The 54,853-nt window shown below is 65.1% G+C and carries 57 protein-coding genes, 1 tRNA gene and 2 pseudogenes (1 of these 60 cut by a window edge); 35 read left to right on the top strand and 25 right to left on the bottom strand.

Annotation, left to right across the window (positions count from 1 at the left end):
• Positions 1-91: 91 nt before the first annotated feature.
• Genes ACOOHP_RS07300 through ACOOHP_RS07310 form a run of 3 tightly spaced genes read left to right on the top strand, consistent with a single transcriptional unit; the run spans position 92 to position 2,009 of the window.
• Positions 92-778 carry a DUF433 domain-containing protein gene (locus tag ACOOHP_RS07300; RefSeq protein ID WP_420465794.1) on the top strand — a complete coding sequence of 229 codons (687 nt, stop codon included), beginning with the start codon at positions 92-94 and terminating at the stop codon, positions 776-778.
• The gene (locus ACOOHP_RS07305) at positions 778-1,251 is read left to right on the top strand and encodes a hypothetical protein (RefSeq protein WP_420466957.1); all 474 of its coding nucleotides are present in this window, start codon (positions 778-780) and stop codon (positions 1,249-1,251) included. Before ACOOHP_RS07300 ends, ACOOHP_RS07305 begins: the two co-directional genes overlap by 1 nt.
• On the top strand, positions 1,248-2,009 hold the full coding sequence (locus ACOOHP_RS07310) for a hypothetical protein (protein WP_420465795.1): 762 nt from the start codon (positions 1,248-1,250) through the stop codon (positions 2,007-2,009). Before ACOOHP_RS07305 ends, ACOOHP_RS07310 begins: the two co-directional genes overlap by 4 nt.
• On the opposite strand, the gene ACOOHP_RS07315 is transcribed toward ACOOHP_RS07310, so the two are convergent.
• From ACOOHP_RS07315 to ACOOHP_RS07330, 4 genes and pseudogenes are all read right to left on the bottom strand, one after another.
• Entirely contained in the window at positions 2,006-3,361 is a 1,356-nt protein-coding gene (locus tag ACOOHP_RS07315) for a restriction endonuclease subunit S (protein WP_420465796.1), read from the bottom strand. The two genes, ACOOHP_RS07310 and ACOOHP_RS07315, sit on opposite strands and share 4 nt — an antisense overlap.
• Positions 3,358-4,266: an Abi family protein gene (locus tag ACOOHP_RS07320; protein ID WP_420465797.1), complete on the bottom strand. Its 909-nt coding sequence runs from the start codon at positions 4,264-4,266 to the stop codon at positions 3,358-3,360. Before ACOOHP_RS07320 ends, ACOOHP_RS07315 begins: the two co-directional genes overlap by 4 nt.
• Positions 4,263-4,613, bottom strand: coding sequence for a hypothetical protein (locus ACOOHP_RS07325; protein WP_420465798.1), 351 nt, complete (start codon positions 4,611-4,613; stop codon positions 4,263-4,265). The genes ACOOHP_RS07320 and ACOOHP_RS07325 overlap by 4 nt, the downstream gene beginning before the upstream one ends.
• Positions 4,610-6,354, bottom strand: a pseudogene (locus ACOOHP_RS07330) (type I restriction-modification system subunit M). The gene ACOOHP_RS07325 and the pseudogene ACOOHP_RS07330 overlap by 4 nt, the downstream one beginning before the upstream one ends.
• A 475-nt stretch (positions 6,355-6,829) precedes the next feature.
• Here ACOOHP_RS07330 and ACOOHP_RS07335 point away from each other — a divergent pair.
• Both ACOOHP_RS07335 and ACOOHP_RS07340 read left to right on the top strand, forming a co-directional pair.
• Positions 6,830-7,648, top strand: coding sequence for a hypothetical protein (locus ACOOHP_RS07335; RefSeq protein WP_420465799.1), 819 nt, complete (start codon positions 6,830-6,832; stop codon positions 7,646-7,648).
• The gene (locus ACOOHP_RS07340; protein ID WP_420465800.1) at positions 7,648-8,358 is read left to right on the top strand and encodes an ATP-binding protein; all 711 of its coding nucleotides are present in this window, start codon (positions 7,648-7,650) and stop codon (positions 8,356-8,358) included. The genes ACOOHP_RS07335 and ACOOHP_RS07340 overlap by 1 nt, the downstream gene beginning before the upstream one ends.
• A gap of 512 nt (positions 8,359-8,870) precedes the next feature.
• Here ACOOHP_RS07340 and ACOOHP_RS07345 read toward each other — a convergent pair.
• Complete coding sequence (locus ACOOHP_RS07345; RefSeq protein WP_420465801.1) at positions 8,871-9,968, bottom strand: hypothetical protein; 1,098 nt, start codon at positions 9,966-9,968, stop codon at positions 8,871-8,873.
• Here ACOOHP_RS07345 and ACOOHP_RS07350 point away from each other — a divergent pair.
• The 3 genes from ACOOHP_RS07350 to ACOOHP_RS07360 all read left to right on the top strand — a co-directional run bounded on the left by ACOOHP_RS07350 (position 9,955) and on the right by ACOOHP_RS07360 (position 11,625).
• The gene (locus ACOOHP_RS07350) at positions 9,955-10,482 is read left to right on the top strand and encodes a hypothetical protein (protein WP_420465802.1); all 528 of its coding nucleotides are present in this window, start codon (positions 9,955-9,957) and stop codon (positions 10,480-10,482) included. The two genes, ACOOHP_RS07345 and ACOOHP_RS07350, sit on opposite strands and share 14 nt — an antisense overlap.
• 17 nt (positions 10,483-10,499) lie before the next feature.
• The gene (locus tag ACOOHP_RS07355) at positions 10,500-10,940 is read left to right on the top strand and encodes a DUF2280 domain-containing protein (protein ID WP_420465803.1); all 441 of its coding nucleotides are present in this window, start codon (positions 10,500-10,502) and stop codon (positions 10,938-10,940) included.
• Between the two features lie 328 nt (positions 10,941-11,268).
• Positions 11,269-11,625 (top strand): hypothetical protein, encoded by a 357-nt coding sequence (locus tag ACOOHP_RS07360; RefSeq protein ID WP_420465804.1) that lies wholly within the window; start codon positions 11,269-11,271, stop codon positions 11,623-11,625.
• A gap of 12 nt (positions 11,626-11,637) precedes the next feature.
• Here the strand turns inward: ACOOHP_RS07360 and ACOOHP_RS07365 are convergent, their stop codons facing one another.
• The 5 genes from ACOOHP_RS07365 to ACOOHP_RS07385 form a co-directional block, all read right to left on the bottom strand.
• The gene (locus ACOOHP_RS07365) at positions 11,638-12,330 is read right to left on the bottom strand and encodes an SOS response-associated peptidase (protein WP_420465805.1); all 693 of its coding nucleotides are present in this window, start codon (positions 12,328-12,330) and stop codon (positions 11,638-11,640) included.
• A gap of 171 nt (positions 12,331-12,501) precedes the next feature.
• Complete coding sequence (locus ACOOHP_RS07370) at positions 12,502-13,035, bottom strand: MucR family transcriptional regulator (RefSeq protein WP_420465806.1); 534 nt, start codon at positions 13,033-13,035, stop codon at positions 12,502-12,504.
• 231 nt (positions 13,036-13,266) lie between these two features.
• Positions 13,267-13,342: transfer RNA gene (locus ACOOHP_RS07375), tRNA-Asn, on the bottom strand.
• Positions 13,343-13,430: 88 nt separating this feature from the next.
• On the bottom strand, positions 13,431-14,207 hold the full coding sequence (locus ACOOHP_RS07380; protein ID WP_420465807.1) for a ferredoxin--NADP reductase: 777 nt from the start codon (positions 14,205-14,207) through the stop codon (positions 13,431-13,433).
• A gap of 121 nt (positions 14,208-14,328) precedes the next feature.
• A complete protein-coding gene (locus ACOOHP_RS07385) occupies positions 14,329-15,510 on the bottom strand; it encodes a pyridoxal phosphate-dependent aminotransferase (protein WP_420465808.1) in 1,182 nt (393 codons plus the stop codon).
• A gap of 250 nt (positions 15,511-15,760) precedes the next feature.
• On the opposite strand from ACOOHP_RS07385, the gene ACOOHP_RS07390 reads away from it, so the two are divergent.
• The 5 genes from ACOOHP_RS07390 (at position 15,761) to ACOOHP_RS07410 (ending at position 23,752) form a co-directional block, all read left to right on the top strand.
• Complete coding sequence (locus ACOOHP_RS07390) at positions 15,761-17,407, top strand: acetolactate synthase large subunit (RefSeq protein WP_420465809.1); 1,647 nt, start codon at positions 15,761-15,763, stop codon at positions 17,405-17,407.
• Between the two features lie 36 nt (positions 17,408-17,443).
• Positions 17,444-18,871 carry an aldehyde dehydrogenase family protein gene (locus tag ACOOHP_RS07395; RefSeq protein WP_420465810.1) on the top strand — a complete coding sequence of 476 codons (1,428 nt, stop codon included), beginning with the start codon at positions 17,444-17,446 and terminating at the stop codon, positions 18,869-18,871.
• Positions 18,872-18,989: 118 nt separating this feature from the next.
• Positions 18,990-19,583, top strand: coding sequence for a hypothetical protein (locus ACOOHP_RS07400; protein WP_420465811.1), 594 nt, complete (start codon positions 18,990-18,992; stop codon positions 19,581-19,583).
• Between the two features lie 175 nt (positions 19,584-19,758).
• Positions 19,759-22,512, top strand: a complete 2,754-nt coding sequence (locus tag ACOOHP_RS07405) for a LuxR C-terminal-related transcriptional regulator (protein WP_420465812.1) — start codon at positions 19,759-19,761, stop codon at positions 22,510-22,512.
• A gap of 175 nt (positions 22,513-22,687) precedes the next feature.
• Positions 22,688-23,752, top strand: a complete 1,065-nt coding sequence (locus tag ACOOHP_RS07410; protein WP_420465813.1) for a Rieske 2Fe-2S domain-containing protein — start codon at positions 22,688-22,690, stop codon at positions 23,750-23,752.
• Between the two features lie 281 nt (positions 23,753-24,033).
• Here the strand turns inward: ACOOHP_RS07410 and ACOOHP_RS07415 are convergent, their stop codons facing one another.
• Positions 24,034-24,669 (bottom strand): TetR/AcrR family transcriptional regulator, encoded by a 636-nt coding sequence (locus ACOOHP_RS07415; RefSeq protein WP_420465814.1) that lies wholly within the window; start codon positions 24,667-24,669, stop codon positions 24,034-24,036.
• Positions 24,670-24,803: 134 nt separating this feature from the next.
• On the opposite strand from ACOOHP_RS07415, the gene ACOOHP_RS07420 reads away from it, so the two are divergent.
• The 5 genes from ACOOHP_RS07420 to uvrB all read left to right on the top strand — a co-directional run bounded on the left by ACOOHP_RS07420 (position 24,804) and on the right by uvrB (position 29,416).
• A complete protein-coding gene (locus ACOOHP_RS07420) occupies positions 24,804-25,532 on the top strand; it encodes an SDR family oxidoreductase (protein ID WP_420465815.1) in 729 nt (242 codons plus the stop codon).
• A 163-nt stretch (positions 25,533-25,695) separates the two neighbouring features.
• The gene (locus ACOOHP_RS07425; protein ID WP_420465816.1) at positions 25,696-26,766 is read left to right on the top strand and encodes an alkene reductase; all 1,071 of its coding nucleotides are present in this window, start codon (positions 25,696-25,698) and stop codon (positions 26,764-26,766) included.
• Between the two features lie 99 nt (positions 26,767-26,865).
• Positions 26,866-27,060 (top strand): hypothetical protein, encoded by a 195-nt coding sequence (locus tag ACOOHP_RS07430; protein WP_420465817.1) that lies wholly within the window; start codon positions 26,866-26,868, stop codon positions 27,058-27,060.
• On the top strand, positions 27,045-27,359 hold the full coding sequence (locus tag ACOOHP_RS07435) for a type II toxin-antitoxin system RelE/ParE family toxin (protein WP_420465818.1): 315 nt from the start codon (positions 27,045-27,047) through the stop codon (positions 27,357-27,359). Before ACOOHP_RS07430 ends, ACOOHP_RS07435 begins: the two co-directional genes overlap by 16 nt.
• Positions 27,356-29,416, top strand: coding sequence for an excinuclease ABC subunit UvrB (gene uvrB / locus ACOOHP_RS07440; RefSeq protein WP_420465819.1), 2,061 nt, complete (start codon positions 27,356-27,358; stop codon positions 29,414-29,416). The genes ACOOHP_RS07435 and uvrB overlap by 4 nt, the downstream gene beginning before the upstream one ends.
• A gap of 43 nt (positions 29,417-29,459) precedes the next feature.
• Here uvrB and ACOOHP_RS07445 read toward each other — a convergent pair.
• A pseudogene (locus tag ACOOHP_RS07445) lies at positions 29,460-29,639 on the bottom strand (tyrosine-type recombinase/integrase); the annotation flags it as partial.
• A 1-nt stretch (position 29,640) separates the two neighbouring features.
• On the opposite strand from ACOOHP_RS07445, the gene ACOOHP_RS07450 reads away from it, so the two are divergent.
• The 3 genes from ACOOHP_RS07450 to ACOOHP_RS07460 all read left to right on the top strand — a co-directional run bounded on the left by ACOOHP_RS07450 (position 29,641) and on the right by ACOOHP_RS07460 (position 31,084).
• Positions 29,641-29,829, top strand: coding sequence for a hypothetical protein (locus ACOOHP_RS07450; RefSeq protein ID WP_420466993.1), 189 nt, complete (start codon positions 29,641-29,643; stop codon positions 29,827-29,829).
• A 32-nt stretch (positions 29,830-29,861) separates the two neighbouring features.
• A complete protein-coding gene (locus ACOOHP_RS07455) occupies positions 29,862-30,419 on the top strand; it encodes a transposase (RefSeq protein ID WP_420465820.1) in 558 nt (185 codons plus the stop codon).
• 188 nt (positions 30,420-30,607) lie between these two features.
• Positions 30,608-31,084, top strand: a complete 477-nt coding sequence (locus ACOOHP_RS07460; RefSeq protein ID WP_420465821.1) for a hypothetical protein — start codon at positions 30,608-30,610, stop codon at positions 31,082-31,084.
• A 25-nt stretch (positions 31,085-31,109) separates the two neighbouring features.
• On the opposite strand, the gene ACOOHP_RS07465 is transcribed toward ACOOHP_RS07460, so the two are convergent.
• A complete protein-coding gene (locus ACOOHP_RS07465; protein ID WP_420465822.1) occupies positions 31,110-31,394 on the bottom strand; it encodes a BrnA antitoxin family protein in 285 nt (94 codons plus the stop codon).
• A 14-nt stretch (positions 31,395-31,408) separates the two neighbouring features.
• Positions 31,409-31,627 (bottom strand): BrnT family toxin, encoded by a 219-nt coding sequence (locus ACOOHP_RS07470; RefSeq protein WP_420465823.1) that lies wholly within the window; start codon positions 31,625-31,627, stop codon positions 31,409-31,411.
• Between the two features lie 144 nt (positions 31,628-31,771).
• On the opposite strand from ACOOHP_RS07470, the gene ACOOHP_RS07475 reads away from it, so the two are divergent.
• The 7 genes from ACOOHP_RS07475 to ACOOHP_RS07505 all read left to right on the top strand — a co-directional run bounded on the left by ACOOHP_RS07475 (position 31,772) and on the right by ACOOHP_RS07505 (position 38,431).
• Complete coding sequence (locus ACOOHP_RS07475) at positions 31,772-32,179, top strand: DUF1398 family protein (RefSeq protein WP_420465824.1); 408 nt, start codon at positions 31,772-31,774, stop codon at positions 32,177-32,179.
• 146 nt (positions 32,180-32,325) lie between these two features.
• Positions 32,326-32,652: a YciI family protein gene (locus tag ACOOHP_RS07480; protein WP_420465825.1), complete on the top strand. Its 327-nt coding sequence runs from the start codon at positions 32,326-32,328 to the stop codon at positions 32,650-32,652.
• A 153-nt stretch (positions 32,653-32,805) separates the two neighbouring features.
• Entirely contained in the window at positions 32,806-33,609 is an 804-nt protein-coding gene (gene dapB / locus ACOOHP_RS07485) for a 4-hydroxy-tetrahydrodipicolinate reductase (RefSeq protein WP_420465826.1), read from the top strand.
• A gap of 48 nt (positions 33,610-33,657) precedes the next feature.
• A complete protein-coding gene (locus ACOOHP_RS07490; protein ID WP_420465827.1) occupies positions 33,658-34,998 on the top strand; it encodes a DUF2254 domain-containing protein in 1,341 nt (446 codons plus the stop codon).
• 102 nt (positions 34,999-35,100) lie between these two features.
• Positions 35,101-36,882, top strand: coding sequence for a vWA domain-containing protein (locus ACOOHP_RS07495; RefSeq protein ID WP_420465828.1), 1,782 nt, complete (start codon positions 35,101-35,103; stop codon positions 36,880-36,882).
• Positions 36,883-36,951: 69 nt separating this feature from the next.
• A complete protein-coding gene (locus tag ACOOHP_RS07500) occupies positions 36,952-37,470 on the top strand; it encodes an RNA polymerase sigma factor (RefSeq protein WP_420465829.1) in 519 nt (172 codons plus the stop codon).
• The gene (locus ACOOHP_RS07505; RefSeq protein WP_420465830.1) at positions 37,460-38,431 is read left to right on the top strand and encodes a hypothetical protein; all 972 of its coding nucleotides are present in this window, start codon (positions 37,460-37,462) and stop codon (positions 38,429-38,431) included. The genes ACOOHP_RS07500 and ACOOHP_RS07505 overlap by 11 nt, the downstream gene beginning before the upstream one ends.
• Before the next feature lie 146 nt (positions 38,432-38,577).
• Here the strand turns inward: ACOOHP_RS07505 and ACOOHP_RS07510 are convergent, their stop codons facing one another.
• The 4 genes from ACOOHP_RS07510 to pspA form a co-directional block, all read right to left on the bottom strand.
• Positions 38,578-40,248 (bottom strand): phosphate ABC transporter substrate-binding/OmpA family protein, encoded by a 1,671-nt coding sequence (locus ACOOHP_RS07510; protein WP_420465831.1) that lies wholly within the window; start codon positions 40,246-40,248, stop codon positions 38,578-38,580.
• 81 nt (positions 40,249-40,329) lie between these two features.
• On the bottom strand, positions 40,330-40,707 hold the full coding sequence (locus ACOOHP_RS07515; RefSeq protein WP_420465832.1) for a PspC domain-containing protein: 378 nt from the start codon (positions 40,705-40,707) through the stop codon (positions 40,330-40,332).
• The gene (gene pspB, locus ACOOHP_RS07520; protein WP_420465833.1) at positions 40,697-40,924 is read right to left on the bottom strand and encodes an envelope stress response membrane protein PspB; all 228 of its coding nucleotides are present in this window, start codon (positions 40,922-40,924) and stop codon (positions 40,697-40,699) included. The genes ACOOHP_RS07515 and pspB overlap by 11 nt, the downstream gene beginning before the upstream one ends.
• A 124-nt stretch (positions 40,925-41,048) precedes the next feature.
• Entirely contained in the window at positions 41,049-41,744 is a 696-nt protein-coding gene (pspA, locus tag ACOOHP_RS07525) for a phage shock protein PspA (protein WP_420465834.1), read from the bottom strand.
• A 193-nt stretch (positions 41,745-41,937) separates the two neighbouring features.
• Here pspA and pspF point away from each other — a divergent pair, with 193 nt between their 5' ends.
• Positions 41,938-42,993 carry a phage shock protein operon transcriptional activator gene (gene pspF, locus ACOOHP_RS07530; RefSeq protein WP_420465835.1) on the top strand — a complete coding sequence of 352 codons (1,056 nt, stop codon included), beginning with the start codon at positions 41,938-41,940 and terminating at the stop codon, positions 42,991-42,993.
• 28 nt (positions 42,994-43,021) lie between these two features.
• Here pspF and ACOOHP_RS07535 read toward each other — a convergent pair whose 3' ends face one another.
• From ACOOHP_RS07535 to flgA, 7 genes are all read right to left on the bottom strand, one after another.
• Entirely contained in the window at positions 43,022-43,342 is a 321-nt protein-coding gene (locus ACOOHP_RS07535; RefSeq protein WP_420465836.1) for a hypothetical protein, read from the bottom strand.
• 78 nt (positions 43,343-43,420) lie between these two features.
• A complete protein-coding gene (locus ACOOHP_RS07540) occupies positions 43,421-44,953 on the bottom strand; it encodes a TPM domain-containing protein (protein WP_420465837.1) in 1,533 nt (510 codons plus the stop codon).
• A 94-nt stretch (positions 44,954-45,047) separates the two neighbouring features.
• Positions 45,048-48,170 (bottom strand): efflux RND transporter permease subunit, encoded by a 3,123-nt coding sequence (locus tag ACOOHP_RS07545; protein ID WP_420465838.1) that lies wholly within the window; start codon positions 48,168-48,170, stop codon positions 45,048-45,050.
• A 152-nt stretch (positions 48,171-48,322) separates the two neighbouring features.
• Positions 48,323-49,024 (bottom strand): PilZ domain-containing protein, encoded by a 702-nt coding sequence (locus tag ACOOHP_RS07550; RefSeq protein WP_420465839.1) that lies wholly within the window; start codon positions 49,022-49,024, stop codon positions 48,323-48,325.
• Positions 49,021-49,458, bottom strand: coding sequence for a flagellar export chaperone FlgN (gene flgN / locus ACOOHP_RS07555; protein ID WP_420465840.1), 438 nt, complete (start codon positions 49,456-49,458; stop codon positions 49,021-49,023). Before flgN ends, ACOOHP_RS07550 begins: the two co-directional genes overlap by 4 nt.
• 22 nt (positions 49,459-49,480) lie before the next feature.
• Positions 49,481-49,783 carry a flagellar biosynthesis anti-sigma factor FlgM gene (flgM, locus tag ACOOHP_RS07560; protein WP_420465841.1) on the bottom strand — a complete coding sequence of 101 codons (303 nt, stop codon included), beginning with the start codon at positions 49,781-49,783 and terminating at the stop codon, positions 49,481-49,483.
• 100 nt (positions 49,784-49,883) lie between these two features.
• A complete protein-coding gene (gene flgA / locus ACOOHP_RS07565; RefSeq protein ID WP_420465842.1) occupies positions 49,884-50,588 on the bottom strand; it encodes a flagellar basal body P-ring formation chaperone FlgA in 705 nt (234 codons plus the stop codon).
• 198 nt (positions 50,589-50,786) lie between these two features.
• On the opposite strand from flgA, the gene ACOOHP_RS07570 reads away from it, so the two are divergent.
• The 6 genes from ACOOHP_RS07570 to ACOOHP_RS07595 form a co-directional block, all read left to right on the top strand.
• Positions 50,787-51,707 carry a chemotaxis protein CheV gene (locus tag ACOOHP_RS07570; protein WP_420465843.1) on the top strand — a complete coding sequence of 307 codons (921 nt, stop codon included), beginning with the start codon at positions 50,787-50,789 and terminating at the stop codon, positions 51,705-51,707.
• 136 nt (positions 51,708-51,843) lie between these two features.
• Positions 51,844-52,227, top strand: a complete 384-nt coding sequence (flgB, locus tag ACOOHP_RS07575) for a flagellar basal body rod protein FlgB (protein ID WP_420465844.1) — start codon at positions 51,844-51,846, stop codon at positions 52,225-52,227.
• Positions 52,228-52,238: 11 nt separating this feature from the next.
• Positions 52,239-52,646, top strand: coding sequence for a flagellar basal body rod protein FlgC (flgC, locus tag ACOOHP_RS07580; protein ID WP_420465845.1), 408 nt, complete (start codon positions 52,239-52,241; stop codon positions 52,644-52,646).
• A 9-nt stretch (positions 52,647-52,655) separates the two neighbouring features.
• Positions 52,656-53,318, top strand: coding sequence for a flagellar hook assembly protein FlgD (locus tag ACOOHP_RS07585; protein WP_420465846.1), 663 nt, complete (start codon positions 52,656-52,658; stop codon positions 53,316-53,318).
• Positions 53,319-53,337: 19 nt separating this feature from the next.
• Positions 53,338-54,558, top strand: coding sequence for a flagellar hook protein FlgE (gene flgE / locus ACOOHP_RS07590; protein WP_420465847.1), 1,221 nt, complete (start codon positions 53,338-53,340; stop codon positions 54,556-54,558).
• Positions 54,559-54,564: 6 nt separating this feature from the next.
• Positions 54,565-54,853, top strand: the beginning of a protein-coding gene (locus tag ACOOHP_RS07595; RefSeq protein ID WP_420465848.1) for a flagellar basal body rod protein FlgF. 455 nt of this gene lie beyond the right edge of the window; the window shows 289 of its 744 coding nt (coding positions 1-289); the start codon lies at positions 54,565-54,567; its stop codon lies beyond the right edge, outside the window.

A 54,853-nucleotide genomic window follows, 5' to 3' on the forward strand; every position in this document is an offset into this window, starting at 1 on the left:
TATTGCCTCATCTCGTCAGGTAAACCTCGCCCCTTCAGACCGCCCACCACTGCACTACAATTGTCGCCGCACGACGGACCGCAACCTCTGCATGACCAAGACTGACATCCGTGACCAGCCGGCCTATACCCTGGCCGAAGCCTCCCGCTACCTCAAGGTGGCACCCGCTACGCTGCGCTCATGGTTTGTCGGACGGCCGTATCCCCGCGGAACCGGCGTCGTGCACACCAGCCCGCTGATCCGCCCGGTCAGCCATCCGCCGCCCAGCCTGTCGTTCTGGAATCTGATCGAAGCCCATGTACTGCGCTCCCTGCGCACCGATCACGGCGTCTCGATGGACGCGCTGCGCAAGGCCATCCGCTACGCGCAGAGCACGCTGAAGATCGAACGCCTGCTGCTGAGCACTGAGTTGAGAACCGACGCGGGCAAGCTGCTGCTGGAGCGCTATGGCCAATTGGTTGAGCTGTCTGCCTCGGGCCAGATTGCCCTGCGACACCTGTTCAACGCTCACCTCGCGCGCGTCGAGTGGGATGAATGGAAGTTCCCGGTAAGGCTCTACCCGTTCACCTCCAGCGGAATCGCCTCTGCGAGCGAGCGCGCTGTCTCGATCTCCGCGCAGATCGCCTTCGGCCGGCCGGTGCTCAACCGCAGCGGCGTGACCACCGGCACCATCGCCGAACGGATCGACTCCGGCGAATCCTCCGCCGACCTCGCGGAGGACTACGGGCTCACCGCCAGTGAGATCGAGGAGGCAGTGCTCTACGAGCGCGCTGCGTGATGCCGGTCCTGTTCACGGACCGGGACCTGGGTAAGAAATTTCCCGAGATTCTCCGGGACGCGGGCCTCACCGTTGAACGCCATGCTGATCACTTCGCGCCCGACTGCGCCGACGAAATCTGGCTGGCGGAAGTCGGCAAGCGCGGATGGATTGCTGTCACACACGACGGCCGCATCCGCTACAAGCCCAACGAGCTGGCCGCCGTCATCCAGCACTGCGTGCCCTTGCTGGTGGTCATTGGCCACGCGCCTTACCCTCAGTTGGCGCACGCGTTTGTTGCAACATGGCCCCGCATCCGTAGTTTCATCGAGCGACACGAGCCGCCGTACATCGCTAAGGTTTACCGGCCTGCACCAAGCGCCGCCACCGACGATGCTGCGGCGCCGGGCCGAGTTGAACTCTGGTACCCGAAAGTCGATTCCTATCGTCAGCGATCAGTGCTCGCAGCCGGAGCAGCCGGAAAAATCGGATGACCGAACACCTCTATACCCTCAAGAAGCGGCTTTCCCGCGGCGATGGTTGGCCATGGCTTGCCGTAGTCCTGCTGATTGTGGTCGCACTGGGATTTGTGCTGTGCGGCAAAAGTGCGAAGGTTGCCGGCATTGATCCGTCCACTCTGGCGTCGGCATCGATTGCTGCTGCGGCGGCACTTGCAGTGTATTTATTCCAATCGCACCAGACCGCGGAAAGGACACGCGAGTCCATCTACAGCGAGACTTTGTTTCTGGTATTCCGCTGCGCATGGGATTTCCACAGGCCGTGGTCCAGGTTGCACAGCCGAAGTCTCGACCCCGATCGTCAGCAGGTGGATGCGTTCCGGTTGCAGAAGTTTCTCCCAGACCAAGCGCACGTTTTCTCTGCGATGCGCGACACCTACGCCTTTTTGCATCCCGGAACCGTTGCCCAACTGCTTCGATTCCATCAGGCGCTGGAGCTGTGGCGCGGAGAGCTGCAGTTTCGAATTGATCGAGAGCCGGCGAGAAAATTCCATGGTGCGTCGAGCTATCCCCAGATCGACCTGGATCATCTGGTGAAGCGACTTGCGGACTCGCTACAACTCGGCGTTCGGGCGCTCGCCGTCCTTCGCGAAGAACTGTCGAATGCCGAACGAGTCGATTCGGCCTTTTGGGCGACGATCAAGTCGGACATCCATGAATCGATTGCACGGCGAACTTTCATCGTCGAAATGTCTGCGATGGCTGCGAGGTTGGCAGACAAGCCTGGTTTCTAATCGACGCGCGTAAATATTCCACGCACGTCGATCTGGCCAGTGACGGCGGCGGAGATCAGGGCGCTGCGGCGTTCTTTGAGGAGGGTGATCGCGCGCTCAGCCTCAAGAGTCAAGGCGCTGAAACGATTTTCTGTCGCTTCGATGTAACCACACACATCCGCCTGTTCTTGCATCGGAGGCAGTGCGATTCGGATCGCCTTGACGATATCGGTGTTCAGGTTGGGCTGGCCGGAACCCTGCTTTACCTCCTCGCGGATAGTCGGCGTCAGTGCAGCTAGGAACTGATAAATGAAATCCGGCGATAACCTGCCGTCGAGTTCCTCGAATCCGACAACGCCGTCATTGGCACAGGCATCGAACTTGAGAATCTTGGGCACACCCAGCGTTGCCCCGCTGTTAGAGTAGATAACCGTTCCGGATTTGAATACTCGGCTGCGGTCCATGCCCGCTGCCGTCAGATACTCGTCCACGCTGGTTAAATCCTTCATCTCGTCTTTGGTGATCTCCGCGACTGTCACCCAAGGGATGTGATCGCCGTCGAAGAATTCTGGATCGCCTGCGGGACGAGGCGAGGCTCCACGAACAACCGAGGACAGCGTGCGGAGGGCGCGCACCTCCCAATGCGCCGGCACATCACCGAGCCACTCGATGCCGGAGGGCTTCATCGGGGCATCGGGATTCAGGCCCTTGGTGACGGCATGGGAGATGACGGCCTGACGCTTCTCCTTGAGCAGCGCGATCAGCTTTTCCTGCTCCGCCACCAGCGCGTCGATCTTGCCGGTCTCGCGGTCGAGGAAGGTGGCGATGGCGGTTTGTTCGGCTGCGAGCGGTATCGGAAGCCGAATCGCTCCGAGGAAGCTGCGGGCGACACGGTCGCGTGTTCCTCCGCGACATTGGCCTTCAAGATAGCCAAGGTATTGAGCTGACGAGAGCAAGTACACGACGAAGCCGGCGTCATGATCTGTAGCAAGTTTCAAGATGGCGACATCTACAGAGGTGATCGCCTTCGCTCCAAGATCTGGCGCAATGCATGCGCGGCCGACTGGGTCTGCTAGACGACAGATCAGGACATTTCCTGGTTCAACCTCAGTGCACCGCAGCGCTCGGAATGTCTCCTCTGAGACGAATCGGAATCCCTGCTCTTTGTAATGTCCGACGCCGATATTTCCGGTCTGAATTAGGCGAACCCCGTCATCAGTAATGTACGGCGCCTCAATCCAGTCGCCATCGATAAACGTGTCGATTCCAGGGCGTGCGAGGGCTCTCAAGGCTTTGGGCTCCCAATGCGCCGGCACCTCCCCCAACCACTCCACCCCGCTGTACTTGTACTCGGGATACCGCGGAAAGCTCATGCCGCTCCCTCCCAGATCGGCGATTCGCGCCACAGCGCCGGAAATCCCATTGCCGCGACATCGACCTTGGGGTGTTCGTTCAGCAGAGCCAGCAGATGCTCTGGCCAGTGTGTACCCGGGCTGATAATGCCGAGCATGTAGGCCAGCATGACCAGCGTGTTGTGCATTCGCTTGGGCATCTCGGTGTTGAACGCGGCACCCAGCCACTCGGGCTTGGCGGGCACCTTCATGCCGATCGTCATTTCACGATTCCAAAGCCGGCTGTGATGCGCGCAGACATTGCGCACGTAGGTGAGGTGGTGGGCGAAGGACTTGATGATCTGCTCGTCAAGACCGTAGGGCCGCGCGATCTCTACGCGATCGGCACCGTCCGCGAGATTCTGGAACCAGAGCGACAGTTGGCCGAAGGACAGCAACTCGCAGATACCCCAGAACGGCGGCAACTCCGGCTCGGTGTATGTCTTGCGGTAGTGCAGCACGAAGGTTTCGTGGCTGCGTTGAAGCTCTTCCTTCAACTTCTCAACGCATTTGGCATGCTGCGCCGGTTTGCGGAACAGGGCCGGGTCCAGGTAGGCGTGGGCACCGTAACGCAGCGCGAGAACATGAGCCCATCTGGTGCGAAGCGAGACTTCCACACGCTCGATCGCATCCATGACCAAGAGCCGCAGCTTCCGGTCGAAACTGTAGAGGTCGATGATGTCGTCGAAGTCGGTGCCTGGTCGGAACAAGTGATCGCCCTGAACTGGCGACGACACTTCGTCAGGCAGCCAATACGCGCGCAGACGGTAATAGTTGATGTGGTGCAGGTGGTGCGCGGCGCGTTCACGATCCTGAATGATCATGCCGCGACGCAGGAGCTGATCGACCTGCTGTTCAACTGTCAGGGCCGGCTTCGCATACTTCACGGCCGGACTCCGGGCAATAAAAAACCCGCCCTGGTGCGCTTCCGTGGAGAGGCGTGACGGGTGTTGTTACGCAAATTGTGGGATGCCCGCTGAGAGATGCCAATAGCCGGCAGGCGGATTCTGCGTAACATATTGTTGTACTTGCACAAAAACACGCTCCGGCACCGTTTGTCATCGTCGCCACGAAAGCGCATTTCCGGCGAAACGGCGAGCTTGGCAAACGCGGGGGCCGCGGCCGGAACCGTTTCCATTGTGGAATTCGTTGAGTCGCGAGCCTTCCCGTTGCTGGCGACGATTTCACGTATGTGCAGTTTCTGCACATTGCTGCCCGCGACCCCGTTGTTCACGCCGACAGCCCCTTAATCATGTCCAGGATGCGGTCGGTGGTCTGCTTGAGTTCGGCGTCGATCACGGCCAGCGGGCGCGGCGGCTGGAAGACGTAGAAGTGACGGTTGAACGGGATCTCGTACCCGACCTTGGTCTTCTCGTGGTCGATCCAAGCGTCGGGAGCGTGAGGCAGCACCTCGCGCTTGAAGTAGGTCTCCACGTCCTCGTGCAGAGGCACGTTCTCGGTGTCGCGCAGGTTGCTGTCTGACTGCGGCTTGCCCTTCTGCTTGCCCTTGGCGCCGAGCACCGGCTTGCCGTGCTCGTCCTTGAGCGGGCGCTCGACGGTGATCGTGCGGTAGCCGAAGTCTTCGTTCTTGAAGATCGGGAGATGGGCTTGTCGCCGTCCGAGGCTTCCTCGAAACCACCGAACAAACGGGTGATGCGCTCGATGTGCGCGTCCGACAATTCCTTGCGCTTGCTGCCCAGGCTCTTGCGCATCTTCTGCCAGAAGCCGCTGGCATCGATGAGCTGCACCTTGCCCTTGCGCGCGGCCGGCTTGCGGTTGCTGACGATCCAGACGTAGGTGCTGATGCCGGTGTTGTAGAACATGTCCACCGGCAGGCCGACGATGGCCTCCAGCAGGTCGTTCTCCAGCACGTAGCGGCGGATCTCGCTCTCGCCGCTGCCGGCGCCGCCGGTGAACAGGGGCGAGCCATTGAGCACGATGCCGAAGCGGCTGCCGCCGTCCTTGGCCGGGCGCATCTTGGCGATCAGGTGCAGCAGGAACAGCATGGAGCCGTCGCTCACGCGCGGCAGGCCGGGGCCGAATCGGCCGTTGAAGCCCTGGCTCTCGTGTTCCTTGCGAACGTCCTTTTCGACCTTTTTCCACTCCACGCCGAACGGCGGGTTGGAGAGCATGTAGTCGAACTGCTTCGCCGGGTGGCCGTCGTCGCTCAGGGTATTGCCGAAGGCGATGCTGGTGACATCCTGGCCCTTGATGAGCATGTCCGCCTTGCAGATGGCGTAGGACTCCGGGTTCAGTTCCTGGCCGAAGACTGAAAGGCGGGCGCCGGGGTTGTGCTCGGCCAGATACTCGCCCGCGATGCTGAGCATGCCGCCGGTGCCGGCGGTGGGGTCATAGATGGTGCGGACCACGCCGGGTCTGGAGAGCACGTCGTCGTCCTCGACGAAGATCAGGTTCACCATCAGTCGGATCACCTCGCGCGGGGTGAAGTGCTCACCGGCCGTTTCGTTGGAGATTTCTGCGAATTTGCGAATCAGTTCCTCGAAGACCAGGCCCATCCTGTGGTTGTCGACGGCTTCCGGGTGCAGGTCGATGCCGGCGAACTTCTCGGAAACCTGGTAGAGCAGCCGCGCCTTGGCCAGCCGGTCAATCTGCGCGTGGAATTCGAAGCGCTCGAAGATATCCAGCACCGCTGGCGAGAACGCTTGGACGTAGCTGTAGAGGTTCTCGCGGATGTGGTCCTGGTCGCCCATGAGCGTCTTCATGTCCAGGGGCGAGGTGTTGTACAGCCCGCGCTGGCCACTCTTGCGCTCCAGGAACGGCTCGGGGTTCAGGCCAGCCTTGGTCTTGGCCTCGAACTCGGCGAGCACCGCGGCCTTGCTCGGCTCCAGCACGCAGTCCAGGCGGCGAAGCACGGTGAACGGCAGGATCACCCGGCCGTACTCGGACTGCTTGTAGTCGCCACGCAACAGGTCGGCGACGGACCAGATGAAGGCGGAAAGGGCGGGTTGGTTCACGTTGCAATGGTTCTTGTCAGCCAACCGCCCGGCCACGTCATCGCGGCAGGGTGGGCGGGTGCCGGAAGTGGCATTCGGGACCGTTTTGAGCCGAGCATTAAGATGACCTCGAGGAAAAAATCTAACTCATTCAATAGTGTACACGTCTGTAGCGCACATCTCTATCCGTGAGCAACTGTGGAGAGCTCCCACTCGCCGGCCATATTGTCACCTCCGTCCGTGGCGATGAACCCACATGCTGAAGGATGGTCCTGAATGAACCGCTTGGTCCCCCCGCGTGAAGGTATGCGAGTCGTCGGCGTGAGGTCGCCGACGACCTTCTACGCTCTTATCGCTGCAGGCGAGCTGCCACCGCTGATCAAGCGCGGGCGCAACTGCTTTCACCTCGAATCTGACCTGATCGCGTATTTGGAACGACTGGCCGCGGGGCGGGTGAAGCCATTGCCGCCCTCAAGCAGTCGAGCGAGGTGAAAACATGAGCCAAGCATTTACCAAGCTGTTCTCGTCGATCACAGAGAGCACGGTCTGGGGCGAGCCGTACCCGACTCGGATTCTGTGGATAGCCATGCTGGCGATGGCCGACCGCGACGGGCGCGTGAACGCCAGTGTGCCCGGACTAGCACGGCGCGCCGGCATTACGCTGGAGGAATGCGAGACGGCACTGGCGACATTCCTGAAGCCCGACAGGTACAGCCGCACACCGGATCATGAGGGCCGCCGAATCAAGACCGCGGACGGCGGCTGGAGCCTTCTGAACTACGCGAAGTACCGCAACCAGCGAGACGAAGAAACCAAGCGAGCGGCTGACGCGGAACGCCAGCGCCTCCATCGTGACGTTAAGCGATCCGCCAAGGCTGCGGCATCCGCTTCACCCGCCGATTGTCACGACGAAAGCGTGACCGGGCGTGACAGTCACGCAATGTCACAAGAAGTCGCCCAAGCAGAAGCAGAAGCAGAAGCAGAAGCAGACAAGAACAACACTGAGCGCGTTCGCGCTCGTCCGACTTCGATCTCCATCGCCGATCTCGTCGCTGAGGGCGTGAGTGAGAGCGCGGCGGCTGATTGGCTCGCATTACGGAAGCACAAGCGCGCACCCCTGACTCCCCGTGCTTGGGAAGCCCTCAAGCGTGAGGCGGGCAAAGCTGGATGGACCCTCGACGCAGCGGTGAGCAAAGCCGCCGAGAGGGGCTGGCAGAACTTCGAGGCCGAATGGGTCCAGAACTCTGGGGCGAAGACGAAGCGAACAAGCCGACTCGACGTTCCGCCCGTTGGCACAAATTACGGGAGCATCTAATGAATTCGATCCTCAAATCACTGATGGAGAAGGCGGTCGGTAATTGCCAAGTACACGGCGACTTCGAGACCCCCACGTTCACCGGTAGACCGCCGCCGTGCCCGACGTGTGCCGAGCTGGGAATCCGTGATCGGCAGGCCAAAGCCCGCGAGTCAGCAGCGCCGACAGATCGCTTACTCAGCGCATCGGGTGTTCCGCTCCGGTATCGCGGTGCCCGTATTGAGCACGTCGCCACCCCGTACCGTGAAAAGCTGTCGAAGTGGGCGGATCGAGCTGAGAATCGGTATGCGCCGCTACTCATGATCGGGAACGTTGGGACGGGGAAAACCTACGCGGCCGCTGCTGTCATCCGTGCGATGTCCGAGCACGGGGTGCAGGCGTTGTTTGGGAGCGAGGCCGATTACCTGCGGGAGATCCGTGCGTCCTGGGACTCGAAGGACATCACCGAGCAATCTGTCTTTCGGCGTTGGGCGGGTGCCCATGTTCTGTTCCTGGACGACATTGGCGCTGCGCGAGGAAACGAGAACGATGCGATGCGGCTTCACGAGCTGATAGCCACGCGCTACAACAACCTGCGTACTACGGCCTTCATATCGAACCTCACACCCGAGGCGCTACGCGATGCCGTCGGCGAGCGGGCTTATGACCGCATGAGGGACGGCGCGACGCAAATGACGATGACAGGTCCATCTCGACGGAAGGCGGCATGAGCGAACAACCCCGCCGGTGAGGCCACGCAAGTCCGACCCCGCGAACGCTGGACGCACGACCAGAGGGCTTGCTGACCGTGAGGAGAAGTTCTGACGGCGAACGTAAAGCAGGCACCCGGCGACGGCGCCCGGGCCGCGGCGGGGAAGTTAGGTCAGCTCCTCGAAGATGCCCTGCATGAGTTCCGGGAAGCCCTGGACGACCAGGAGAGAGGGCCGCCGCGCGACGCCGTAGATGCGTGCCGTTGGCAGCCGAAGCCAACCTGCAGGAAATCTTGGGCGCTGCCGACGACTGTCCTTGCCGGCTGGCCGGGGAAAATTTTTTCTCATGAGCAGCGCGAAGGTGCGATTTCGCCGTGGAAGCTCCGAATCCTCAGTGGCTGGGAAGAACCAGCAGATGGTTTTCGTGCGCCGGGCCATTGCCGCGAAGCACGCTCGGGTGATCGGGAAAGCGATGCCGCATCACCTGCCCGCAACGTGGGCGCAGGTCTTCTCGATCTCAGCGATCTCAGCGGTCACCACGTCAAGGCAGTCTCGGCCACCGGCTTCAGTTCCCGCGGGCTGGCGCCGCTCTTGGCCAAGTCCTTGAGCGTGTCCAGCTTGGGGATGATGTCCGGCGCCCGGTCAGCAGCACCCAGGGCCAGGCGCGACACGTCGTGCAGGTACTGTTGCCCGCGCTCGAACACCCGCTTGAAATCCTTGTCGACCTGCGCCTTGTGGTACTGCGTGCCCACCGTCTTGTGCCAGACATTGAAAGTCTTGCGCGTCTCGAACAGGTCGTTCAGGCGCTGCTGGACCTTGGGGATGGCGTCGGCAAGCTGGAAGTCGGCGCCCGAGTCGCCCGGCTCTGATGCCTGCCGGCTGCTCTCAATGCCCGTCAGGCCGAGCAAATGCGGCGCCGGCCAAGTGCCGTGATCGGCCTCGAAGGCCCGCACTTCGCTGGGGGTGAGCGATTCATGCACCGTGAAACCCATGCGCTCGTACACGCCGGGCTTGAACATGGTGCCGCTGGTCGGCTCGAACACCTCGCCGTCCGGGAGTCGCACGACAGCGTGCCAGTCGTTCGGGCCGATCCAAGAACGCTGGCCGACCAGCATGTCGCCAAGTCCTTCGACAGCCGACTTCGCCGAATACTGGAAGCAGCCTCCAGGTTCCAGCCCTTTGTCGTTCAGATCGCCGCGCCGACGCGCGGCCTGAGCTTGCAGAAGATTCAGGGCTTCCGGGGCGGTCTGCCGGAAAGCGCGCAGAGTTCGCTCAGAGAAAGATCCTTCACCCGCTTCTCGAAGTAACCCCGTTGATCGGTCCCCGGGGTCGATGCCGCCGTCGGCGGCGTCCGCTCGTTTGCGGGCATGCTGCTTGGAGTCGCCGAAGAAGAATCGACGGCCTTGGTCGGTGAGGCGGACTGCGACATGAGTAGCTCCCGAACTGAGCTTGGATGGTAGAACGAAAACGCCCTCGCGGTCAGTGCTCCCAAGTCTCCGCTCGTCGGACAGCGATGCCGCCATCGGCTGCGCGTCGGCAGTCGGCGCCCGCTCGCCGCCGCGCTGCACGTACTTGCGCGCCGGGATGATGAACTGAGCAACGATGTCGGCGTCAGTCATGCGCAGCGGCACGCCCAACTTGCGCAGGAACGCGCGGATCTCCGATCAATTGCCGTGCATCTTCGAGCACGGTTTACGAATATGCACTGTGGAGATGCGCGCGCGGCAAACCTCACGATGGGCGGACATCCCCCGCCAAGGAAAACTGCACATGAGCAACCCGGTGAAGACGCTACTCGCGGCGGGCGGCGGCTATGCGGCCAGCGGCGGCTCCGGCGCAGTGGCGGCGCCAGTCATCGGCATGATGGCGCGGCGCGGCGCGCGACAGGCCACGGTGCGCAACCTGGAACAGTTGCAGAAGCTGGCTGCGGCCGGCGCAGATCCGCGTTACATCGTGTCGCGGTATGCCAAAGCGGCCGGTCCGCAGGCAACGCCCGGTGAGTTGTCCCAATTCCTGGTCACCGCGCCCCGTAAGGACCTGATCGAGCTGGCGGCCAAGGTCAACGGAATGAAGGGGCCGAATCGCAAGCTCGCGGCGGATGCGCTGGTCCTGGCGATGACGGGGCAAGTGGCACCTGAACTTTGATAGGCCTTTGATCACGTATGGCTACCGGAAGGCTCCCTGATGATGTGAAAGAGGCCGTCGTACAGGCCTTGGCGTGTTTCGACACGCCGAAGCAAGTGCGGTCCGCCATCCAAGCTGAATATGGGCTCGACCTGAGCCCGCAGCAGATTGAGGCGTACGACCCGAACAAGAGCACCGGACGGAATCTGTCGGAGCGGCTGCGCAAGATGTTTGAACGCACCCGCAGGAAGTTCCACGAAGACGTGTCGGACATCCCGATTTCGAACAAGGCTTACCGGCTGCGCGCCCTGTCGCGCATGTTTGCCCAGGCGGAATCGCGCGGGAACCTGGCGATGGCGGCGAGCTTGCTGGAGCAGGCCGCTAAGGAATGCGGCGATGTCTACACCAACCGCCAGAAGATCGACGGCAGGGTCCACTTCAGGGCTCGGGCGGTGATTGTCCCAGCCAAGGAAGCCTGAGCAAAAGCGGCTGCTGGCCAACAGCCGTTTGAGGTCCAGTAAGGTGGCGCGGCGGCCACCCGAAAGACCGCCACGCGCTACTTCATCGCCCTGGGCCGACTGCTTTCGCTGATGTCGGCGCAGGCTGCCGTCTACATCCGACCCCGGTAGCAGGCTAGAACGTCTCACTGCAGAGGCCGGCGTCGGAGAGACCAGCGTTCAATCCGCCATCAAGGTTCGCAAGCAGAGCGCCCCCGAAGTGCAGAAGGCCGTCGAGAGCGGCGAGGTGAGTCTGAACATGATCACGGAGTGACCAGACGCGACTACTGATAATCCTTACAGTAGTCCCATGGCACACTACCGGCCCCGACCGAATACCGGCGATTCAGCGCAGCGGCACCTGCTGGACGACGCGCACCTGCTGATCCGGCGGTATGAGGCTCGAAACGTCCCTGGTGCGGCCCTGGACGCCGACCAGCGCCGGGAATGGGCAGCGCAGGCAGTGGAAGCCCTGGAACGCCTGTCGCATGAGCTGGCCGCCCTGATCGGCCCGCCTGACTATCGAACAGACCGTGAGCGCGTCCGGTTCTGGGTGGAACAGTTCCACCGCGGCGAGCGAATCCCTAAGCCGTTACCCGACAAAGACCCCGAACACTTGCTGAAGCCTGAGCGGCCGTTGTGGCAGCGGGCGTTCAAGCCGGACTGATCGTCGCCGGGATTACAGGACCGGCGGCGGGCCTGGCTGCTTTGGTTTCTTCGCCCGCGGTGGTGCCGGCGCTGCGCAAACGTGAAGGTCGCCAAGGAACTGGCGAAAAAACGTCGGCGCGTCCGCGACGCTGCATGTAAGCCAAGGGTCGTACTGGTCGGCGTGCAGGATCACGACCATCCGCTTTTCGTCTTCGGGCCGGTGCATGCGCTGGAAAACGGGGTGGCCGTCGGCGTTGACCGTGAGCATGGCGAAGGACAGCAACGGTGAGCCATCCTCAGCCAGAAAATGCGGGTGCTCTGACCAGATTCCGGCGATGCCCATCGGCAACCCGTCCGGCAGTTCGATGGCCCATCGCACCGCCTTGCCCGACTCATAGCAGGGTTCATAGATGCGCTCGGCGGGGATGATGCAGCGCTGTTCCCGTTTCCATGCGGTGCGGAAGCTGGGCAGCGTGGCCACCGTCTCAGACCGCGAGTTGTACGTTCGCCGGCCATAGCTGACTTCCCGCGCGAAATGGGGCAGCAGTCCGAACTGTCCGGTATCCGCAAGCTTGCGGCCCTCGGCTGATAATCGTATGAAGGTTCCCAAGCGCACCGGGTACACCTCAGCCTGCATTTGCGCCAGCGGCGGGTTATCAGCAACGACGCCGAAATACTCTGCAAGCCGCGCAATCTCCGTCACCGCCTGATAGTTCGAGCACATGGCTTGCGAGGTGCGATTATTGGTCTTGACGGAATGCTACCGGAGCCGACCGTGCGAACCCTGATCCTGTCGCTGATGCCGACGACCAGACACAAAGCGGCTAGGGTATTCATCGGTAGATGCTAACGGGGGATGCCATGCGAACCGCCATCCTGATTGCCGGCCAGCTGCTTACTGCTGCTTACGCTCTGGCGTGCCCCATTGCTCGCGAAACTCGCGCATAGGCTCAGGGTTCCCGCGCTTCAGGTGGTAGTGCGCCAACGAGTACGCTGCGCGCTTCGCCTTGTTACTCGCCCACTGTTCGCGCGGTGGCAGGCCGCGGGCCTTTCCTACCTCGACTGCCCGCTGGGTGCACTCCTGAATGTCCCATTCGACTCGCGGTTGGCGTGGCGCAGCGCGGCCTGCATCTGCGGCGGCCCGGAGATCAGAGCACACCGTGACGCCCGCCCTGTTTAAGGAGATGATGTTCTGCCGATGGGAAGCACGAAGCAGGGTGCCCGCCAGCGCGACCCCGGCGGGAATGGCCCACTTTGCGCGGTACTCGGCACAGGTGATTTCGTGCGCGTGCTTCAGATGCGGCGCGAGGTATTGCAATCGTTGGCCACATTCCAGGCACTCAATGTCGCCGCCCGAGGTATAGGCCGCTACTTCCTCGCGAGACTGAAAAGGACTGCTGCGGGAGGGTCGCGTCGTTGCCTTGCGCATGGTCGCTACTCCGTGCCGGTGCGCGGGAAGCGTAGCGCCGAATTCGCGGTGCTAGAACATCAAAAGGTGACGACGGTCACAAGTTGGGCTTTCGCGTCAGGCTGACGGAGCGAGGTGGTGATCTGGGGCGCCCCCGGGAGCAATTTGACCCAAAGTATCAGGGTAAGTATCGGGGCAGCCGAACTGCCGAAAAAAGAAAAGGCTCGGATCGCTCCAAGCCCTTGATGTAGTTGGCTCCGTGACCAGGACTCGAACCTGGGACCCAGTGATTAACAGTCACTTGCTCTACCGACTGAGCTATCACGGAACAGTTGGGGCCGCGATTCTAGTGGCTGCTCCCGGCAGGTGCAATGCTTGACGGGAGCGGCCGGTGCGATCCGCGAAACGAGTTGCGCCTACTTCTCCACGAAGGCACGCTCGATCACGTAATCGCCGGGGGTGCCGATATGCGGCGAGATATGGAAACCGCGGCGATCCAGCATGGCGGCGGTGTCCTTGAGCATGGCGGGGCTGCCGCACAGCATGGCGCGGTCGGTTTCCGGGTTCAGGTCCGGCAGGCCGATGTCGCGGGTCAGTTTGCCGCTGTCGAACAGGTCGGTGAGGCGCCCGTTGTTGCGAAACGGCTCGCGCGTGGCGGTGGGGTAGTAGATGAGTTTGCGGCTGACTTCCTCGCCCAGGATTTCATGCTTGGGCAGTTCCTGGGTCAGATAGTCGTGGTAGGCGAAGTCGTCGACGTTGCGTACGCCGTGCACCAGCACCACTTTCTCGAAACGCTCGTAGGTTTCCGGGTCCTTGACCAGGCTCAGGAACGGGGCCAGACCGGTGCCGGTGGCGAGCATGTAGAGATTCTTGGCCGGCTTGAGATCGTGCAGGATCAGGGTGCCGGTGGGCTTGCGGCTGACCAGCACGATGTCGCCGGACTTGATGTGCTGCAGACGCGAGGTCAGCGGCCCGTTCTCGACCTTGATGCTGAAGAACTCGAGCTGGTCTTCGTAGTTGGCGCTGGCGATGCTGTAGGCGCGCAGCAGCGGGCGGCCTTCCACTTCCAGGCCCATCATCACGAAGTGGCCGTTCTCGAAGCGCAGGGCGGGATCGCGGGTGGTGGTGAACGAGAACAGCGTGTCGTTCCAGTGATGAACGCTCAAGACTTTTTCGGTACCGATGGCAGCCACGTTAAAACCTCGGGAATCGGGAATCGGGAATCGGTAAAAGCTCGGGAAGCAGAACGCGCTGAGAAACGGAATCGCAGTTGCTTCTACGATTCCCGATTCCCCATTGCCGATTCCCAGCTTTTCAGCCGGCAATCTTGTGCAGCCGAGCCACCGATTCCTGCAGCACTTTGTCGCTCGTCGCGAAGCTCAGCCGCACATGTCCGGGCGTTCCGAATGCTGAACCCGGCACCAGTGCCACCAGGGCTTCCTTGAGCAGCTTGTCGGACAGCTCCAGATCATCCTTGACGCCCAATTTTCTTATAAGTCCTTCGACATTAGGAAAGACGTAAAAAGTGCCGTCGCCCGCCGCGCACTGGATTCCGGGTACCGAATTGAGGTCGGCCACCAGACGGTCATGGCGAGCCTTGAACGCGGTGACCATGTCCGCCACGCAAGTCTGGTCGCCGTCCAGCGCAGTCTGCGCCGCCACCTGGGAGATGGAGGTAGGGTTGGAGGTCGACTGGCTCTGGATGTCTGCCATCGCCGTGATGATCTTTGCCGTGCCCGCCGCGAAGCCGAGGCGCCAACCGGTCATCGAGTACGTCTTTGAGACCGCGTGGATCACCACCGTGCGCTCGTACAGGTCCGGGCACACGTTGATGATGTTGGCGAACGGCTCGGCCGCCCACAAAATCTTTTCGTACATGTCATCGGTGGCGATGAGCACGCGCGGATGTTTGCGCAACACTTCGCCCAGCGAAGCCAATTCGGCGCGCGTATAGGCCATGCCCGAGGGGTTGGAGGGCGAGTTGATCCAGATCATCTTGGTGCGCGGCGTGATCGCGCGCTCCAGTTGCTCGGCGGTGATCTTGAAGCGTGCGGCTTGGGTGGTCGGCATGATCACCGGCGTGGCGTCGGCGAGCAGCACCATGTCCGGGTAGCTGACCCAGAACGGCGCGGGCACCAGAACTTCGTCGCCGGCATCGAGCACCGCCATGCACAGGTTGTAGCAGCTCTGCTTGCCGCCGCAGGACGCCAGAATCTGGTTGGGCTTGTACTCCAGCGCATTGTCGCGCTGCAGCTTGTTGATGATGGCCTTCTTCAGGCCGGGCGTGCCGCCCACCGGTGTGTACTTGGTGAAGCCCTTGTTGATCGCCTCGATCGCCGCGGCCTTGATATGCGCCGGCGTGTCGAAGTCCGGTTCGCCTGCGCCCAGGGACAGCACGTCCAGTCCCTGCGCCTTGAGTTCGGCGGCCTTGGCGGTGACGGCCAGAGTCGGGGAAGGCTTGATGCGGCCCATGCGCTGGGCAAGTGTCGAGTCCACGAAAACACTCCATGAATCGGTTAGGCGGGGGCGGGGCAAAGCGGCGCGCATTATCGCTGCAAATCAGTCCGTCCTGACAATCGACACGCGGTGGAGCGCGGCGTGAATCGGCGTGACCGCGCAATCGACGGGCACTCGTGCCGGCTCGAGCGGTCTGACTGGCCACGTCACCGTGGAGCGGCGACGCCCGGACAAGCGCGTCCGGGCCCGGCACACTGCGCGCAGACCCGCAACGACAGGACGAGGATTCGTGAAAGCTGCAGATCTGATGGTGCGTTGCCTGGAGGCCGAAGGCGTCGAGTTCATTTTCGGCATCCCGGGAGAGGAAAACCTGGATTTGCTCGAAGCCCTCGCCGGCTCGTCCATCCGCCTGATTCTGACCCGGCACGAACAGGCCGCCGGCTTCATGGCCGCGACCTACGGCCGCCTCACCGGCAAGGCCGGCGTGTGCCTGTCCACCCTGGGGCCGGGCGCCACCAACCTGGTGACGGCAGCGGCGTACGCCCAGCTTGGCGCCATGCCGATGGTGATGATCACCGGCCAAAAGCCGATCAAGCGCAGCAAGCAGGGCCAGTTCCAGATCATCGACGTGGTCGACATGATGGCGCCGATCACCAAGTTCACCCGCCAGATCGTGTCGGCCGACAGCGTGCCGGCGCGGGTCCGGGAAGCGTTTCGACTGGCAGAGGAAGAGCGTCCCGGGGCGACCCATCTGGAGCTGCCGGAGGACGTTGCGGCAGAGTTGACCGCGCAGTCGCCGCTGGCCGCAAGCGATGTGCGACGGCCGATTGCCGAAGGCAAGGCGGTGGCGCGCGCAGTGGAACTGCTGAGCGCTGCGCGTCACCCATTGTTGGTGATCGCGGCGGGCGCCAATCGCAAGCGCTGTGCGCGCATGCTGCGCGCGCTGATTGATCGACAGGGCATTCCGTTCATCACCACCCAGATGGGGAAGGGCGTGGTGGACGAAAACCATCCGCTGTTCCTGGGCAATGCCGCGGTGTCCGACGGTGACTTTCCACACCGCGCTATCGAGCAGGCCGACTGCATCGTCAATGTCGGACATGACGTCATCGAGAAGCCGCCGTTTGTCATGCGCACCGGCACGCGCAAGGTCATTCACGTCAACTACCGTTCGGCCGAGGTTGATCCGGTCTACTTTCCTCACGTCGAAGTCCTCGGTGACATTGCTAACGCCATCTGGCAGATCGACCGGGCGCTGATACCGTCCGCCGATTGGGATTTCAGCTTCATGCAGCGGGTATGCGCGGCCATGCGCGAACATCGGCATGAGGGTGAACACGACCCGCACTTTCCGATCACGCCGCAGCGCCTGGTGGCAGACGTGCGCCGGGTGATGCCGGCGGACAGCGTGATCGCGCTAGACAATGGCATTTACAAAATCTGGTTTGCGCGCAACTACAACGCCAGTCACCCGAACAGCGTGCTGCTCGACAATGCGCTGGCGACGATGGGTGCAGGCCTGCCTTCAGCCATGGCGGCCCGGCTGGTCCATCCGGACAAGCCGGTCATGGCGATCTGCGGCGACGGCGGTTTCATGATGAATTCGCAGGAACTGGAGACCGCCGTGCGGCTGGGTCTGGACCTGGTGGTGCTGATCCTCAACGACAGCGCCTACGGCATGATCAAGTGGAAGCAGCAGCACCTGGGCCTGCGCGACTTTGGCCTGGACTTCGGCAATCCGGATTTCGTGGCCTACGCCAACAGTTACGGCGCGCACGGCCATCGCGTTGGCGCCACCGAGCAACTAGCGCCATTGCTGTCGCAATGCCTCGGCGCGCGCGGTGTGCACGTGATCGACGTGCCGGTCGATTACGCCGATAACGATCGCATCCTCAACCGTGAGATTCCCGAACGCAGCGCCGCGCTGGTGCCCTGACCTCGCCGCGCTGCCGCCACTCGACCTGGAGCAACCATGCTCGATCAACGCTATCCCTATTACCTGGCCAATCGTGCCGAGCAGCCCAACGAAGATCTGGAAGTCATCGACAAGTATCGCGGCACGGCGGCCACGCGCGTGGCGATGGCCGATACCCGCGCCATCGACCGCGGTATCGCCGCGGCGGTTGCGGCCGCCGACGATATGCGCCGCCTGCCGCCGTTCGAGCGCCGGAACGTGCTGCAGCATTGCGTTGCTCGGTTTACCGAACGTGCCGAAGAACTGGCGCAGGCGCTGTGCATCGAGGCCGGCAAGCCCATCAAGGACAGCCGCGGCGAAGTCACGCGCCTGATCGACACATTCCGCATCGCGGCCGAGGAGTCGGTGCGTATCGACGGTCACGTCATGAACCTGGAGACCGGCGAGCGCACGCGCGGCTATCGCGGCCAGTACCGGCGTGTGCCGATCGGGCCGTGCTCGTTCATCTCGCCGTTCAACTTTCCGCTGAATCTGGCCGCACACAAGGTGGCGCCGGCCATTGCCGCCGGATGCCCGTTCGTACTCAAGCCGGCCAGCCTGACGCCCATCGGCGCGCTGATGATCGGCCAGGTGCTGGCAGAAACCGATCTGCCGCCCGGGGCTTTCTCCATCCTGCCGTGCCGGCGTGACGGCGCAGAGTTGTTCACCACCGATCCGAGGCTCAAGTTGCTGTCGTTTACCGGCTCGCCGGCGGTCGGCTGGGATCTGAAGGCGCGCGCCGGCAAGAAGAAGGTGGTGCTGGAGCTGGGCGGCAACGCCGCGGTAATCGTCGATGCCGATAGCGATCTCGACGACGCGGTGGCGCGCATCGTGTTTGGCGCGTTCTACCAATCCGGACAGAGCTGTATCGGCGTGCAGCGCATCCTGGTGCACGCCGACATTTACGAGGCCTTTCGCGCACGCCTGGTCGAAGCGACCGAAAAGCTGGTCTGCGGCGACCCCGCCGACGAGCAGACCTTCATTGGCCCGATGATCTCCTCGAAGGAGGCGCAGCGTCTGTCGGACTGGATTGCGCAGGCAGTGGCAGCCGGGGGCAAACTGTTGTGCGGCGGTAACCGCGACGGCGCGATGCTGCAGGCCAGCCTGCTAGAAGACGTGCCGGCCGACCAGCCGCTGTGCACCGAAGAAGCCTTTGGTCCGGTGGCGGTGCTGAGTCGGTTTACCGACTTCACCCAGGCATTGGCGCAGGTCAACGACAGTGTGTTCGGGCTGCAGGCCGGGGTCTTCACGCGCGACCTGTATCGCGCGCTGCAGGCCTGGGACGAGCTGGACGTCGGGGGTGTGGTGATCGGTGACGTGCCGTCCTGGCGCGCCGACAACATGCCTTACGGCGGGGTCAAGGACAGCGGCCTGGGGCGCGAGGGTGTGCGCTTTGCCATCGAGGACATGACCGAGATTCGCAACCTGGTGATACGCACGCGCTGAGCGCGCTCCGAGGTTCGGTGCCAGACGGCCCGTCCCCTGCTTTATCGGCCTGTGTCAGTGAAATCCGCGGCAAGCACGACCGCATCGCCGTTCCCGTAAATCACCTGACGACACCCGCATGGATTCCAGTCAGATTCCCTTGAGCTTCGTGCAGAGCACGCCCGGCGCGCCGTTTGTGGTGTTCTTCTGCGTGGGTCTGGTGCTGGTCGGCGCGTTCTACCTGCTGCGACCCTGGCCGCCACGGCGCGGGCGCGTGCTGGCGCTGCTGGGCCTGGTCGCGATCTGCGCGGCGGTGGGCCTGAATGTGGCGCAGCAGCGCACGGTGTGGATCGACAGCGACCATCGCTTGGTGCAACTGCAGGCGGGCGTCGCAGGTCTGCAGCGGGTCAGCAACTGGTCGTTCGCGCAGATCGAGGCGGTGGCGGTGAGCCTGCGCCCCTCCAGCGATTTCGAACTGGGACTGGACACGCCGCAGGGCTGGCTCGCCCTGCAAACCTACCCCGAGGTGCAGACCGCCGAACGGCAGGCACGCGAGCTGGCGGTGCTGGCCGACTGGACCGCGTTGCGGCGCGGCTATCGGTTGGCGGTCAAGGCGCGAGGAGGTGACGCCCAAGGTCTGCAGTCGCCTTCGGGCCGCAACGTCGTAAGCGTGGATTTGAACCCTGTGTTGCAGGTGGTGCCGGCACCGGAGATGGACGAGCCGATGCGCTGATCCGACCTTGCGGCATAGCGTTCGCCTGTGGTGCGCATCGGCCAGGGATGTTGCGTGCTCGGCTAGCGGCGCTGATGATCGGCCGAATGAATCGTCCGGATCGTCCCGCAAGGCACGGTTTAGAACGGTCGGGTCGACACGCCTGCACCCGAAGGTGCGCCGGAGGAAGAAACCGATGCGGCTGCAGTCCAGCCACGGGGAAATACAGCAGACCAAGCTGATTCCCCCCAGCAAGAACAGTGCGCTGGTGGTACGCGCCCGTCTGCTGTCGTGCGCATTGGACGCCGCGGGCGGCCGGCTGTTGCTCATCAACGCCGCGGCGGGATACGGCAAGACCAGCGTTCTGGCGCAGGTGCACCAGGCGCTGCGCGAGCGCGGTCAGCACGTCGCCTGGCTGAGCCTGGACGAGGCCGACAACGACCACACGCGGTTTCTACTGCACTGGGTGCAAGCCCTGCGCAAGAGCGGCCTGCGCTTCGGCACGGCGGTGGTGCGTCTGCTGGCTTCCGGCGGCCAGCCTTCGCCTGCGGTGTTGCGCACCAGCCTGCTCAATGCGCTGGCGGCACTGGACCAGGACCTGTTTCTGGTCCTCGACGACTATCACCTGATCACCGATGCGGAAGTTCGCCAGACCCTGGCCGCCGTGCTGCTGGCGCCGCTGGCGCGCGTGCATCTGCTGATCGGCAGCCGCAGTCGCAACGAGCTGCCGCTCAACCGGCTGCTGGCGCTGAGCCAGGCGTTGGAAATCGACGCGCTGCAGCTGGCGTTCTCCGACACCGAGGCCCGCGACTTCATCGAAGCCACCTCTACCCGCAGTCTGGAGCCCGCACAGGCCGCCCGGCTGCGCGAGCAGACCGAGGGTTGGGCGGCCAGCCTGCAGTTGGCGGTGATCGCGCTGAACGCGGTGGACGATGTTGCCGGCTTTCTCGATGCGTTCTCCGGCGAGTCGCGTGAAGTGGGCGAGTTCCTGGGCGAGCAGGTGCTGAGCCGACTGGCGCCGCCCCTTCAGCAATTCCTGATGGAGAGCGCGATCCTCAAGCGCTTCAACACCGGCCTGGTGCAGGCCGTCACCGGACGCAGCGACAGCCGTCAGTTGCTGGACGAGCTCGAAGCCAGGAATCTGTTCATATTCTCGCTGGACGACCGTCGCAACTGGTATCGCTATCACCATCTGTTCGCCGATTTCCTGCAGCGCCGCCTGCGCGACCGCCATGGGTCGCGCTGGCAGACCCTGCATCGGCGCGCGGCCGACTGGCTGACCGCCAACGGCCTTGCGACCGAGGCCATCGAACACGCCTTCCTGGCCGAGGATGTGGAGCGCGCCGGGCAGTTGCTGGACGCCGCCTGCGTGGAGCTGTTCGCCTCCGGGCAGATTCACACCCTGCACCGGCATGCTGCACGCCTGCCGCGCGACATGCTGCGGCGGTTGCCGCGCCTGCAACTGGAGCTGACCTGGGACTACGAGCTGCAGTGGCGTTTTGCCGAGGCCAGGACCGCGTTGTCCGACGTCCGCGCGACCCTGGAGCAGGCGCAGGTGGGCGAGGGCGCGGTGCTCGATGCCGCGCAGATGCGCTTCATGCGCAGCAAGCTGGCCCATCGCGAACTGATGCTGGACCTGCTCGCTGATCGTCTGCCGCAGGCGCACGACCTGGCGCAGAAGTGGTTGGCGGAAACGCCGGATGACGACCCCTTCATGCAGGCCTCGGTGGGCACCACGCTGATGCAGGCGCAGCGCGAGCGTTACGACTGCGAAGGCGCGCCCTTGCAGGCACCGATGCTGCACCGTCAGTTTGTCGAGGGCGGCGCGCATTACGGCACCGTGTTCCACGACTCGGTCGCCGGACTCACCTTCTTCATGCGCGGCGATCTGGACGCTGCCGAGCACGCCTACGAGCGCGCACGGCGCACCGGCACCGCACTGCAGGGGCAGGATTCGCGGCTGGCCGCAATGCCGACCGCCATGCTCGCCGCCCTGCGTTACGAGCGCGGCGATCTGGAGCGCGCTCGCAGCCTGCTGCGCGAGCATTCCTTTCTGCTGGCCGACTTCGGTTTTTGCGACCACCCCATCGCACGCTTCCTGACCGCCTCGCGGCTGGCGTGGATCGATGGTCAGGCGGACGAGGCCATCGACGCGCTGGAAGCCGGCTCGCACGTCGCCGAGCGCCACGGCATGCAGCGGTTGCAGGCGGCGGTGTGGCACGAACGCGTGCGACAGGCCATCGCCGATGGCCGCAGCACGCAGGCCGCCGCCCTGATGGCTGACCTCGAGCGTCGCGGCGTGCTTTCGAGTTTGGCGCCGGGCGAGGCCGCCTGCAGCACCGACGAAATGCTGGCGCTGGCGTGGGCGCGCGTGCGCATCGATGGCGGAGACGCCCATGCAGCGTTGCCGGTACTGCAGCGCTGGTATCAATACGCGGCGCAGCGACGGTGCCCGCAGGCCGCCTTGCGGATTGCGGTGGTGCTGGCGCGTGCACAGGCGCAGCTCGGTGACACCGGCGCCGCCCAGGCCACGGTGGCGGAGTGTCTGCTGGCCTCACGCCAGGACGGATTCGTACGCAGCTTTGTCGACGAAGGGGCGTTCATGGCCACCACCTTGCTCGGTCTGAGGTCCGCTGCCGGTGCCAGCGACCGCGAACTGCGCGAACGGATAGATCGGCTGCTGCCGCACTTTCCGGACGCCAGCCTGCCGGCCGACGACAACACGGCAGGCGGCCGGGTCGGGCTGCTGGAGGTGGACCCGCTGTCGGCGCGCGAGCTGGAAATCCTCCGACTCACCGCGCAGGGAATGGCGACTTCGGATGTCTCCTGTGCGCTCGGTCTGAGCGCCACCACGGTCAAGTGGTACTGGCAACGCATCTTTTCCAAGCTGCAGGTCCATCGCCGGTTCGACGCCGTCAAGCTCGCCCGCGATCACGGCTGGGTGGCGTGATATTCATTTCAGTGATCGGCGTGTTTTGCGGCTTGCCCTCCCATCTGGCGGGTGCCTCTGGCTGGCGCGGCACCTAGATTCGAGTCTGGGGTGAGGCGTGCGGTCCGCCCGGATCGTTCGCAGCACCGTGTCCAGCTCAGCGGTCTGCCAGAACAACCAGATGGAGAAAATAACGATGTTCCTGAAGAATGCGTGGTATTGCGCCGGATGGGATTACGAGGTCCACCAGGGCAAGAGCGCCATCATCGCGCGCAAGATCGCCGGCGAGCGGGTGGTGCTGTTCCGCAAACCGGACGGCGCCGTGGTGGCGCTGGAAGATCGCTGCCCCCACCGCCAAGCCGCCTTGTCGCTGGGCCGCAAGGAAGGCAACTCCCTACGCTGCATGTACCACGGCCTGAAGTTCAATGCGCAGGGTATCTGCGAGGAGGTTCCCGGCCAGACCACCATTCCCGAACGTGCCTGCGTGCGCAGCTTTCCGGTGGTGGAGAAGGACAACTGGATCTGGGTGTGGATGGGCGACCCGGCCAAGGCCGATCCCAACCTGATCTGCTTCGCGGTGGGTCCGGGCGATCCCAACTGGAACATCAAGACCTCGCAGATGCACGTGAAGACCAACTATCGCTGGGAGATCGAGAATCTCGCGGATCTCAGCCATCTGGCCTGGGTGCACCCGGAAACCGTGGGCGGTGACCGCCAGTATTCCGAGATCAAGCCCAAGTACGAGATCACCCCGCGAGGGCTGAACACGATCTTCTGGGTGCGCTCGGTGGCACCGACCGGTGCGGTGGCGCACATCTTCCCGGAAGGCACCAAGCTGGACATCTGCTTTGACATCCAGCACACCGTGCCCTGCAACTGGATCATGCACTTCCGCGCCTTCTATGCCGGAACGGCGACCGAGGGCGAATCAAACGGCCAGCTCCTGCTGGACACCTGGACCTGCCAGAGCGTGACGCCCTGCGACGAGGACTCGGTGGATTACTACTATTCCTGGGGCGCCAGCAAGGAAACCGAGTTTCCCGGTATCAGCAATCTGCTCGGCGGCACCCTGGACATCGCCTTCACCGAAGACAAGATCATGCTGGAGGCACAGCACCAGCGGCGCAAGGAAAGGCCGGATCTGAAGATGGTCAACATCGCCAACGACGCCGGCCCAGGCAAGATGCTGTGGGTGCTCGACAAGCTGATCCGCGAGGAGGCGGACGGTGCGCAGGTTAAGGCCCAGCCTCAGCCGGCCTGACGCTTGACCTGACTCCGAAAAGGTTTGGTGGCCAGGATCGAGCGCAGCGAGATCCGGGCCACCCTTTCACCGAAACTCCCTTAACCGAAGCTATTGAGCCTTACCAAAATAGCTGACGAACATCCCCTCTCCCGCTGGCGGGAGAGGGGTAGGGGTGAGGGATTTTCAGGATGGCGCAATTCCAGCCTGCGAGCCCCTCACCCGGCACTTCGCGCCGACCTCTCCCGCCTGCGGGAGAGGCGAGCAAAGTGCTAACCCGTTACGAAAGTCTCATTTAAGTCTCAAGCGACGTGAGTGCCGGGTTTCGGCTGCGCCGTCGCCGCATCGATCAGACTGGCGGCGGTGTGGGGCAGCGCGGCGCAGGGCCCCTCGGCGCCGAAGGTCACGCGCGACAGGCAGGCGCCGTCCATCAGTAACTGCAGACCGGCAGCTAGCCGGTCGGGCTCGCGTACGCCGAGCTGTCGGCACAGCGCGCGCAGTCGCCGACGCTTTTCGCGGTTGTAGTGCAGCACGATGTCGCGCGCCGGATGCTCGGCTGCGGTCAGCTCGACCGCGGCATTGGCGATGGGGCATCCGCGGTGCTGCGGCGACTTCTGCTGCTGCGCAAGACCCCGGAACAGCGCGAGCAAGGTGGCGCGTGCGTCCGGAGCGTGTTGATCCACCACCTCATCCCACCAGACCCAGAATTGCGCAGCACTGTGGCGCAGGCATTCGGCCACCAGCTCGTCCTTGCCGGGAAACGCGCGGTACAGGCTCATCTTGGTGGCGCCGGCCTGTTCGGCGATGGCGTCCACCCCCACGCCACGGATGCCCTGGCGGTAGAACAGGTCGCGCGCGGCGTCGAAGATGCGGTCGCGGGCACTGCGCCGCGCGGTGGCAGAACAAATGTTTTCGGCAGAAGGGCTTGTGTCGTTCATGGCGGTCCTCCACGGAATCCGCTCTTGAAATGATACCGCTCGGTACCACACCATCGTACATGCTACCGAGCGGTATCCACGACCGCGGAGCCGATCCGGCTCGGGGCGGCGTCCATCGAAGCGGGAGAGCACACATGCAGCAGAAGATTGCGCTGATCACCGGCGCCAACAAGGGCATCGGCCTGGAGACCGCGCGGCAGTTGGCGGCGCAGGGCGTGCAGGTGATCGTCGGCAGCCGCGATGCGGAGCGCGGGCGGGCGGCGGCGGATGCGTTGAAGGCCCAGGGTCTGCCGGCGACGAGCCTGACGATGGATGTCGCCGATGCCGGCAGCATCGAAGCTGCGGCGAGGGAGATCGAGAGCCGCCACGGCCGGCTCGACATCCTCATCAACAACGCCGGCGTGATGCATGACGCCATGGACCAGCCTCCGTCTGCGCAGTCCATCGACACCTGGCGCAAGACCTTCGAGACCAACGTGTTCGGTCTGGTGGCAGTGACCCAGGCGATGTTGCCGCTGCTGCGCAAGTCCGCAGCCGGACGCATCGTCAATGTGTCCAGCCGGCTCGGCTCCATCACCGATCAGTCGGACCCGGCCAGCCCCTATTACCCTTTCAAGGTGCCGGCCTACAACGTCAGCAAGACGGCGGTGAACAGCTGGACGGTGCAGCTCGCCTACGAGCTGCGCGACACCGGCATCAAGGTCAACGCCATCCATCCCGGTCACGTCAAGACCGACATGGGCGGCGCGTCGGCCAGCATGGAAGTGGGCGACGGCGCCCGCACCTCGGTGGAACTGGCGCTGATCGCGGACGACGGCCCCACCGGCGGCTTCTTTCATCTGGGTGATCGGCTGCCTTGGTGAGGGCGTCGTTGTAACTCAACGCATCGATTTTTCTGCCACGGATGCACACGGATGAACACGGCGCGTGCATCCGTGGCATTGCGGTTTCCCGGCGGTTGGATGACCGCGCTGTTCACCGAACCGGCAACAAACAGTTCAACAACTCCAATAAGGATTCTTTCCGATGACCCAGCTCCTCACCCCCGTGCAGGTCGGCGACCTGACCCTTCCCAACCGCGTGCTGATGGCGCCGCTGACGCGCTGCCGCGCCGGCACCGCGCACCTGGCCAATGATCTGATGGCGGAGTACTACAGCCAGCGCGCCAGCGGCGGCCTGCTGTTCACCGAGTGCAGCATGGTCGACGCCAGCGCCAGCGCCTTCATCGGCGAGGGCGGCATCTATTCTCCGGAGCACGCGGCGTCCTGGCGCAAGGTCACCGATGCGGTCCACGCCAAAGGCGGGCGCATCGCCATGCAGATCTGGCATCCCGGCCGGGCCACCCATCAGGACATCAACAACGGTGTGGCGCCGGTGTCCTCGTCCAACAAGCCGATCCGCAACGAGAGCACGCACACGCCCACCGGCAAGCATCCCTATCCGGCGCCGCGGCCGCTGCGGACCGACGAATTGCCCGGCATCGTCGAGTCCTTCCGCCTGGCCGCGCTGCACGCCAAGGCCGCCGGCTTCGACGGCGTGCAGTTGCACGGCGCGCACGGCTATCTGCTGGACCAGTTCCTGCGCGACAGCGTCAATGATCGAACCGATGCCTACGGCGGCAGCATCGAGAATCGAGCGCGCCTGCTGTTCGAGGCCATCGACGCCGCCATCGGCGTGTGGGGTGCCGGGCGGGTCGGCGTGCGCATCTCGCCGCTGGTGCCGTTCAACGACATGTCGGATTCCAATCCGCGCGAGCTGGTGGCGTATGTGACCGAGCAGGCCCAGGCACGCAAGCTGGGCCACTTCGAACTGCGTCACGACCAGTGGGACCGCCCCGAGGAACTGGAGCTGGCGAAGATCGCGCGCAAGCATTTCAGCGGCGCGCTGCTGCTCAACGGCGGCTTCGATTTTGCCGCTGGCGAAGCGGCGGTGGCCGAGGGACGCGCCGACGCCATCGTCTACGGCAAGGCCTTCCTGGCCAACCCGGATCTGCCGGAGCGCTTCGCCCAGCAAGCGGCGCTGAATCCGCCGGACTTCAACACGCTCTACACCCCGGGCCCAGCCGGCTACACGGATTATCCGCGGCTGGCGGCCTGAGCGTCCGTGGAAAAGCCGCCGCCGCGACGGTGGCGGCGGTCATGAATCGGTGTTTGGGCAGGAGTAAGCTTTCGGTCAGTGAATCACGGAGTTGAAATCATGAGCCGAAGCATCAAGGCCGAACTGATCGAGATCGCCCAGAACCTCCCCGAGGACTGCACTTACGAGGACATGCAGTACCAGCTCTACGTGCGGACCAAGATTCAGCGCGGAATCGAGGAGGCGCAGGCCGGCCACGTCGTGCCGCACGAAGAGGTGAAGCAGCGCTTCGCAGAGCGATGGGCCGCAAAGTAGTCTGGTCGCGGCAGGCGCTGGACGACCTCGACGAGATCGAGCGCTTCATTCAACAGGACTCGGATTTTTATGCGCGTGCCGTCGTCCAGCGCCTTCTTGACGTGGCGGAATCCGTAGCCGATCAACCGCAGATGGGACGGAGGGTGTCAGAGTTTGATTTGGATTCGGTCCGCGAGCGCATCGTCTACAGCTATCGGGTGATCTATCGCCTTTCGGAGTTTCTGATCGAGATCGTGGCAGTGATCCATGGCGGCCGCCTCATCAGACCTGTCGCAGCGCGACTGACCTCGCCATCATGAAAGAAGCCCCCCGCGAAACCCTGAAAGTCGTTCGCCTCAAGCATCGGCGCGACGCGCTGTTCAAGCTCAAGGCGGACTGGGCGCCGGCCGGCGACCAACCGGCCGCCATTTCCGGCATGGTGGAAAACCTGGAAGCCGGCGTGGCGCATCAAACGCTGCTCGGCGTCACCGGCTCGGGCAAGACGTATTCGATCGCCAACGTCATTCACCAGGTGCAGCGACCGACTTTGGTGCTGGCACCGAACAAGACGCTGGCCGCGCAGCTCTACGGCGAGTTCAAGGAATTCTTCCCGGACAATGCGGTGGAGTATTTCGTCTCCTATTACGACTACTACCAGCCGGAAGCCTACGTTCCCAGCACCGACACCTTCATCGAGAAGGACAGCTCGATCAACGAGCACATCGAACAGATGCGCCTGTCGGCGACCAAGGCGCTGATGGAGCGGCGCGACTCGATCATCGTCGCCTCGGTGTCCGCGATCTACGGACTCGGCGACCCCGAGAGCTACTTCAAGATGGTGCTGCACCTGAAGGTGGGTGATCGCATCGACCAGCGTGGCCTGATCCGTCAGCTCGCCTCCATGCAGTACACCCGCAACGAGATGGATCTGGTGCGCGGCACCTATCGCGTGCGCGGGGATGTCATCGATATTCATCCGGCGGAGACCGACGACGAAGCGGTGCGCGTGGAACTGTTCGACGACCAGATCGAGACCGTCAGCATCTTCGATCCGCTCACCGGCGAGCTGCGCCAGAAGGTGCCGCGTTACACGGTGTATCCGAAGTCGCACTACGTGACGCCGCGCGAAAAGGTGATGGCGATGTTCGATGCCATCAAGGACGAGATGCGCGAGCGGGTGAAGTACTTCCAGGCCAACGGCAAGCTGCTGGAGGCGCAGCGGCTGGAACAGCGCACCACCTTCGATCTGGAGATGATCCAGGAAGTGGGCTTCTGCTCCGGCATCGAGAACTACAGCCGTTATCTTTCGGGGCGCGGCCCCGGCGAGCCGCCACCCTGCCTGTTCGACTACCTGCCGCCGGATGCAGTGGTGGTGATCGACGAATCCCATGTCACCGTTCCGCAGCTCGGGGCCATGTACAAGGGCGACCGCAGTCGCAAGGAGACGCTGGTCGAGTACGGTTTCCGCCTGCCCAGCGCGATGGACAACCGGCCGCTGAAGTTCGAGGAATTCGAGCGCCTGGTGCCGCAGAGCATTTACGTGTCGGCCACACCGGGCCCTTACGAGAAGGAGAAATCCGGATCAAGCATCATCGAACAGGTGGTGCGGCCGACCGGCCTGGTCGACCCGCAGGTCGAGATCCGCCCGGCGCGCACCCAGGTCGATGACGTGCTCGGCGAAATCCGCATTCGCGCCGACAAGCACGAGCGCGTGCTGATCACCGTGCTCACCAAGCGCATGGCCGAGGACCTCACCGATTATCTGCACGAAAACGGCGTCAGGGTGCGCTACATGCACTCGGATGTCGACACGGTCGAGCGCGCGGAAATCATCCGCGATCTGAGACTGGGCGTGTTCGATGTGCTGGTCGGCATCAACCTGCTGCGCGAGGGCCTGGACCTGCCGGAGGTGTCGCTGGTGGCGATTCTGGACGCCGACAAGGAAGGCTTTCTGCGCTCGGATCGCTCCCTGATCCAGACCATCGGCCGCGCTGCGCGCCACCTGGAGGGCCGGGCGATTCTGTATGCCGACCACATCACCGATTCCATGCGCCGCTCCATCGACGAGACCGACCGTCGTCGCGCCAAGCAGGTCGCGCACAACCTGGCGCACGGCATCACCCCGCGCGGCGTGGAGAAGCGCATCGCCGACCTGATGCGCTACGGCTACGACGACGGCAGCAGCAAGGTGCTCAAGGCGGCCGAGAAGAAGGGCGCCTACGCCGCCAGGCTCACGCCGGAACTGCTGGGCAAGAAGATCGCCAAGCTGGAAAAGGAGATGCGCGCGGCCGCGCAGAACCTGGAGTTCGAAAAGGCCGCCAAGCTGCGCGACGAAGTGCGCGTACTGCGCCAGCAGTTGCTGGTCGATGCCGCGTGAGCCGAACCTGAGCGCCGATCCGCGACGCGGCCGCGGCGTCCTTTCAGCCCATTCTGTCGAGCGGGCTGATCACGCCCCGACCGCCGCGATTCAGCACGTGCGTGTAGATCATCGTAGTGCTCACATCCGAACGCCCGAGCAACTCCTGCACCGTGCGGATGTCGTACCCGCCTTCCAGCAGATGCGTGGCGAACGAATGGCGCAGCGCATGGGGATACACCGGCGTGGCTGCGGTCGATTCCAGGGCCCAGCTGATCGTCCATGCCCAGGCCTTCGGAACGGGCCAGGAGAACGCCCTGCTGCCGGAAGTGGCTGAACACGTCCGGTCCCACTTTGCCTCGCTGGGCAAGCCTGACCGTTTCGAGCACGCCACCGTGCTGGGTGATTCGGGCTATCCAGCGAAGCCAGCCTGAAGGCCCTTCACGATGTCGGCATTGAGGCCCTGGTGGCCGACAACGGCTTTCGAAAGCGCGACCCGAAGTTTGCGGATGCCTGGAAGCACAAGCCCAAGGACAAGCAGCGCAAGCCCGGTGAGCGTCGATCAAAGGGGTTTCAGCACGCCGACTTCAGCTACGACCCCGACAAGAAGACCTGCATCTGCCCCAACGGGCAGGCGCTCAAGCTGAGCAGCGCCAGGGTCGTGATCAAGGGCCGAACCGGAGTGAGCTTCGAAGGCACCAGAGCCCTCTGCCAGCGCTGCCCGCTCAAGGCAAAGTGCATGCGCAAGCCTGATGTCAGTCCCTATCGGCAGATCACCTTCTTCGACGGCAGGAAGATGTCGGAAGCCAACCCGCATACACAGGCGATGCGGCGACGCATCGACACCCGAGCCGGGCGCCTGACCTACAGCCGAAGGCTGGGCATCGTCGAGCCGGTCTTCGGCAATCTGCACACGCATCGTCTCACGCGGTTCACGATGCGATCCCGAAGAAAGGTCGATGCGCAGTGGAAGCTGTTTGCACTGGGGCACAACATCCAGAAGCTCCGGCATGCGGCGCCATAGCCGTCCGAATCGGCTTGGAAGCGCCCCTGGACGAGCGTATGGTCGAGGCATGCACACATTGCCGGGGAAGCAGCGCTGATGAAAGCCAATAGCCCGACAGCGAATCTTGGGCGGTCGAATCGGCAGCGACCGGGATCATGGGCCGTGGATGGCGTTTTTCTACAGGCTCGTTGGGCATCAGGAAAAGCATGCGCCTGAATCCTCAAATCGTCGGAAACCTCGGCTTGTATTGGTGCTGCTACAAGCTTTCTCTCCTCGGTTGGAACGCTATGCCCACCGCTCGCAACGCGCGTGGCGTTGACATCATCGCGTACAGCAGCGATGCATCAAGATTCAAAGGCATTCAGGTCAAAGCGCTCAGTAAGCGCAATCCTGTCCCCCTCGGCAAAGACCTGGAAAAGTGCATGGGTGATTTCTGGGTCATCATCAACAAGGTGGCATCAGAGTCCCCTTCGGCTTTCATTCTCACGCCAGATGAAGTCAAGTCGAGCGCGCACCGAGGAGAGAAAGACGGCAAGGTTTCGTACTGGCTGCAGCCGAGTAGCTATGAGAAGCCAGAGTTCAAAGAGGCATGGGGCCGCATTGGCCACGGCGGGCTTGATGCCCAACCATTGGCTCCACCCGACGTCCCTGCCGCCGCTTCGCGTCGCCAGGGCCGCGGGTGAGCCGGGGCGTTGGACCTAAAAGCGATCAGATCGTCGCGTCGCGATATGCCTTCAGCACTGCGTTCATTCTGGTCTGCCAGCCATCACCCTGCGCGCGGTACCACGCCAGTACTTCTGCATCTACACGCAGCGCAATTTGGGCTTTCTTTTCTCCAACAGCTTTCGGCGGGCGCCCGCGCTTCGCCCGGTATTCTTCGGCACCCTTATGCGGAGTCGCGCCATCCCAAACAGCCAGCACAGCTCTTCGGTCCTTGGCGTCGTAAGGCACGTCAGCCTTTGGGGTATGCACGGAAGTACGCTTCTTGTTCATGGGGTTCTGCCTCTCTACATGAAATCATGCGGGGGCCGTCCTCTCGGTCGGTCCACACCAGCACCATAACTCTGCCGCTCAACCATCCCAGGCTCATCAAGCCTTTGTTCGCCATATGCTTCTCGCGTGTCTTCACGCGTCAGCATCGGTGCATCAAACACCGGCTCACACTCGGCCAAGTCAATGGCATGCTTACGCAAGTTCTTCTTGCGCTTGGGCGGGTCGTAGGTCATGGCCGTATTTATCGTATATGCGGTTATTCGGCACCGCAAGGTCCAACAACGCGTACAGCCGTCCGCGCCTTGCGGGGCCGCCGCTGAACCTGGTGTTAGGCCTCAGATTCCATCCTGCGCGTGCTCTCTATCCTCGAACAATCCATGAACGCCAACATGATCCGCTGGCTCGGCGAAGCAACAGTCGCCAGCGCAATGCCTTTCCCCGAGATCGTCGGCAAACTCATTTCTGAAGGCGTCGAGTACTACCATGTTGACTACGTGTTATCGCAGTTTTGCTTCTACGGCACTGCAGGCGGCGTAGTCGTTGTCCCGCTGCTCCTCGGCGCACCCAGGCCCATCGAACCTTTGCTGGACGAGGAAGCGCTACGGTCAGCCATCGTGGATAGTCAACAGAATGGTCAGAAGTTCAAGGACTTCTCGCGTCGCGCTGTGGAGTCGGGAGTAGCTGGGTACTTCGCATTCCTAAGCGGCAAACGTGTCATCTACTTCGGTCGCAAGGGCGATCAGCATGTTGAATGGTTCCCAGGTGCGAAGCCGGCTGAGGCCTGACCCTTCGCTCGGCCGACCCGCTACGACAGCCAGTGCCTGGCCGCTCAAGGCAACAGTGGTCATCTTCCCTCCGCGGCTCAGCGGCTTCCGCTTCCGCGGGCGGCTCAGCTTGATTGTTAGGCCCAAGAAAAAAAAGGAGCATCGCAATGGCCAGGTATCTGATCTCGTTTCCGAGCGCCGCGATGGTCGTGCCGGACGGCGAGTTGGAGGCGGTGGGCCGCGCCGCGAACGACGTAGTTGAAGAAGCAAAGGCAGCTGGCGTCTATGTCTTCGCCTGCGGCATCAACGAAGATGTTCCGCCCGCGCTGGTCTCAGCAGACGGGGCTGTCTCCGCTGGTGGCTACCCGTGGGCGCCCCCGCTCAACGGCGGATTTACCGTGCTTGAGCTGCCCTCCCGCGAAGAAGCAGTAACGTGGGCCGCGCGCATCGCTAAAGCCTGTCGTTGCAGCCAAGAGCTGCGTGTCGTTGCTTGATGCGCAATCTTGAAGGCAGCAGGGTGTGCGGGCCTGACCTGCTGGCCGTTCCTCGGACCGTTTGAGGCTTAAGATTCCAGCTCAATAATGTCGTTCGCCTCCGATCGTCGTCGTCAAACGACTCGGCACCCGAATCTGCAAGGATCGCGCATCATGAATTCCACACGTATCGCCGTGCTCGGCGCCGCCGGGCGCATGGGCCGTGCCGTCATCCAGGCGGCTGCCACGGCCGGATTGCCGCTGGGCGCCGCTTTCGAACGCGTGGGGGCCGCGGAATTGCAGCGCGATGCTGGTGAACTGGCCGGTCTGGAAACAGCCGGCGTGCGGATCGGCAGCGACGTGCGCGCGGCGCTGGCGGACTTCGACGTGCTGGTCGACTTCACGCGTCCGGAGGGCACGCTGGCCGCGCTGGAGGCCTGCGTGGAGGGCGGTCGTGGCATGGTCATCGGCACCACCGGGTTCAGCGCCGAGCAGCAGGCCGCCATCGAGGCGGCCGCGCAGCGCATCCCCATCGTCAAGGCCGGCAACTTCAGCCTGGGCGTCAACCTGTGCCTGCACCTGCTGGAACAGGCCGCCGCCGCGCTGGGCGAGGACTTCGACGTCGAGATTGTCGAGGCACACCACAAGCACAAGGTCGACGCGCCCAGCGGCACTGCGCTGATGATGGGTGAGGCGGTGGCCCGGGGTGCCGGCAAGGTTCTGGCCGAACATGCCGTGTACGAACGCTACGGTCACACCGGTGCACGTTCGCGCGGGGCCATCGGCTTCTCTACCGTGCGCGGCGGCGATGTGGTGGGCGATCACACCGTGATGTTCCTGGGCGAAGGTGAGCGCGTGGAGATCACCCACAAGGCCAGCTCGCGTCTCAACTTTGCCAATGGCGCGGTGCGCGCGGCGCGCTGGCTGCAGGGCCGGGCGCCCGGTCTTTACAGCATGCGGGACGTGATCGGTGGCTGAGTGGTTGTGGTCGCGCCGCGGCGCACTGCGGCGTCCGGAGCAGGCCGTATGAAAGCGATCCTACTGAAGCTGATTGATCAGATTCGCACGAGCTTCTGGTTTCTGCCGTCGCTGATGGCGATGTTCGCAGTGGCGCTTGCGTTCGGCATGGTCGCGCTCGACCAGCACTTCCGGCACGGCGACGAACTGCGTGCACTCGCCTGGGCTTACGGCGGTGGCGCGGAAAGCGCGAGCGCGGTGATGCAGACCATTGCGGGCTCGATGATCACCATTGCCGGGGTGGTGTTCTCGCTGACCTTGGTCGCCTTGTCGCTGGCGTCATCGCAGTTCGGACCGCGACTGCTGCGCAATTTCATGCGCGACTCCACCAATCAGGTCGTGCTGGGCACCTTTGTCGCCACGTTCCTGTACTGCCTGCTGGTACTGCGCGCGATCCGCTACACGGGTGATCAGCCCTTCGTGCCGCATCTTTCCGTCACCCTGGGGGTTGCGTTCGCGCTGGCCAGTCTGTGGGTGCTGATCTACTTCATCCATCACGTTTCGGTGTCGATTCAGGCCGACGAAATCATCGCCAGAATCGCCAAGGAAATGGCGGGAAGTATTGAACGGGTATTTCCGCAGCAACTGGGAGAGGCTTCGCCTGCGGGCGTACAGCGGCCCGCCGGCTTCGACGCTGAGGCGGTCGCAGTCGCCGCGGACGGGGACGGATACCTGCAGATCATCAACGCCGACGAGCTGCTGTCGCTGGCAACCAATCATGACGCGGTGCTGGAGATCCAGCGGCGCCCGGGACACTACGTGGTGCGTGGCGAGCCGCTGATCAAGTGGTGGCCAGGGCGACGCGTGGACCACGAACTCGCCCGCCGGATCAACTCTGCATTCGTGCTCGGCACCCAGCGCACGCCCACGCAGGACTTTGAGTACTCGCTGTTGCAGCTCGTCGAGGTCGCGGTGCGCGCGCTGTCACCCGGCGTCAACGATCCGTTCACCGCCATCCGCTGCATTGACCGGCTGGGCTCGGCGCTGTGCTGTCTGTCGCAGCGCGAAATGCCGAGCCCTTATCGAATGGATGATCAGCAGCATCTGCGCATCATTGCCCCCACGATTGGGTTTTCGGAGATGCTCGATGCAGCTTTCAACCAGATCCGCCAGAACGCGCGCGCCAATGCCGCGGTGAGCATCCGGCTGCTGGAAATGCTGGCGATCATCGCTCGCGCGGCCGACCGCTCCGAGGACCTCGCGGCGATACGTCGGCATGCCGACATGGTGCACGCCGGCGCCAACGAGGCGCTGCCGGAGGCCGGCGACCGCGCCGACGTCCATCAGCGCTTTCAAGGCGTCTGTGAGTCCATCAGCCAGCGCGGCGACCGCCTGCGTGCGGCTAGCTGAGAAATCACGGCAGCTCAGATTCGAGCGGATGTCTGCCCAGTTTGACCCCGAATCCCCGACGCACCCGTTCACACCGACACCCCAGACCCAAGGAGTGTGTCGATGCGTACCCTCATCCTTTTCTCGAGCGTGCTGCTCAGTGCAGTCACGCTGTTGTCGGCCTGCAGCCAGACCGCGTCCCGCGCGCCCACGACCGCGACGGTCGTGGAGCCCGCCCCGGTCCTGGCTGAACCGGCCGGACCCCAGCCGGCGGAACCCGAGGCACCGGATCTGCCGCTGCGCGACGCGTCGCGCGACATGACCCGCAAGCTCGAGGTGCAGCAGCGCAGCCAGGAGGTGGAGATGCGGCGCATGGTGAAGCCGGCGCCGTCCAGCGCCGGCATGGCGTATTACGCGCCACCGCCGCCACCGCCGGTTTTCGTCCAGCCCGAGAACCGCGACAACTACGCCAGCCTTGACCGCAACGCGGTGCAGCGCGTGGCCGAGAACCCGGTGTCCACTTTCAGCGTGGACGTGGACACCGGCAGCTATGCCAACGTGCGGCGTTACCTGACCCAAGGCCAGTTGCCGCCGCGCGACGCCGTGCGGGTAGAAGAGTTCATCAACAACTTCGACTACGGCTACAGCGCGCCGCGTGATCGCGACCAGCCGTTTGCGGTGCTGACCGAGATCGCGCCCACGCCGTGGAACGACAAGACCCACCTGCTGCGGGTCGGCCTCCAGGGCTGGAAGCCGCAGACCCGACCGGTCGGCACCAACCTGGTGTTTCTGGTCGACGTGTCCGGCTCCATGCTCGACGCCGACAAGCTGCCGCTGGTGAAGACCGCGCTGAAGATGCTGCTGGAAGACCTGAGCGCGCGCGACCGCATCAGCCTGGTGGTCTACGCCGGGGCTTCGGGTGTGGTGCTGGAGCCCACGCCGGGCGATCAGCGCCAGCACATCGCGGCGGCGCTGGACCGGCTGGAGGCCGGTGGTTCCACCAACGGCGGCGCGGGCATTCAGCTCGCGTATGCGATGGCCCGTCAGGGCTGGATCGAAGGCGGTGTCAACCGCGTGCTGCTGGCCACCGATGGCGACTTCAATGTCGGCACCACGCGCTTCGAGACCCTGCTGGACCTGGTCAGGGAACAGCGGCGCAGCGGCATTGCGCTGACCACCCTGGGCTTCGGCCAGGGCAATTACAACGATCATCTGATGGAGCAGCTGGCCAACGTCGGCGACGGCAATCATGCCTACATCGATTCAGCGCAGGAGGCGCACAAGGTGCTGGTGCGCCAGCGCGAGGCGACGCTCACCACCATCGCGCGTGACGTCAAGATCCAGATCGAGTTCAACCCGGCCGCGGTCGCCGAGTACCGCCTGATCGGCTACGAGAACCGTGCGCTGGCGCGCGAGGACTTTGCGAATGACGCGGTGGATGCCGGCGAGATCGGCGCAGGTCACACCGTTACCGCGCTCTACGAGATCGCCTTGGCCGGCTCGGGCGGCGAGAAGATTCCGGCCTTGCGCTATGGCGCCGAGTCGGCGGCGGACTCGCGAACGCAGGAGCTGGCGCACCTGCGCCTGCGCTACAAGCGCCCCGAGGATGGCGCCGACGCCGCCAGCCGACTGATCGAGCGTGCGCTGAGCCGCCGCGAAATCCTGCAGCGCCCGGAGCAGATGAGCGACAGCCTGCGCCTGGCCGCCGCGGTGGCCGCCTTTGGCCAGCGTCTGGCGGGGGACGTGAACCTGGGGGCCTTCGACTACACTCGGATCGAGCAACTGGCGGCGTCGGTCGGCGACGATCCCTACGGTGACCGCGCCGGATTCCGCCAGTTGCTGCGCACGGCCAAGGCCCTGTCGGTGCAGGCCGGTGTGGACGCGGTGACACCCATCGGAGGGTAGTGTCTGGAGGCAACGCTCGCGACGGCGGCACCGGTCGAGCACCGGGACGAGATCGCCGACGAACAGCTCATGCAGCGCTACCAGCGCGGGGACGCGGCCGCCTTCGAGACCTTGTATCGAAGGCACCGCGACCCCGTGTACCGCTATCTGCTGCGTGGCATCTCCGATCGGGAGCGTGCGCAGGAATTGTTCCAGGAGGTGTGGGGCTCGGTGGTACGCGCGCGCGCCAGTTGGGAACCGCGCGCCAAGTTCACCACCTGGTTGTATCGCCTGGCGCACAACCGGCTGGTGGACGAATACCGCGCCGCGCGTCTGCCCACCGATACCCTGGACGACGAACTGGCCGTGGCCGCGCCCGAGCATCTGCAGCCCGAATCCGCCGTGTCCGGCCAGCAGCGCTTGCACCGCGTGCTGCAGGCGGTGCAGGGCTTGCCGCCGGAGCAGCGCCAGGCCTTTCTGCTCAAGGAAGAAGGCGGCATGAGCCTGGAACAGATCGGTGAGGTCACCGGCGTCGGGCGCGAAACCGTCAAGAGCCGGCTGCGTTACGCGCTGGCCAAGCTGCGGCTGGAGTTGAGCGATGTCCTCTGATCCGTTCTCTGATCGGCGCCCCGACGATCGCGAGCTGGAGGATTTCCTGGCCGGCCGCCATCCGCTGAGCCGCGCCTATCGCGACGCGGCTCAGCAGGAAGGCGCTCCACCCGAACTGGATGCCGACATCCTGGCCGCCGCCCGTGACGCCGCGCGCCAGCCGATTCCGCGGCGCCGTCCGCGTTGGCTGCAGCCGATGGCATTTGCCGCGACCTTGGCCCTGGGCGTGGCGGTGTTGCTGCAACTGCGCCACGAACCCGCGGTACAAGCGCCGCTGGAGGTGTCCGTACGCGCGCCGGCCTCAAACCCAGAGGCGGCGAAGCCTCTGGCTGCGCCATTGCCGCAAACACCCGCATCGGAGCGCAGGGACGGGGCCGAGCAGCCAGCGCCCAAGGCCGAAGACGAAGAGGTCAGCGGTGACGCGCCATTGCGCCGACCGCAGGTCGCAGGTGGCGCCTCCGTGCCGCCCATAGGTGCGCCGTCATCTGCTCCGGCCGCCGCCGGTGCGCCGGTTCCCGCGCCTTCGGGCGACGCTGCGCCCGATCCTGCCGCGCCGCCGCCACCGCCAGCCGCCGAAGCGTCGGAGTCGGAAGCGCGACGATATTCGGCGGTGCCCGCGCCAGACTCGGCGCAGAAGGCCGAGCGCGAGCTGATGCAATCGCGAGGCGAAGACGCGTCGCGTGCCCGCAGGCGGGTGCAGGCGGAGTCGGCGGCAAAGGCGAGTCCTGAACCGCCGGCCTCGTCGGGCGTCGACGGCCAGCTTGGAGCAGCCGCACAGGACGAGTTCGAACCGGGTTCGCCGCAGGACTGGTTCGCGCGCATCCGCGCACGCTTGCGCGAGGACGACCCAAGCGCTGCGCATGCCCTGCTGCAGGATTTTCGCAAGGCCTATCCCGAAGAGGCGCTGCCGTCGGATCTGGAAGCGCTGGACCGCCAGCGGTCGAGCGACCCGCCGGACTGAACCGCTGCGGCGTTCAGGGTTGCAGCGACTGCCGGCAGAATCGACCGCTGCCTTGGCATACGCTTTTGTGGCGACGTCAGGCCCAAGGCTGGCGTCGGTGCGCTTTGTCGCGAGTGGCGATCAGACTGATCGCTGCACCGGTCGTGCTACTGCACCCACACCTCGACTCGCCGGTTCTTGTTGCGGCCGGCTTCGGTGGAGTTCGACGCCACCGGAATGGCGGGACCGAAGCCGGCGACGACTTTCGGGAATACGCCGTGCGCCTGCAGCTGTGCCTCGACTGCACGAGCACGCTCCTGCGACAGCGCAATGTTGGCGGCGGGGTCGCCGAAGCTGTCGGTGAAGCCCAGCAGCAGCGGTGTGCGCGCGGGCTGTGTTTCGAGAAAGTCAATCAGGCGGCCGAGGTCGCGCTGACCCTTGGTATCGAGCCGGTAGCTGGCCGGCTCGAAGCGGAAATTCAGCGACAGACGCTCGGCGTCGCGGGTGAGCTGCACGTAATCGGTCGGCAAGCCGGGTTCCAGGCGCGGGCGTTCCGCGTAGATGTTCTGCGATACCAGGCCCACTTCCTTGACCACTTCCTGTCCCGCGCTGGAATGCGCGAATTTGACGAAGTCACGCAGCTCGGTGGTCGCCGGTTTGGCCGGCAGGTAGAAGTACAGGCGCCGCGACAACGGATAGTCCTCGGTGCCGACGGTGAACGAAGTGGGCACGATGGCCAGTGCTCCGGGGGCCTCGGCAATGCCCAGCGCCTTGGCGTTGCGCACGTAGGGCAGCCCGATGAAGCCGATGGCGTTGGTGGAGGCGGCGACGTTGTCGGACAGCTCGGTGGACGATTCGTAACGCTTGGCTGACGCTGCGAGTTTCCTGCCGTGCGCCTCCAGCACCAGCGACTTGAAGGTGTCGTAGGTGCCCGACAGATCGTCGCGCGCATGCAGCTCGATCGGCGCGGGCGGGTTGCCGAGCTGGCTCCAGTCGGTCACTTCGCCGGCGAAGATCCGCGCCACGGTTTCGGACGTCATCGACGCGATCGGATTGGCGCGGTGGACCACCACCGCCAGACCGTCGAGTCCGGCCACCACTTCAGAGCCCGGCGCCGACAGGTCGCCGTGTTGCGCGGCGAGCGCCTGGACTTCCTTGGGCTTGATGCGACGCGAGGACATGCCCAGGTCGGCGGTGCCCTTGGCCAGGTCCTGGAAGGCGGTGCTGGAACCGTGCGAATGCAGTTCCACCTGCCAGCGTTCGCCGCGATCGGTGAAGTCTCCGCTGACCACGCGCTCGCCGACGACGTCGGTGTTGTCGACGCGGGTCTGGTCGGCGCCTTCGGCCTTCATCCAGCGCTCGATCAGGGCGGGTGCCAGTTCTTCGCCGACGGTATTGGAGCCGTGCAGGCGAAAGATGGTGCGGCTGGCCATCGCCTCGCTGTCGGTGTCGGCGGCCGCGTCCTTCTGCAGCGCGGGCCGGGACGCGGCCACCTCCGCAGTCCTGGATGTCGCCACGGGGCGGGTGAAAAACCAGGCCAGGATCGCCACCACCAGGGTCACGCCCGCCACTGCCGCCCAGTTGAGGCCTGAGCCGACCGGCATGCCGGCCGCAACGGAGGGACGATCGTCGGGCTGCGGACGGATCAGGCGCGCCAAGCGCATGCGCTCGGGATCGCCGCTGGCCTCGGCCTCGTCCAGCAGCGCCTTGAGCCTGGCGGGGTCGGCCAACAGGTCGCGCAACTTGGTGCTGTGGACCGAGCCGTGGCGGTCGGATTGCAGCTTGAGCTGCCAGATCAGCTGCTGCGTCTGTTCGGGCGCGTTGCGGGTGCTGGCCATGCGGTGTTCCGGGCTGACGTCGTCGCGAGGCCGCGCTTTATACGGCGGCGACGATGACAGGACGGTGACGAGGTGCCGCGTTCAGCCCAGCTTGCCCAACTCCCGTCGCAACTCGAATTCGCGCGAGGCGACGCAGGTTTCCAGATCGCGCAGGCGCTGTTCCATGCGGGCATAGCGGCGCTGCAGGGTGTGCGCGCTCTCGGCGGGGTCCTGCGGTGAGCTGCCGGAAGTGCATTGCACGGCGTGGGGCTCGCCGCGATCGACTTCCATCAGGTACCACAGCACCAGGTAGACGATCGCGACCGGAAACACGCCACCAAAGAACAGCCCCAATACCGCGAGCACGCGGATCAGCTTGGCATTCCAGCCGAAGTGGGCCGCGATGCCCGCGCAGACGCCGGCGATGAGGCCGGCGCGCGGATAGCGCTTGAGCTGCAGGCCGTCTCGCTTATTCCACATCGCGCTTCCTCCAGCCGGGGGCCTCGTGATCCAGCAGTTTTTCCAGCGCTTCGATGCGCTGTTCCATGCGCGCGGCATGCCGCGACAGATCGCCCAGCGGAGGACCACCAGGCGACGAAGGATCGGCATCCGATTTCCGGCGGCGGTCCAGGTACCACAGCAACATGCCCGGCAGGATCACCAGCAGGCAGACGATGGCGACGATGCTTTCGACCAAGGCCGTGCTCCGTTAACGAGAAGGTCGCCGTGGGCGGCGCCAAGCGGTATCGGCGCTGCTGCCTGACTGGCGGTGGAATTCGTCACTCATGGGTGCAGATTCCCGCGCTGCAAGGCGGCGCGGCTCAGGACCGCTCCGGTGCCGGCGCCGGCGGCTGCTCCCTGAGCTTGCCCAGGCGCGCGCGCAGCTCGGCGATCTCCGCTTCGAGCTGGTCTTCGGTCTGCATGCGGTTGAACTCGTCGTGCAAGGCGTGCCGGCCCAGATCGTAGCTTTCCAGCTCGGCTTCCATGCGATCGATGCGCCCCTCGTAACGCTCCATGCGCAGCACCGCATCCTGCATGCGGCGATCATCCAGCTGGCCCTGCACGCGCAGACGCGAGGACAGCGACTGCTGGCGCAAAACGATGACCTTCTGCCGTGCGCGGGCGTCGTCCAGTTTGGCCTTGAGCCGGCCGGTGTCGACGTCCAGCCGCGCAATGTCCTCGTCCAGATGCGCCAGCTCTTTCTCCAGTCCGGCGACCTGCTCCTGTGCCCGATTGCGCGCGCCCAGGGCGCCACGCGCCAGATCCTCGCGGTCCTTGGTGATCGCCAGTTCGGCCTTGGCCTGCCAGTCGGTGGCCTCGCGATTCAGGCTTTGCAGGGCACGCTGGACTTCCTTCTTGCGCGCCAGGCTGCGCACGCTGCTGGAGCGCACTTCCACCAGCGTGTCCTCCATCTCCTGGATGATCAGCCGGATCATCTTCTCCGGGTCCTCGGCCTTGTCGAGCATGGCGTGGAGGTTGGAATTGATGACGTCCGACAGTCGCGAAAAGATGCCCATGACCAGATGCTCCTGCTGAAAATCGTATGGCGTGCCGAAGGAGTAGCGAATCCCGTGCCATTCGAGATAAATGTTTTATCTAACTAATAATATTGAAGTAAATATTACTTCTCTGTAATCGTGGAAACCATCAAAGAGGTTCATAAAACCAATAAACGGTTCATAACAACAAATAATGGCGTAGAGTTTGGCCATGGACACAGACACCGCCGGCACCATGCTCGGCCAGTCGGACGCCTTTCTGGAGACGCTGGAAAAGGTGTCCCGGCTGGCGCCGCTGCGCCAGCCGGTGCTGGTGATCGGTGAGCGCGGCAGCGGCAAGGAACTGATCGCCGCACGCCTGCATTACCTGTCCACGCGCTGGCAGGGGCCCTTGATCAAATTCAACTGCGCGGCGCTCAACGAGGATCTGATCGACTCCGAATTGTTCGGCCACGTCGCCGGGGCCTACACCGGTGCCGCGCGTACAAGGCCCGGACGCTTCGAGGCGGCCGATGGCGGCAGCTTGTTTCTGGATGAGCTGGCCAGCATGAGCCCGCGTCTGCAGGAGAAATTGCTGCGCGTGGTTGAGTACGGGCAATTCGAGCGACTGGGTTCCAACGAAACGCTGAGTGTGGACGTGCGCCTGATCGGCGCTGCCAATGTGGACCTGCCCGAACGGGCCCGGCGCGGCCAGTTCCGCCCCGACCTGCTCGACCGGCTGTCGTTCGACGTCGTCACCGTGCCGCCACTACGGCAGCGTCGCGACGATGTGCTGCTGCTCGCCCAGAGCTTTGCCGAAAACATGGCGCGCGAACTGGGTCGCGAGGTCTTCGCCGGCTTCGCGCCCGCTGCGCGGCACGAACTGCTGGCCTACGACTGGCCCGGGAATGTGCGCGAACTCCGCAACGTCGTGGAGCGAGCGGTGTATCGGCTGGATGATTCCGAACAGGCGGTCGAAGTTATCGAGTTCGATCCCTTCGCTTCGCCTTACCGTCCGGGTACTGCTGCGGCGCCTGTCCCCACCGAGCCGGCGTCCGCAGAAGCCGTGACGGGGGCGGCTCCCGACGTATCCCCGCAAATTCTGCCAACGCAGGGTTACCGCGGAGCCGTAGCCGCTTTCGAGCGTCGTTTGCTGGAGCAGGCGCTGGAAGCGGCGCGCTACAACCAGCGGCGCGCGGCCACGTCTCTCAAGCTCAGCTACGACCAGTTGCGCGCGCAGTTGCGCAAGCACGGGCTATCCGGAGCGCGTAATCACAAGCCGACGTAGCCAGTCGAACATCACGCCGATCTCGGAATCACGGTGAGTCGGAAGGCTGGTCGGCATCAACCGTATGGGAGCGGGGGGCGCGCAGATTCTGATAGACCACCGCGCCGGCTTCGGCCGGACGCTCCTGATCTTCGGAATGGGGTGTTGCCGCGGCGGCTTGCAGCGCGTCATCGATGCGCGCCTGCGTCGGTGCGCCCAGCCAGTCGGCGTTGATCAGAATTGCTGCGTGCAGCAGCAGGGTGACGAGCACCGCGACGATCATCGGTGTGCGGCTTGGCCGGTACGGGCGCTCGGTTGCGTGCACCTTCGAAAGGGGCGAAGGGCTTTGACGGGTCTGGCGCGGATTCATGCGTGAAGATTGTAAGCCGGCGCGGGTTCATCGTTGCCGGCGTGTGCCGGTGAACACCATCGGCGCGGCGTGCGGGACCTAACGCGACAGCTTCGATGCGGCTTCGGTCTCTTTGGCCAGCTGACGCAGGAATTGACGGACGCCCATGTTTGCCGGCTTGATCCTCAGCCATATCCTGCGCAGCTCGTACGCCGCGATGGCCAGCAGCCCCAGCACGATGAGCGGACCGAAGACGGCCAGTGCCATAAGCGTTGCAACGCCCACGATGATCCAGGTCCGCGGCCTGCCGGCACCGCTGCGCGCATGGGCGGCGAATTCGCTGGGTGCGCGCTGCAGCGTGTCGAGCGCGGGCGTTGGAATGCCTGCCCGCCGCAGCTGTTCACGGACGCCCATGAAGGCGATGTTGGTGGGTCGCAGGGTGCGCGCCGCGGCCTGTGCCCTGGCGGGCGGATCGCGGCGACTCTCGGCCGCGCGCGTCGGTCGCTCGTTCGGCTTGACCGGGTGGGTGCGAGCAGCACCGGGCGCCGCGCTGCGCTGTGCGGCCACCCACGCCTGATACTGCGACTTGGCGGCCGCAGATCGGGCGTCGGCCCCCCGACTGGCCACCGGCGTCAGCGCCCGAACGGTCAGATGCATCACCGGCCCGAGCGCAACGCCGATCACCAAGGTGCTCAGCGCCAACGAGGAGAATCCACCCAGCCCCCAGATCCACAGCGCGCCCAGCAGACCGGCCACGCCGAGCAGCACCCCGACACTGCGCGTGATGCGCCACGCCAGAACGCAGAAGATCAGGCTGACGGCCAGCAGGATCAGCGCGGTCAGCGCAGCTTCCCAGTCGCCACCTTCGGCAGCCGCGGTCGAATGTCGCAGGTGGGTGTCCGCCACCGCCGGAAATTCCCGCAGTTCTGCGAGGCTGTGAGCGAGAAACCTTGCCGGGTCCTGGGTGGCGTCTTTCGCCACGGCGCTCAAGGCCTGGGTCATGTCATCGACCCATTGCTCAATATCCAAAGACGTCGCGGACGGCTCGTCCGCTACGTTCGTGGTCAGGCGCTCCGGGCCGGGCTCGCTGAGCAGAGCCGCACGGTCGCTGGGCTGGTAGCGCGCCGCCGCCACCACGGGTTCGCTCGCAATCGGATCCTCAGCACTGCTCACCTTGAACACGATGGCTTGCGTGCCGGCAATGATGGCGGCGCTCAGACCGGATCTCGCCGCCGTGGGCAGGACGTGATCGACCAGCACCGATTCGGCCTCGGCCTGGCTCAAGTGCGAGCGCAGCGCGTCGCCCGCCGCCAGCGCCACCACGCCGCCGGGGGCCGCGAGCAGCAGCACGTCTCTGCCCGCGCCGCTGTCGTCCTGCCATCGATGCAGGGCGCGCTGTGCGTAATGTCCGGCCGCCTCTGCGTCCAGATCAGGCACCGTGAGCACGGCGATGCGGACGACCCCGGTATTGGCAATTCCCGCCAGCAGGCTGTTGATGGGGCCGACCATGTTCGGCTCGATGAGCTGCGCAGGATCGAACAGGTGTCCACTGGAGGACGAGACATGCTCTTGCGCATGTCCGACCAGCGTAACGACGGCGAGCAGGCCCGCTGCGAATTGACTCAGGCGCATGTGTGATCCCCCGATCCAGGCGGGTCGATCATGTGCCGTGACCGTCTCTACAACAAGCTTTCCCGGCCACCAGCGTCGGATCGAGTGGGTCGGACTACTTGGCCGGGAGTTGATCTATCGGTTCGGCCTGAGCCTGGCTCGCCAATTCTGCGGCATGACGTTCCGGCGAGCCGGTGCGACGGCACATGGCGGCGTACAGCGCGGGCACCACGAACAAGGTGAACGCGGTGGAGAAGGCGACGCCGAAGGCAATGACCACGCCCAGGATGCGGCGCGCCTCGTAGCCGGCGCCGTCGGTGACGATCAGCGGCACGGCGCCGGCGATGGTGGCGATGGAGGTCATCAGAATGGGCCGCAGGCGCGTCTGTGCTGCATTCACCAGCGCCTCGTCGAATGCCAGGCCCTGGTCGCGCCGCTGGTTGGCGAACTCCACGATCAGGATGCCGTTCTTGGCCGCCAGGCCCACCAGCATGACGACGCCGATCTGCGAATACACGTTGAGGGTCATGCCCAGGGCCGACAGCGCGGCCAGCGCGCCGAACAACGCCAGCGGTACGGTGCTGAGGATCACCACGGGATGGACAAAGCTTTCGAACTGTGCGGCCAGGACCAGATAGACGATCACCAGCGCCATGACAAAGGTGAAGTAGAGCGCGCCGCTGGCTTCCTTGAACTCGCGCGACTGGCCGTCGTATGAGATGCGTGCCTGTTCGGCGCTTTCCTCGCGCACCACCCGTTCGAGCAAGTCCAGGCCCTCGCCCAGGGTGATGTCCGGCGCCAGGTCGGCGCTGATGGTGATGGAGCGCAGGCGATCGGTGCGCTTGTATTCGGCGGCCGAAGCCTGCTCGCGCATGCTCACCAGATTGGACAGCGGCACCAGGGCCCCGCTGGCGGCGCGCACGTAGACCTGGCCCAGCGCGGCGGGATCGGCGCGCTGCTCGGGCGGCGCCTGCAGCATCACCTCGTACTCTTCGCCACGATCCTGAAAACGGGTGACGCGACGTTCACCGAAATTGGATTCGATGGCCTGGGCAATGTCGGCGATGCGCACGCCCAGGTCGCCGGCGCGGCCGACATCGATATCCAGCTGGAACTGCGGTTTGGTCTCCTTGTAATCGGAATCCAGGCGCGTGAGCTGTTGCGGATGGTCGCGCTGGATGCGCGCGATGACGCGGTTGCGCCATTCGGCCAGTTGCTCGTAGCTGGGTCCGCCCATCACCACCTGTACCGGCTGTCCGCGGTTGGCGCGAAAGCCGGTGCGCTGGATCACCCGCACCTGCGCGGCGGTGATGTGATCCAGCGAGTCCGCCACCTCCGCTCCGATCTGCGCAGAGGCTCGTTCGCGCTCGCCCCAGGGCACCATGGTGACGCCGACCGATCCGCTGTTGACCTGGTTGCCGCCCCCGAAGCCGGGCAGGCGGAACAGCACGCGCGCAATCTCGCCATCCTTCAGATATTCGAGCAGCGGCGTTTCCACCTGATCCATCACCGCCGCGGTATACGCAAAGCTGGCGCCCTCGGGCGCGCTGACACTGACGGTGAACTGACCGCGGTCTTCCGACGGGGTGAACTCGCGCGGGATGCCCAGGAACAGCAGCGCTGTCGCACCCAGCAGCGCTACCAGGCCGACGATGGACAGCGCGGGGCGGCGGATGACGCTGCGCAGCACGCCACCGTAGCGTTCGCTGACGCGATCCAGCGCGGCGTCAAAACGCGCATACCAGCCGCTCTGCGCCTGATGTCCGCGCAGCAGCCACACCGACAGCACCGGCGCCAGCGTCAGCGCGATCAGGCCCGAGGCCGCCACCGATCCGGCCATCGCCAACGCGAACTCTCGGAACAGGCGTCCGATGTTGCCTTCCAGAAAGCCCAACGGCGTGAACACCGCAATCAACACCGCGGTGGTGGCGACGATGGCCAGGCCCACCTCGCGCGCGCCGCGAAACGCGGCCAGCAGTGGCGGCTCGCCCATCTCCAGGCGACGGTGGATGTTCTCCACCATGATGATGGCGTCGTCCACCACCAGACCGATCGCGAGCACCAGTGCCAGCAGGGTCAGAATGTTGATGGAGAAACCGAAGCCCTGCAGGAAGATGAACGACGCGATCAGCGAGATCGGCACCGTCACCGCGGGAATCAGCGTGGCGCGTGCGCTGCCCAGGAACAGATAGATCACCAGGATCACCGCCAGCGCGGCGAAGCCCAAGGTGATCTGCACCTCGTGCAGGGCCGCTTCGATGAACTCGGACGTGTCGTAGTTCAGCCCCAGTGTCATGCCGCTGGGCAGTTCGGTCTGCAGGCGCGCGGCCAGCTCCTTGGCGCCGCGGGCCACCGCCAGCGTGTTGGCGCTGGAGGTCTTGATGATGCCGATGCCCAGGGTCTCCTGGCCGTTGGCGCGGAATTTCGTGCGCGGATTCTCGGAACCCAACTCCACCCGCGCGACATCCTTGACGCGCACCGGAAATCCGTCGGGCCCCTGGGTGATCACCATCTCGCCGAACGCCTCCGGCGAGGTGTACTGGCGTTCGGTGCGCAGGGTGAACTCGCGTTCCGGGGTCTCGATGCGCCCGGCCGGACGCTCCACGTTCTGTTCGGCGATGGCGTTCTCGACGTCGGCCGCGGTCAGGCCGCGCGCCGCCAGGCGGTCGCGGTCGAGCCACACGCGCATCGCGTAGCGCTGGTCGCCACCCAGGAAGATGCGCGACACCCCGTCCAGCGTGGCGAAGCGGTCCACCAGATAGCGGTCGGCGTAATCCGACAGTTGCAGCGGCCCCATGTTGTCGGCCGACAGCACGAAGAACATGATCGGCGAGGCGTCGGCGTCGGCCTTGGTGACTTCCGGCGGGTCGGCCTGATCCGGCAAATTGTTGAGGATGCGCGATACCCGGTCGCGCACATCGTTGGCCGCGTCATCGATGTTGCGCGACAGCAGAAACTCGATGGAGATGCTGGAGCGGCCGTCGCGCGACTCCGAGTTCATCGCCTTGATGCCCTCGATGCCGGCGATCTGATCCTCGACGATCTGCGTGATCTGCGTTTCCACCACCGCCGCCGACGCGCCGGCGTAGTTGGTGCTGACCGAGACGATGGGCGGATCGATGTCGGGATACTCGCGCACCGAAATCGACTGCAGTGCAAACACGCCGAACACCACCAGCATGAGGTTGACGACGGTGGCCAGCACCGGCCGTTTGACGGAGATATCGGACAACCACACGCAGGCGTACTCCTGATTCGAACGGCGACGCGGATTGCCGGATTATGCGGGACGGCTAGCGGACCGCCGAAACACTCGCAAGGTTCCGGATCGGGCGAACGCGAACGCCAGATTGCTCGCAGGTCCTGCGGTCAGCCCGGCGCAGCCCGATGTCAGCTTCGACGCTGCCGTAACAGGTCGCGCTGCAGGTTGAGCACCGCCTGCTCGATGCTGCGCCGGGGCAGCTCGTCCTCCAGATACAGCGCCAGGCCCAATCGGGTCAGCGCGCCGCTGCGCATCGTATGGCACACCACCGCCTTGCAACGCACGCGCAGATCGTTCCAACCGAAGGCGACGTCCACCGGCTGGCCGGGCTGCAGATCCACCGTACCTTCCACACCGACGCCGCAGCCGTTGCAGGACACATCGAGCAGCCGGCCCGACCACGTACGGGTGGCGGTGCCCAGGCGCAAGGGGTGCCGCCGGTTGGCCGGCAGCCGCACGCGATAGCTGTGGCGACGCTGGCGATCCTGGCTCAGCCAGGGGTCGACCAGTCGGTAGGTGTGAGGCCGCGACTCGCGCTCGTGCCCCTCGTAGCGCGTCTGAAAGCGCAGCGCGCGTCCGTCGATGCAGGCGTCCAGCGCGAGCGTCGCACCTGTTACCAGTTGGGGATCGCCGCGTGGCGCATCCACCCGCAGACAGCGTTCAGATCGGTCCGCCTCAAGCACCACGCTCAGCCCGAGTGCACCGTCGGCGGGGGTGGACAGCATGATCGGGGTGCGCAGCGTGCGCAGGGCATGCAGCAGGTCCCAGGTCTCGGTTGCTGCGACCGGCGCTGACGAGGCAGCCCCGGCGGGACCCACGTGCGCGTTCACGCCGCCGCCAGCACCCGGCTGATGCGACCCGTGCTGGCCTGTCCGTGGCGGCCGTACAAGCCGGGGCCCTGGCTGCGCTGGAGCAGTTTCAAAGCCGCTCCGACGCGCGCCTGATGGTGGTCCAGCAGGCTGCGCGATTCGCGATTGCTGCGCTGCAATCGCGCCGCCAGTAGCGCCAGCCGGTCCAGCTCCGCGTCCAGATCCAGACTGCGCAGCCAGGCCGGCAGCGCGTTGCCTGCCGCCTGCAACTGCAGATCGGTCGCAAGTTTCTGCAGGCGCTGCACGCGCGTCACCTTGTCGCGGCTGATCGCCAGCACGGCCGGCCAATCGCGCGCCTGCACGCGCTCGCGCTCCTGCAGCAACAGGGCATCGAGCTCTTCGGCCAGCGCGTATTGGGCGTCGAGATTGCGGCGAACGGTGTCGGCGGTGCTCATGGCAGCCGGATCGGCACCTGCGTCATGGAGACAGATCGCGTTCGGCCTGCAGCAGCCGCCGAGCGATGACCTGCGGGTCGGCTTGATAACGGTCCTGCTCCAGCAGCCGACGGATTTCCGCCACCTTGCGCTCGTCCACGCCGCTGTCGGCGCGCACCTGACGTTCGAGCTGCTGCATCAGGCGCGCCTCGCCGGTCAGCGCCAGGGTGTCCGGCTCTCGTGCAGGGTGCTGCGCTGCGCTGGCCGCGGCGTCGCGCGGGCGACCGACCGCGCCGACCGCAAGGGCCGGTGCCGTCCCGGTAAAGGCATCGATCTTGGTGCTCACGGCCGCCGCTCCTGGCAAGGGTCTGGCCGGTTAACGGCTGTTCCGCAGGCAACTTGAGCGCGGCCGACGAGCGGTGGTTCATGACTCAACGCGCAGGCGATCAGAGGTCGATCTGCACCGTGCCGTCGGCCTGTACCCGGCCTTGCACGACACGGCGGGAGCTGGGGTTCTCCACCCGCAACGCATCGCCAGCCGCGGCGTCGGACAAGGCCTTGCCCTGGGCCCGCACCTGGAAGGCGCCACGGCCGCTGATCAAGGTCACCGCCTGTCCGCGACGCACCACGCGCTCGGCCGCCAGTGCGCCGGGCAGCAACACCGCGCCGGCAGACAGCGGCCGGCTCAACACCTGGCCCTGCAATTCATCGACGGACTGCAGCCAGCCGGCGCCGAGACTGGCGCGATCGCGCATCTGCACGTCCACGTCGCCTGCCTCGATACGTTCGCCGCGCGCCATGGCACGCAGGCTCACCAGCACCGGCACCTGCACACTGATGGTCACCGGCACGTAAAGCTTCCAGCCCAGGGAGTCGCAGCGCACCTCGACCTGTACGGCGGTAGCGTTCTGCGCGAGGTTGCGCGCGTGCAGCGGGGTCGGACAGGCTTGCAGGCGCAGACGCGGGTCGAGGTCGGCGGCGCGCAAAGTGGCTTGCTCGGGCTGACTGAGCGCGGCGTGATCCACCGCACGCTGGCGGATGCGCTCAAGCGACTCGATGGAGCCGGCCTGCGCCGAGGCCGGCTCGCCGGAAAATATCCAGAACAGGATCAGCGTCACGGCGAGGGGCCGTGCCAGCGAGAGCAGGGTCATCGGCGACATCCTTGGGGCGAGAACGATCATGGCCGGACCGGTGCAAGCCCTGTGCCTGTGCACGGACGTCCGCGCAGCAGCCGATTTTCTGCCGGGCGATTGCGTTCCGGTCGCGTGCACCGCTGCGCCGATGGCAGATGATGTGGCCCAGGACTTGCCGCAGTCCGCGCGTTCCCGGATTTCTCCAGGTTGCAGGCCATGGCCGCAGGTTTGTTGGACAGCATCGATCTCAATACCCGACTCGCCGGGCACAACCGCCTGGCGCTGCTGCTGTTCCGTCTCGACGAGCGCCAGATATTTGGCATCAACGTGTTCAAGGTGCGCGAGGTGATTCCGCGGCCGGTGCTGTCGTGGATGCCCGGCACGCACGCGCAGGTGGCCGGCGTGGCGGAGATTCGCGGCCGTGTGGTACCGGTGATCGATCTGCACCGCGCGGTAGGTGGGGCCGCCAGCGGCGATGACGCCAAGCACGTCATCGTTACCGAATTCAATCGTTCGGTGCAGGGCTTTCTGGTGCGCGCGGTGGATCGCATCGTTCATGTCGACGTAGCCACGGTGGAGCCGCCACCGAGCGGTCCGCAGGGCCACCTCACCGCAACCACGCGGGTGGGCCCCGAGCTGGTCGCGATCATCGACGTCGAGAAAGTGCTGGCCGAGGTGGTGGGCCAGCCGCCGGGGCTCAGCGATCGCCTGCGCGAGGAAGTGCGCCGGCTGTCGCCGTCCGGGCGGCGCGTACTGGTGGTCGACGATTCCAAGGTGGCGCGCGCGCAGATCGAAAAGGTGCTGGGCGAAATGGGACTGACTTGCACCGTCCTCGCCAACGGTCGCGAGGCGCTGCAGTACCTGCAAGGCATGGCCGACCGCAGCCAGACGCCGCAGGACGAATTGCTGATGGTGATCTCGGACGTCGAGATGCCCGACATGGACGGTTATCGCCTGACGACGGAAATCCGGCGCGACCCGCGGCTGGCGTCGCTGTTCGTGATGCTGCACAGCTCGCTCAGCGGCGTCTTCAACCATCACATGTCGCAGAAGGTGGGCGCCGACCGCTTCGTCGCCAAGTTCAGCGCCGACGAACTGGCTGAAGGCGTGCTCGAGCGCCTGCAGCAGGTCGCGTGAACGGTCGCACCGAGCGCCCGCGGAATCACGGCGACGGGCCGCTGCGACGGGAGCGCAAGGCGATCCGGCATCGCATCGGCGCCGCGCCGGGCACAGGACTTGTAGCACCGGCGCAGACCCTTTACCGGACGCCCTCATGAGCGGCACCGATCCCTTGTTCGGCATCCATGCGCAGGCGCTGCAACTGCAGCAGCGACGCATGGAAGTGTTGGCCGCCAACATCGCCAACGCCGATACCCCCGGCTTCCAGGCGCGCGACATCGACTTCCGCAGCGCGCTGCAGCAGGTCATGGCGCAGGCGGAGGCGGCGCGCGGCAACGGTCAGGCAACGCCGTTACCCGCCGTCGCCGCAGACCCGCTCAAGTTCCGCGTGCCCATGCAGCCCAGCGTCGACGGCAACACCGTGGATGTGCGGACCGAGCAGGCCGCGTTCATGGACGCGTCGCTGCGTTACCAGGCGGCACTGGGCTTCGTCGACGGGCGTATCAAGAGCCTGCTCACGGCCATTACCGGCGAATAGGAGGCTGTCAGATGAGTTCCTTCCGCATCTTCGACATCGTCGGCTCGGCGCTGTCGGCGCAATCCACCCGGCTGAACACGGTGGCCAGCAATCTGGCCAATGCCGATTCCGTCGGTAGCACGCCAGAGGCCGCCTACAAGGCGCGCATGCCGGTGTTCCAGGCCGCGCCCGATCAGGCCAGCCCGGAAGCCGCCGGTGTGCGCGTGCTCGGGGTGGTGGAAAGCCAGGCCGAAGCGCAGCGCCGCTTCGAGCCCGGCAATCCGCTGGCCGATGGCGACGGCTACGTCTACGCCTCCAACGTCAATGTGGTGGAAGAGATGACCAACATGATCTCCGCCTCGCGCTCCTACCAGTCGAGCATCGAGGTGATGAACACCGCCAAGGATCTGGCCATCCGCACCCTGAGCCTGGGCAAGTAAGGACATTCCATGAACGTCGGCGGCAGCACCTCCAACCCCTACACCGATCTCGGCCTGGGCCTGCGTCAAGCGGCACCGCAGGCCGAGATGGGCCAGGCCGATTTCCTGCGCCTGATGACCACGCAGTTGCAGTACCAGGATCCGTTCAAGCCGATGGAGTCCGGCGAGTTCCTGGGCCAGATCGCGCAGTTCTCCACCGTGTCCGGCATCCAGGGCATGCAGGAGTCCCTGGACAGTCTGGCCGCGGCGCTGACCTCCAACCAGACCCTGCAGGCGGCGAGTCTGGTCGGGCGCGGCGTGCTGGTGCCCGGCGACGGTCTGTGGCTGCCGGCCGAGGGTGCGGTCGAACTCGGTGCCGAGCTGCCCGCCAGCGGCAGCCTGTTGCTGGAGATTCGCGATGCCGGCGGCCAGGTGGTGGATCGCGTCGATCTCGGTTCGCAGCCCGCGGGGGTGGCGCGCATCACCTGGGACGGCACGGGCGCCGACGGGGCGCGCCTGCCCGAGGGCGCCTACTCGGTGAGCGCGCTGCTGGCCAGCGGCGACGCCGGCGAACAGGTGCAGACCCTGGTCAGCGGCACCGTGAACAGCGTTTCCACCGGCAGCAGCGGACTGCTGCTGCACCTCAACGGCTTGGACCCGGTGGAGCTGTCCGCGGTCCGCCAGATTCTTTGACCTTCAACCCGGAGCTTCCATGTCCTTCAAGATCGCCCTGTCCGGCCTGACCGCGGCCTCGGCCGAGTTGTCGGTCACCGCCAACAACATCGCCAACGCCAACACCACCGGCTTCAAGCAGTCGCGCGCCGAGTTCGCCGACTTCTTCCCGCAGTCGTCCTACGGCCTGTCGCAGAACGCCATCGGCGCCGGCGTGCGGCTGGAGCGCGTGGCCCAGCAGTTCACGCAAGGCAACGTCAACTTCACCGACAACGCGCTGGACCTGGCGATCTCCGGCGAAGGCTTCTTCACCGTCTCCGACGGCGGCGCCACGCTCTACACCCGCGCCGGCGAGTTCGGCACCAATCGTGACGGCTACGTGGTCAACGCCTCCGGTCATCGTCTGCAGGTGTTTCCGCCGAATGCCGGCGGCGCCGGCTTCGACACCTCGCGCACCACCGACCTGCGCCTGTCCGGCGCCGACAATCCACCGGCGGCCTCCGGCAGCATCGAAGGAGCTTTCAACCTGCCGGCCAATGCGGTGGTGCCGACGGTCGGCACCTTCGACCCCGACGACGCCGAGAGCTACAACCAGAGCACGGCGCTGACCCTGTTCGATTCGCTGGGTGCCACCCACGCCGCCAGCCTCTACTTCATCAAGACCGCCAACCCCAACGAGTGGTCGATGCAGGTGCAGATCGACGGCACCCCGGTGGGACCCGCCACCACCCTGCAGTATTCCGACACCGGCACCCTGGTGTCGCCGGCCGGTGGCCAGATCGCGCTGCCGGCCTACGCGCCGGCCAACGGTTCGGCGCCGATCAGCCTGAATCTCGACATCGGTGCCTCGACCCAGTACGGCGAGGGCTTCGCGGTCAGCCGCCTGAGCCAGGACGGCTTCGCCACCGGGCGCCTGGCGGGCATCGACGTCGGCGAGGGCGGGGTGGTGCAGGCACGCTACACCAACGGCCAGTCGGCGCAGATCGGACAGGTCGCGATGGCCAACTTCCCCAATCCGCAGGGTCTGCAGCAGGTCGGTGCCACCGCCTGGGCGCAGAGTTTCAACTCCGGCTCGCCGGTGATCGGCGCCGCCGGCACCGGCAACTTCGGCGACGTGCAGTCCGGCGCGCTGGAGGCCTCCAACGTCGATCTGACCGCGCAGCTGGTCAACATGATCGAGGCGCAGCGCAACTTCCAGGCCAATGCGCAAATGATCTCGACCAGCGATCAGATCACCCAGACCGTGCTCAACATCCGGTAAGGCATCGTGGACCGCGCCCTCTACATCGCCATGACCGGCGCCACCCAGACGCTCAAGGCGCAGGCGGTCAACAACCACAACCTGGCCAATGCCAGCACGGTCGGATTCAAGGCCGAGCTGGCGGCGCACAGTGCTGTGGCGGTGGACGGCGCGCAGCTGGCCACGAGAGTCAACACGCGACTGGACGGGCTGGGTTTCGACAACCGCCTTGGCAGCATCCAGCAGACCGGCAACCCGCTGGATGTGGTGCTGGCGGCCGATCACTGGCTTGCGGTGCAAGCACCCGATGGCGCCG

Origin of the sequence: Panacagrimonas sp., from assembly GCF_965216805.1 — a bacterium.
GTDB lineage: Bacteria > Pseudomonadota > Gammaproteobacteria > Nevskiales > Nevskiaceae > Panacagrimonas.

Bases quoted from the DNA above. Each gene is read 5' to 3' on its own strand.
- ACOOHP_RS07340 (WP_420465800.1), top strand. From the start codon at position 7,648: ATGAATTCGATCCTCAAATCACTGATGGAGAAGGCGGTCGGTAATTGC.
- ACOOHP_RS07335 (WP_420465799.1), top strand. From the start codon at position 6,830: ATGAGCCAAGCATTTACCAAGCTGTTCTCGTCGATCACAGAGAGCACG.
- uvrB (WP_420465819.1), top strand. From the start codon at position 27,356: ATGAAAGAAGCCCCCCGCGAAACCCTGAAAGTCGTTCGCCTCAAGCAT.
- ACOOHP_RS07535 (WP_420465836.1), bottom strand. From the start codon at position 43,342: ATGAATCCGCGCCAGACCCGTCAAAGCCCTTCGCCCCTTTCGAAGGTG.
- ACOOHP_RS07540 (WP_420465837.1), bottom strand. From the start codon at position 44,953: ATGCGCCTGAGTCAATTCGCAGCGGGCCTGCTCGCCGTCGTTACGCTG.
- flgN (WP_420465840.1), bottom strand. From the start codon at position 49,458: ATGAGCACCGCCGACACCGTTCGCCGCAATCTCGACGCCCAATACGCG.
- ACOOHP_RS07470 (WP_420465823.1), bottom strand. From the start codon at position 31,627: ATGACCTACGACCCGCCCAAGCGCAAGAAGAACTTGCGTAAGCATGCC.
- ACOOHP_RS07585 (WP_420465846.1), top strand. From the start codon at position 52,656: ATGAACGTCGGCGGCAGCACCTCCAACCCCTACACCGATCTCGGCCTG.
- ACOOHP_RS07435 (WP_420465818.1), top strand. From the start codon at position 27,045: ATGGGCCGCAAAGTAGTCTGGTCGCGGCAGGCGCTGGACGACCTCGAC.
- ACOOHP_RS07430 (WP_420465817.1), top strand. From the start codon at position 26,866: ATGAGCCGAAGCATCAAGGCCGAACTGATCGAGATCGCCCAGAACCTC.
- ACOOHP_RS07355 (WP_420465803.1), top strand. From the start codon at position 10,500: ATGGCTACCGGAAGGCTCCCTGATGATGTGAAAGAGGCCGTCGTACAG.
- ACOOHP_RS07460 (WP_420465821.1), top strand. From the start codon at position 30,608: ATGCGCCTGAATCCTCAAATCGTCGGAAACCTCGGCTTGTATTGGTGC.
- ACOOHP_RS07305 (WP_420466957.1), top strand. From the start codon at position 778: ATGCCGGTCCTGTTCACGGACCGGGACCTGGGTAAGAAATTTCCCGAG.
- flgC (WP_420465845.1), top strand. From the start codon at position 52,239: ATGAGTTCCTTCCGCATCTTCGACATCGTCGGCTCGGCGCTGTCGGCG.
- ACOOHP_RS07310 (WP_420465795.1), top strand. From the start codon at position 1,248: ATGACCGAACACCTCTATACCCTCAAGAAGCGGCTTTCCCGCGGCGAT.
- ACOOHP_RS07480 (WP_420465825.1), top strand. From the start codon at position 32,326: ATGGCCAGGTATCTGATCTCGTTTCCGAGCGCCGCGATGGTCGTGCCG.
- ACOOHP_RS07300 (WP_420465794.1), top strand. From the start codon at position 92: ATGACCAAGACTGACATCCGTGACCAGCCGGCCTATACCCTGGCCGAA.
- ACOOHP_RS07425 (WP_420465816.1), top strand. From the start codon at position 25,696: ATGACCCAGCTCCTCACCCCCGTGCAGGTCGGCGACCTGACCCTTCCC.
- ACOOHP_RS07415 (WP_420465814.1), bottom strand. From the start codon at position 24,669: ATGAACGACACAAGCCCTTCTGCCGAAAACATTTGTTCTGCCACCGCG.
- ACOOHP_RS07420 (WP_420465815.1), top strand. From the start codon at position 24,804: ATGCAGCAGAAGATTGCGCTGATCACCGGCGCCAACAAGGGCATCGGC.
- ACOOHP_RS07475 (WP_420465824.1), top strand. From the start codon at position 31,772: ATGAACGCCAACATGATCCGCTGGCTCGGCGAAGCAACAGTCGCCAGC.
- ACOOHP_RS07490 (WP_420465827.1), top strand. From the start codon at position 33,658: ATGAAAGCGATCCTACTGAAGCTGATTGATCAGATTCGCACGAGCTTC.
- ACOOHP_RS07405 (WP_420465812.1), top strand. From the start codon at position 19,759: ATGCGGCTGCAGTCCAGCCACGGGGAAATACAGCAGACCAAGCTGATT.
- dapB (WP_420465826.1), top strand. From the start codon at position 32,806: ATGAATTCCACACGTATCGCCGTGCTCGGCGCCGCCGGGCGCATGGGC.
- flgB (WP_420465844.1), top strand. From the start codon at position 51,844: ATGAGCGGCACCGATCCCTTGTTCGGCATCCATGCGCAGGCGCTGCAA.
- pspF (WP_420465835.1), top strand. From the start codon at position 41,938: ATGGACACAGACACCGCCGGCACCATGCTCGGCCAGTCGGACGCCTTT.
- ACOOHP_RS07495 (WP_420465828.1), top strand. From the start codon at position 35,101: ATGCGTACCCTCATCCTTTTCTCGAGCGTGCTGCTCAGTGCAGTCACG.
- ACOOHP_RS07395 (WP_420465810.1), top strand. From the start codon at position 17,444: ATGCTCGATCAACGCTATCCCTATTACCTGGCCAATCGTGCCGAGCAG.
- ACOOHP_RS07400 (WP_420465811.1), top strand. From the start codon at position 18,990: ATGGATTCCAGTCAGATTCCCTTGAGCTTCGTGCAGAGCACGCCCGGC.
- ACOOHP_RS07350 (WP_420465802.1), top strand. From the start codon at position 9,955: ATGCGCAGCGGCACGCCCAACTTGCGCAGGAACGCGCGGATCTCCGAT.
- ACOOHP_RS07505 (WP_420465830.1), top strand. From the start codon at position 37,460: ATGTCCTCTGATCCGTTCTCTGATCGGCGCCCCGACGATCGCGAGCTG.
- pspA (WP_420465834.1), bottom strand. From the start codon at position 41,744: ATGGGCATCTTTTCGCGACTGTCGGACGTCATCAATTCCAACCTCCAC.
- ACOOHP_RS07570 (WP_420465843.1), top strand. From the start codon at position 50,787: ATGGCCGCAGGTTTGTTGGACAGCATCGATCTCAATACCCGACTCGCC.
- ACOOHP_RS07360 (WP_420465804.1), top strand. From the start codon at position 11,269: ATGGCACACTACCGGCCCCGACCGAATACCGGCGATTCAGCGCAGCGG.
- ACOOHP_RS07510 (WP_420465831.1), bottom strand. From the start codon at position 40,248: ATGGCCAGCACCCGCAACGCGCCCGAACAGACGCAGCAGCTGATCTGG.
- ACOOHP_RS07370 (WP_420465806.1), bottom strand. From the start codon at position 13,035: ATGCGCAAGGCAACGACGCGACCCTCCCGCAGCAGTCCTTTTCAGTCT.
- flgE (WP_420465847.1), top strand. From the start codon at position 53,338: ATGTCCTTCAAGATCGCCCTGTCCGGCCTGACCGCGGCCTCGGCCGAG.
- ACOOHP_RS07465 (WP_420465822.1), bottom strand. From the start codon at position 31,394: ATGAACAAGAAGCGTACTTCCGTGCATACCCCAAAGGCTGACGTGCCT.
- ACOOHP_RS07315 (WP_420465796.1), bottom strand. From the start codon at position 3,361: ATGAGCTTTCCGCGGTATCCCGAGTACAAGTACAGCGGGGTGGAGTGG.
- flgA (WP_420465842.1), bottom strand. From the start codon at position 50,588: ATGACCCTGCTCTCGCTGGCACGGCCCCTCGCCGTGACGCTGATCCTG.
- ACOOHP_RS07515 (WP_420465832.1), bottom strand. From the start codon at position 40,707: ATGTGGAATAAGCGAGACGGCCTGCAGCTCAAGCGCTATCCGCGCGCC.
- ACOOHP_RS07500 (WP_420465829.1), top strand. From the start codon at position 36,952: ATGCAGCGCTACCAGCGCGGGGACGCGGCCGCCTTCGAGACCTTGTAT.
- ACOOHP_RS07365 (WP_420465805.1), bottom strand. From the start codon at position 12,330: ATGTGCTCGAACTATCAGGCGGTGACGGAGATTGCGCGGCTTGCAGAG.
- ACOOHP_RS07410 (WP_420465813.1), top strand. From the start codon at position 22,688: ATGTTCCTGAAGAATGCGTGGTATTGCGCCGGATGGGATTACGAGGTC.